This is a genomic window from Thioalkalivibrio sp. HL-Eb18, from assembly GCF_000364985.1.
Classification (GTDB): Bacteria; Pseudomonadota; Gammaproteobacteria; order Ectothiorhodospirales; family Ectothiorhodospiraceae; genus Thioalkalivibrio.
In genome coordinates this window covers 21,154-75,866 of the sequence record NZ_KB822973.1, presented here as the reverse complement: position 1 = coordinate 75,866, position 54,713 = coordinate 21,154, and the positions used below count along the sequence as shown (strand labels likewise).

Sequence of the window (54,713 nt, the reverse complement as noted above, 5' to 3'; positions counted from 1 at the left end):
ACTTCGTCGCCCTCGTCCAGGCCTGCCGCGACCTGCAGCACCAGGCCGACGCGGACGATCTCGATCCGTGGGAGGGCTGAGCCATGAGCAGCACAGCGGATCTCACCCTCCATGTCCTGCGCTACGCCATGTCCAGGCTGCAGGACGCCGACATGAACGCCCTCAGTGTATTGGGCCTCACACCGGACCAAGCCTCGACCCTCGCCGACATGACGTTCGACGAGCTGGTCGAGATTTCGCGGCTCGGGCATCTGTTCATTGATCTGCAGATCGACGCCGATCGGTTCGATCAGCTGATCGAACGAGCGCGGGGCGAGGTCCAGTCCCGCCAGGTCCAGGACGAGCTGCTGCGGCACCAGGCGGACGCCCGGATGATGGAGGCGCTATTCGGGATGACCACGACGGATGTGGCCCGACGTCGGCGAGTGCTCGGGCTGCCCTCGCAGCCCGGCCGGCCGCGCTCCCCCTCGCCCGAACAGGCTCAGGCGATGTGGGACGCATGGCGGGCCGCGCCGGAGGACCTGCCGGATCCGGATCGCTATCTCCACGTCGCGCGAAGCACGAAAACCTCGGCCGCTGCGGTTTACCGCCTCGTCGCGGAGTGTCAGCACACGCTGGCCCCAACGTATCCGCCGGCCAAGACGACGCAGCCCGTGGTGGACCTGGTGCATCACCAGTTCGGGACCCACCTCTATTCCGCCGGGGGCTCGTCATGACTGAGGAGATCACACCCCGCATCCGAGGGCTCAAGGCGTACCTGGAGGACGCCGCGCGCCAGCTACGGGATCGACCGCCGGACCCCGGCGGGGAGGAGGAAGGCGCAGTCCTGTATTTCGGGAACTGGCATGACTCCCACCCCCGGGCGCTGCTATTCGCGGACGAGCTGGGGCCGACGGACAAGCTCGCCTGGATGGTGATTCAGGCGGGCTCGGATCCCCGGGCCCCCGCCGGATTCCCGTCGTATGACGAGTTCGGCCGCGCCGGCCTCGGGTCCCGGCCCACCATCGCCGCCGCCATCGCCATGCTGCGCATCACTCGATGGATCTCGCTGTGCGATCGCGTCCGCGACGGTCAGGGCCGATACCGGGGGAGCGTCTACGCGATCCACGACGAGGCGGTATCCGTCACCGAGGCGATGTACCTCGATCCGGAGTACATCACCTATCTGGAGAGCCTGACCGATCACGGCCATCGACGGGTGCGCGAGACTGCGCAGCAGGTGCTGTCCACGATCCAGCATCGCCTCGATGCCGACCGCGACCTCACCGATCCCGTGGACACCGGCGGTCGCTTTGAGCGCCGCCTCGCCACCCTGAGCGCCGACCCGGCCGTGCGAGCCGCCGCGAGCCCCTCGGGACGGGCCTGCGGTGCCCAAGTTAAGGAGGCTAACTCGGGTGAGAGCCAAGTAAAGAATCTTAACTCGGTCGCCGATCACCGAGTAAAGAATCTTAACTCGGTGGACCCGCCCGAAGAAAATCCTTCAAAAACAGAAACTTCGTACCAAGTTAAGAATCTTAACTCGGCTCGCGCGCGCGGGGGTAGTAGTAGTTTATATAAACCTACTACTACAAAACCTACCTCTGAGGTATTGGAACCACCGGGCGCGCGCGACAGTGAGGAGGCAGTCGCTGAGCTGCACTACCCCGAGAGCTTCGGTGCCGATCACCGCAAGCTCGCGGACCGATGTCTGCAGGGGTTACCCGCCGACGAGGCCCAGCAGGTCCTGGACGAGGTCGCCGGTGCCATCCGGGATCGCGCTCAAACGGATCCGATCCGCAACCCCTTGCGCTACCTGAGTGCCGTCGCCAAGCGGGCGCGCAGCGGCGATTTCCTGCCGAGCTACGCCGTGGACGCGGCCGAACGACGCCGGCGCAAGGCCGAGCAGGCGGAGCGTGAACGCCGGATCGATCAGGCAAGCGTCCAGCAGGCCGAGGCGCAGGTGGTCACGGTCGAGACCGACACGAACAACGAACTGGTGCAGCGGCTGGAGAAGGCCCGCAGCCGCAGTACCCACCGATCCAAGGAGCCAGGGGCATGATCCTCGACGAACATGACATGCCGTTCAGCCACGGCCGGGCTCGGGTAGTCCGGGATGCGCTGAATCGCGAGACCGACCAGCGGTACGAGCTGGTCGAAGTGTATTGGGGCGACCATCACGCGGGGTATGGCGTGGAACAGGTCGATCCCGATTCACCACCCGAGCCCCCGCCTCGGCCAGCAGACGACGAGGAACCAAGCGAGTCACTGCGACAGGCCGCACGGGAACACCGCCCGGAGTCAGACGGGGAGCCACCCCGAGACCAGTCCGCCAACGCGGACGCCGAGGTGCCGACCTATACCTTGCGCCCGGCGTTGCGCAGCGTATGGCCCACGGTGCTCAAGTTTGTGCTGCTCCTCGCCGTACTGGCCTGGACGCCGGAGATCGTGGCTTGGCTGGGGCAGTTGCCCGATCCAGTAGGTGCGAGCATTGCCGAGTGGCGCATGACCATCCCGGGCATCGGCGAGTTGCCCATCGTGCAGGCAGCACTGTCGATGGTCCTCGGGATCTGGATGGTGCTCACCGCGTTCCGGATCGTGTTCGCGATCTACTACTACCGATTCACCCTCGACCCGGATCGCGTCACGGTGCAGACCGGGATCATTGCGCGCCACCGCCGCACGATGCGCTATGCCAATGCCCGGATCCCGACCCTGGAACAGGGGGTCATTGATCGCCTGATCGGAATCGGCGAGGTCCGGGTGTCCTCGGCGGGCGGCGGCGAAACCGGCGAGATCCGGCTGCACGGGATCCGACGACCCCTGGAGGTGAAGGAGGAGATCCAGCGGCGCGTGGACGCGGTTTGGGATCGCTGAGCCAGACCAGAGGGGGGGTGTGACCCCGTCACACCCTGAGCCAGACCAGAGGGAGGGTGTGACCCCGTCACACCCTGAGCCAGACCAGAGGGGGGTGTGACCCCGTCACACCCTGAGCCAGACCAGAGGGAGGGTGTGACCCCGTCACACCCTGAGCCAGACCAGAGGGAGGGTGTGACCCCGTCACACCCTGAGCCAGACCAGAGGGGGGTGTGACCCCGTCACACCCTGAGCCAGACCAGAGGGGAATGCCCGTGCCGAGGATTGCCACAGTAGACGCAGATCAGGCCCTGGATCGACTGCTGGACGTTGCGCTGAACCGCAGCGGGCAGGCGCGCTCCGTCCGTCGCGTGCTGCTGGCCTGCTACAACGCGCCGGAATGGCCGCTCGACCTGTCCGATCTACGAGGACTCGATCCGGATCTCCAGGCGTCCGCGCTCACGGCCATCGGACTCTTTATGGAAGGTTCCGATCTTTCCGAGCACCGACCCGAAGCTCCCTGGCAGGCAATTTGGGATTTCGCCTGCCGGGAAACGGAGGACGGTGATAGAACACGCTGACCGGGATCGCCCGGCACTCACGACATTAGGAGGCGACCATGGCCGACACGAAACCCATGCCCAACGAGGCCGACCCGATCGTGGACTGGCGTACCGCGAGTTCGTCCCCCGGAGGCCTGCGCGGGTCCGCCGCGATGGAGATCCAGACGCGCCAGGCGCAGCGGCTGGTGCACGGACGCGGAGCCACCGACAAGAAGGCACCCATCATCGGACTCGTGCGCTTCGCGACCACGATGCGGCGGATCTGGCGAGCCGCCGCCTTGGATGATCCGTGGGCCGACTGGAAACTGCTGCAGACCTATGAGTCCCTCACGGAGAACCGCGAGGGCATCAATGCCCTCCGGGAACAGACCGAGCGCCTCCTGGCCTCGATGCCCGGTATCGAGATCGATGTGGCTCAGAGCCAGAGTCCGTGCACCGTCCCACTGGAGTTCTCGAACCCCTACGGATTTATGGGCGCCTACCTGATCGCCGACTTCGATCGAACCGCACGCGCCATCCTGACCGCACGCCACGTCGGGCTCATGGGCCGGGACGAGAGCGAGCGGATGCTGTATCAGGGTGGCCGACTGGTCCGCAGTGCGTTCAATGCACCGCAGGGATTCCAGTATCAGGGCGTGACCCGAGACGACGTGGCGGCTGGCACAGCGAAAGCCCGACAGGCAATCGAGAACCTCGGTCTGCCGCCGAAGGAAGTCCTGGAGGGGACCTTGCGCGCGCCGGTGGCACCCGATATTCGGGACCCGAAAGCGCGTAGCGAGCCGCCCCCGGGGCTCTATGACGACGAGGACGACGATGAAGCCGACGCCCCTGCAGGCGAACGGGCCGAATCCTACGGCTCGGCCGTGGCTCAGGAAACCGGAACGTGATGGACCTTGTTCGGTCGCCTGGCTCAGATGCACGGAGAGTAGTTATAGCCGAAGGCCTGCCATGTAGTTACGCCCTAAAGGGCCCTTTAAGGGTAAGGGGGCGGCGGGGCCACTGGAGAGGGATACATGAAACTCGCTGACGCACGTAAGCGAATGCAGGTTCTCGAAACCGAGCTACGGCAGATCGATGACCAGATGGACCAGCTGGTGCAGGAGTTCAAGAACACGTACCAGCGGCCCTGGGTCGCGCATCCCGCGATCCATCGTTCCCGGCGGGAAGGTGGGTCCGTGTTCCGGTGGCGTCTACGTGGATTCGACGGCATCGGCCAGTCCTGGCTGATGTTTACGTCGGACATGCTGCAGGAGGCACTTTCCCGCGAGGGCGTACCCCTGCGAACGCGTCTGGCGTGGCTGAAGATCGAACGTCGAGGGCGGATCCTCACGTTCGAGCACCGCAGGAGGAACTACGAGCGGCTGCGCCTCAAGGACCTGGTCACCCAGCTCCAGGGCTTGAACGCGCTGGAAGACCAATGGAGCGGTGGAGGGAGCCATGCTGAATGACACCATGAGTCAGAAACTGCGAGAGGGTATCCGTAAGTCTGCCCGGGCGATGCGCCGGTCAATCGGCAGCATGACCATGGAAGAGGCGGCCAGGGCGGGTCATATCGTGCCGCTGGACGGCTGGAATGGTCTTGACCTAGTGGAACTCGACGAGCTTTTCGACGAGCTCGATCAGGCGCGCGCACTACGTGTCATTTGGCGGGCACGAACGGAGTTCGGCATCGACGTCACAGGACCCGACCACGCGTTGGAGCAGATTCGCCACCACCGCCTGGGTGATCGGCAACGGTTCCAGCTCGTGACGATCGCGAAAATCGAGACGGCGAGAGCCGCCGCGTAACCGCTATCCCGATAGTGGAACCCTGAGCCAGAGCAGAGGGGGGTGTAACCCCGTTACACCCTGAGCCAGTAGTAGGACGAGTCGGCATCTTTCGGCCAAAACCACCCCGCTTCACTTCAGGATTTCGCCTAGCTTCCGGATGGGGCGCCGCGCACGCTGACATCGAACCCATGTCCGGTGCGAATCAATGTCCAATGCCTTTTCCGGTCGCGGCAACCTTGGCGCGGCGCCCACGCTCCGCCATGCCGAGCGCGGCGGCGAATCAACCCCCGTCACCAACCTCCGCATCTTCTTTGATCGACCGAAGCCCGACGGCAACGGCGGCTTTGAAGACAAGGGCGGGTTCTGGCTGGACGTAGCCTTGTGGGGCCCCCGTGCCGAACAGGCCGCGCGCCTGCTGCCGAAGGGCGCTCGGGTCCACGTCGAGGGAGAGCTGTTCGAGTCCACATGGAGCGACCGCGAGACCGGCGAGGAACGATCCCGCCTCGAAGTCCGCGCGACCGCCGTCGATCTGGACCTTGCACGCGTCGAGGACGTGACGTTCCGGCGACGGGACGACAGCGCGGGAGCGACGGATGCCTGAGACCCCGTTCGCCCGTGCACGCTGCGATGCCTGCATCTATTGGCACCGCCTGAGCACCAATGAAGGCTCCTGCCGACGCCACCCCCCGGGACTGCTGCAACCCGTAGGCGAGAGCGACGGACCGTTCCCCCTGACGAAGGCGATCCACTGGTGCGGCGAGTGGACGCATCCCGACGAGGCCAGCTGAGGCATGCCCTTGTATCAGGCCCAACTGGTGGAACTCGGTCGCGTGGTCGCCACGACCCGCTTTGAGGCGCACAGCGACCAGGCGGCCGGGAAGGAGGCCGACGAAAGCGCCGACTGGCGCAGAGGGCAATGGGCCGCGGTCACCCGCGTACCCACGAAGCCAGAACCCACGATCGCATCGCGCGTAGCCGCCGATGACCCAACCAAGGAAGAAGGAGACACTCCATGACGAACGGAACGATCACCCGCACCCTCCTCGCCGGTGCCGCTATCGCGGCCCTGTCCGGCTGCATTGTGATTGAGGAGACGCGACCGACGACCTCCAGCAGCTCCACGGCCGGATCCAGCAGCCAGGCCTCCGGACAGCAGCAGTACGCGAACGAGATCCTCAACTTCGAGGTCACCACCGCCACCGACGTCGATACGGCCTTCAACCGCATCCGCCGCCAGTTCGGGTATCTGCCCCTGGAACAGCGCACCAATCCCGCCGGACAGCCGTGGCTGGAGGCCTCGGACGCCTACCATTTCCATGAAAACCCCGGATCCTTCTACTCCGTGCGGGACTACCGCGAAATCCTCGGTCACGCCGGCGTGGTGCAGATGGATATTTCCCGGGAGGGCAGCGGCAGTCACATCGCCGTGGAGTATTACGAGGGCACGGACAGCGTAGACGGCTTCCCGGCCACGGACGCGTTCATGGACCGCTTCCGCGCGAAAGTGCGCTCCACGGTCGAGTAGGTCCGGTCGTGCGACTGTTTCTTGCGGAAAAGCCCTCACAAGCCCGCGATATTGCGCGCGTACTCGGCGCTTCGCGCAAGGAAAATGCGTGTATTCGCGGGGATGGGGTGACAGTCACCTGGTGCTTCGGGCACCTGCTGGAAATGGCCCCGCCACAAGACTATGACCCGGCGCTCAAGCAGTGGCGCGTGGAGACGCTTCCCATCCTGCCGGACCAGTGGCGGATGAACGTGCGACCCAAGGTGAAGGGGCACTTTTCCAGCATCCGGTCCCTGCTGAAACAGGCCTCCGAAGTCGTCGTCGCGACGGACGCCGACCGGGAAGGCGAGACGATTGCGCGCGAGGTGCTGGATCTGTGTGCCTACCGGGGGCCGATCCAGCGCCTCTGGCTCGCCGCGCTGGACGAGGCCAGCGTGCGCAAGGCCCTCGCCAACCTGCTACCGGGGGATCAAACCTTCCCCTTGTACCGGGCCGGCGTGGCGCGCGCCCGTGCCGACTGGCTTGTGGGCATGAACCTCACGCGGGCCTACACCCTCGCGGCTCGGGCCCGAGGCTATGACGGCGTTCTGTCCGTGGGGCGCGTCCAGACGCCCACCCTCAAGCTCGTGGTTGATCGTGACCGCGCGATCGAACAGTTCAAGCCAGTCCCGTACTACGAGGTATCGGTCCGCTGCGGCCACACGAACGGCTCCTGGGAGGCTCGATGGGTGCCACCCGAGGGAGTGAGTGACTCCGAAGGCCGCTGTACCAGTCAACAGGCGGCCGCCTCTGTGGCGCAGCGTGTACAGGGGGTGCAAGGCACCGTGACCCTGGCGCAGACCGAGCGCAAGCGCGAGAACGCGCCGCTGCCCTACGATCTCTCGACGCTGCAACAGGAGGCATCGAAACGGCTGGGGATGGGGGCGCAGGAGGTCCTCGATACCGCACAGTCGTTGTACGAGAAGCACAAAGCCACCTCCTATCCCCGGACCGACTGCCGCTACCTGCCCGTCAGCCAGCACGGCGAGGCACGCGACGTCCTGCAGGGACTGATGCAGAGCGACTCGACCATCGAACACCTGGTCGAAGGCGCGGATGCCGCCGTACAGGGACGCTGCTGGAACGATGCGAAGATCACGGCGCACCACGCCATCATCCCGACCACCGCCGTCGCGGATGTCCACGCGATGTCGTCGCGGGAACAGGCGGTCTACGACCTGATCCGACGCCGTTTCATTGCACAGTTCTATCCCGCCTACGAGTACGACCAGACGCGGCTGGAAGTCGCGGCCGAAGGCGAAACGTTCCGCACGCAGGGGCGCGTCAATCGCCGAACCGGTTGGCGTGTACTGATCCAGACGGACGCTTCGGCCGAGGAGCGCGCCGAAAGCGACCAGGCCCTTCCCAACGTGCAGAAAGGCGACCCCGTCTCACTGGCCGGCGCGCAGATCCGCGACAAGGAAACCACCCCGCCGGAACGCTTTACCCAGGGCACGCTGCTCGCCGCCATGAAGAACATCGCCCGCGAGATCGCGGACGAGCGGCTGCGGCGCGTCCTGAAAGAGAACACGGGCATCGGCACGGAGGCGACGCGCGCCGGGATCATCCAGACCCTCATGGATCGCGGTTACCTGGATGAGCGCAAGAAGAAGCTCACGTCCACGGCCGCCGCCCGGTCGCTGATCGATGCGCTGCCGGATCCGGTGAAGGACCCGTCCACCACGGCCCTGTGGGAACAGGCACTGGACCAGATCGCCAACGGAGAAGGCGAGATCGACGGGTTCCTGCAACGGCAGTCCGAATGGGTCAAGCGACTGGTGCAGAACGTTCAACAGCAGGGCGCCGACGCGGTTCAGGTCGAGGCGCAGGCCCAGCACGCCTGCCCCGCATGCGGTTCGCCCATGCGGCGCCGCAAGGGCGGGTCCGGGGCGTTTTGGGGTTGTACCCGCTATCCGGACTGCACGACCACGCTGCCCGACCAGGGCGGAAAACCCGGCAAGGCCCCAAAACAGGGGCCGGTCGGGCAGTGCGGCTGCGCCCAGCAGGGCAACATCAAGGAATCACCCAAGGCCTGGCAGTGCGAAGCGTGCAACGCCATTGTCTGGAAGCAGGTCAGTGGCAAGAAGCTGACCGAGACCCAGGCGCTCACGCTGTTCGCGGGGGATCGGGTACAGCTCAAGGGTCTCAAGAGCAAGCGGACTGGCAAAACCTTTGATGCCGGTGCGAAACTATCGGAAGGCAAGGTGCAGCTGCAGTTCGACTGACTGCGCCAGACAACAGGAGATCCCATGGCGATCATCCGCTTCCCCATCGAGCGCCGCGATCACTGCGCTTCCGGCGCCACGGTGGAACACCCGGAACACGGGATCTGCGAAGTCCTGGATATTCCGGACGACGCCCCGATGCAGCGCCTGCTCTACCGGGAGCGGGACCACGCATGGGTGGAGGCCGATGTGCGGGAGCTGCGCCAGATCGAGCGCCCGCTCGACCCGCATGAATTGACAGACGATTATTGGGAAGGATAAAACTAGAAGCGTCACACGGCTTTACCGCCCGCCTGAGCGCATCAGGCCCCTGAAAGCACCGCCCGGACCGGGTAGCGGTGCGCTGGCCCAGCCAGTCGGTCCTGCTGTATTCCATCCACCCACGCCGGGGAGAGCCTCCCCCCGGTTGGGCGCGTCTCTTTCGGCTATTCTCGAAGGAGGCGCCTTTGAACAAGAAGCTCACTGTGAACATCACTAAGCTCAAGGACGACACCCGAAAGATCGGCATTGCGCTGACCGTCGGTGCAGTTCTGGCTTATTTTTTTGACGCCGCTTCCATCGCGGATTCGTTCCTCGTTCTAATGTGGGGACTTATTCTCGTGGTTGTAGGCAACATCCAAATCGCAGAAGGGGATTAACAATGTTCGACATTGGTCCAGTTGGCATCATGGCTACGGTCATTGGTGTCTTCTTCCTCGCCCTGAACGTCTGGATCTTGCGTCAGGAACTTCGCAGCAGTCGCAACAAGAAAAAGTAGCGCCTCGCGCTACCTTCACCCTCCCGGGGAAACCAATCCCCGGACGGGCATGGTTTCTCCGGATTCATCACTGATAGGAGAAACACCATGTCTGAGAACAAATACTTCGATCTTCACATCACCGGCCTTGGCTACCTGAATCGGGTGCGCGAGGTGAGCCCCAAGAAGGGGGCGTCCTTCTATGCGTGCGACATCGTCGCGCTGCATGGATCCGCTGACGCCCCGGACAAGACCCGGTTCGATTGCCGGGTCAGCGGGGCGGAAGCCGAGCGTCTGATCAAGGCGGCCAAGTCCTACGTCGATGAAGATCGCAAGGTCCTCATCGGATTCAAGCTGGGTGATCTGTACCCGGATCTGTTCGAGTATCAGAAAGGCGAGAAAGCCGGTCAGACCGGCGTTTCGCTGAAAGCTCGGCTGCTCCGGATCGCCTGGGTCAAGGTGGACGGCGAAACCGTCTACACCGCATCGGCGGACTCGACTCAGGAACCGGAAAGCTCCGCCGCCTGAATCCGGCAGACCGTTCGCCAGGGGGATCCTCTCACCCCCTGGCAACGGGGTGTCTCCGTTGTGGGACACCACCGATCCCTCTTGCCACGGCAGGAGGGATCGGGGTGTCCCACAACTGACGGAGAAGCCCCATGAAAGCTCGCACCATCACCAAGCTCTTTCGTTCGCTCGACTCGGTTTCCGAGGCCCTCAAGTGCGGTTTCCAGGTACTGGATACCCGCACCCTGGAGCCCATTACGGATGCCGATCTGGAACAGCTTTCCACGTCCGATCTTGACCATCTGGAAATGCGGATCGGTTGATCGTGCCGACGCCCCTTCGGGGGCGTCATTCCCGAGGGTCGCGCGCGATCCTGGGGAATGACGGCTTTACCGCCCGCCTGAGCGTATCAGGCCCCTTAAAACCCTTCCGGATCGGGAAGAAGGGTGCCGGCACTGCCGGTCGATCCATTTCCTTCACCCACCACGGGGACAACTGACCCCGTGGGGGCAGTCTGTCCCCATTACTCGGAGACAGACTCATGCGAGGACTTCACATCAGCCGGAAACACGAAGGCATGGCATTCAAGCGCGCGGGCGAGCGCGTGGACCTTCGGTTCACTCAGCCCGAATACACCAAGCGCCAACCGGCACGGGTGACTCCACCTCCGCGTCACTGGTGCCTTGAAGCACCCTGCTGACCGACCGATGCGCCGATCCCCAAGACTTTGTCCTGGGGATCGGCTCTTCTTTCGTGGCGTCATTCCCGAGGGTCGCGGGCGATCCTGGGGAATGACGGCTTTACCGCCCGCCTGAGCGTATCAGGCCCCTGAAGCACCCCCGGATCGGGCAGGGGTGCGCCGGCTCGCCGGTCGATCCATTCACTTCACCCTGAACGATAGGAGCAAACCAATGGCATTGAGTACATTGGAGATACACCAAGACGATGGAACAATCGTGATCGCGGAACTCTGCGTCTACGGGCACAACGATTTCGACTGTGACTACTGGCTTGTCGATCCTGAGTCGTGGGTCAAGGGCGAGGACGGGTCCTTGGTTTTCAACCGGGAGAACGCTCGGTTGTTGCCACATCAGCCCAACGAAGAAACGCGCGCCGCCGCAGCACGCGCGGCGCGCGATGTCTGGCGCAACCGCCGACGTGACGGTCTCTTCGCGGAATGACGGCTTTACCGCCCGCCTGAGCGTATCAGGCCCCTGAAAGCACCCCCGGATCGGGCAGGGGTGCGCCGGCTTCGCCGGTCGATCCATTCCTTCACCCACCACGGGGAGAGCACTCCCCTGTGGGGCGCTCTCCGTTCACAGACAGGAGAGCATCGATGGACAAGGAAACCATCAAGGCGTTTATCGCCTGGCTGGAAGCGGCGACCGAACAGGAGATCCTGGATCGGCGTCAGCAAGCGTTGAACGCTCAGGTGAGCACTCGGGAGGGACGTGCCGACATCAATCTTGCGCTTCGTCTAATCGACGAGGAGCTGCTGGCACGTCTCGATCTGAAGTCGCAATCGCACTGAGCTTTACCGCGCGCGGTTTGAGTTGATCGTTGATCTGCTCGAACCGCTCGGTTTCGCCCCTGAACAAGGCGCGTGTCAGCGCCTGTTCCAGGGTGGAACGTTGACCTTCAATGACCTTCATCACCGGCGCCTCGCTGCTCGGGTGCGAACGGTCAACATACCATTTCAACCCCCGTGGGGCAGTCGGATCCCACGGGGATCGGTCTGTCCCCATTTTCATGCGCAGGAGACAGACCATGTCCAAGAAAGAAGCCTCCAAGGACCTGTACCAGGAAGTGACCGATCAGATCGTTACGGCCCTGGAAAACGGTGTCGTGCCCTGGGTCAAACCCTGGGATGGCGACAAGGCGGCGCTGGCGAGTGGAATGCCCGTCAATGCCGCGACCAATCGCCCCTACCACGGGGTCAACGTCATGCTCCTGTGGATGCGGGAGGTGGCACACGGGTATTCCACCAGTCGGTGGATGACCTTCAAGCAGGCGAAGGATGCCGGCGGATCGGTGCGCAAGGGCGAGAAAAGCACGCTGGCCGTGTTTTTCAAGCCAATCCAGCGGCAGAAAACCGACCGCGATGGCAAGCCGGTGACGGACGAGAAGGGCGAGCCGGTAATGAAAACCGTGCCGATCCTTCGGGCCTTCAAGCTCTTCAACGTGGACCAGATCGATGATCTGGAGGACCGGTATCGCGTGGGTCCCACCGGGGACGCCCCGGAACCGAGCTTCACGCCCATCGAGGCCGCGGAATCGGTGCTGGAGTCCTCCGGGGCTCTGATCCGACACGGGGGCGACCGGGCGTTCTATTCGCCCGAGCTGGATTACATCCAGTTGCCCCCGAAAGCGTCGTTTCGGGAAGAGGCCGGTTATTACGCCACGGCACTCCACGAACTCACGCACTGGACGGGGCACGAGTCCCGCCTCGCGCGCGAGGGGATCGTGGAGTTTGATCACTTCGGGTCCGAACGCTATGCGTTCGAGGAGCTGGTCGCCGAGTTGGGCGCTGCCTTCCTGTGTGCCGAGATCGGTATCCAGGGGGATCTTCGCCACGAGGGCTATATCGGCTCCTGGGTCCGGAAGCTCAAGGAGGACAAGCGGGCCATTTTCCGGGCCGCAAGCCAAGCCCGGAAAGCCGCTGAACACCTGCGGCCGGAGGCCGAGGTGCAGTCCGAGGAGGCGGGATGAATCCCGCCACCCTGGAAGCCCTGAACCAGCTCGCCGACGCGGCGGAGTCACCGACGGGACAGGGACGGCACGTCCGTCTCTTTCTGCTCGGTCTCTTCAACGGCCAGGAATTTCCGTTCGACCTTACCCGACTCCGGGTAATCGATCCGGACCTTCAGGTCGCTGCGCTGCGCGTACTGGCGTTCGACATGCGTTCCGGAACGGAGATCGACCACTGGATCTCCGGCGGAGCCGAGCGTCTCGCCCGTTGGGTGAGGCTTGAAATCCACTCTCAACCCTGACGGCCTTCGGGCCGTCATTCCCGAGGGTCGCGCGCGGCCCTGGGGAATGACGGCTTTACCGCCCGCCTGAGCGTATCAGGCCCCTGAAAGCACCCCCGGATCGGGCAGGGGTGCGCCGGCTCGCCGGTCGATCCATTCACTTCACCCACCACGGGGACACCGTCCCTCGTGGGGGCGGTCTGTCCCCAACACTCGGAGACAGACCATGACTGCGCGTATCAAGATCACGTTCGAGCGATGGAAGCCCGTCGATCTGGAACTTGGCGAACCCTCACAGCGGGGATGGATCGATTCCGAGGGCGTCCGAATGGACCCCGAAGATCCCGAGGACCGGTCGGCGGTCGAAGCGGCCGTGGAGTTCCTCAATCGCAAGGGAGCTGTTCACCCCTCCAGTGATCCCCCAACCGGCATCGACCTGTGGTTCTCCACTGAACCCGAGATCGATTTCGAGACCGGGGATCAGGAGATCCGGAGTTACCACCTCAAGGGGTTTTCCGTGGAGGAAGAACTCCAGGTGTTCCACCGGATCCGGTACGGCTAACGCCCCGGGCGGCAGACGCGATCTGCGCGCTCACTTCCTTTTACCCACCACGGGGACACCGTCCCCCGTGGGGGCGGTCTGTCCCCTTCATCTAGGAGATAGACCATGACTTCTTGCACTGAAATCGATCTGTCGATTCACCGTAACCGCGTCCCGGACCTCGAACGGATCCAGATCCTGCCGAGATACCTCGGGGCACATGCCCTGACCTTTGAAAATTGCGTGTTCGATACGCTCGGCGCCCTCGTGGATTCCTACAGAGGCGGCTTTTGGGAGTTCTACGAACTTTCCAATGGAGGCTTTTACATGGCCCCCGAGCAGGACCGGAACCTGCACGTCGTCGTGCCCGGGAACGGCTATGAAGGCGAGGTGAGCCCGGATGCGGCGGGCATCATTGCCTGCCTGTTCGCCTTCAACGCGATGGCCTGGCGCTTTCGCGAAGATCGGCACGTCAACCTGTACCACTGGTTGAGGGATTACGCGCTGGACCACGACGAGTCCGGTGAGATCCTTCGCGCGATCGACTAGCCAACGGCATTCCATTCCCCAAAAGGGCGACGGCCCCTTTGGGGGCGGTCGCCCCTCTATACAGGAGACTGACCGTGGAATCTCAACATCACTCCATTCTTGGGGACCTGATCCCCATGGACCGAGGGCTGTACGCCCTTGGCTCGGACGCGACCCGGATCATGGTGTGCCATGGCCCGGGCGTATTCCTGCTCAACTCGCACGCACTGGAGCCGATGGACACGTCGCCCGGTGCCCTGCGTGCTCAGGCACTCGAACACCTGGCGTTTCTCGCCGAAATCGAGCCGATCGAATCGCTGGCTTTGGCGGTTGCGACCGGCAAGCAAGCCGCTTGACCACACGCCCCTTCGGGGGCGTCATTCCCGAGGGTCGCGCGCGGCCCTGGGGAATGACGGCTTTACCGCCCGCCTGAGCGTATCAGGCCCCTGAAAGCACCCCCCGGATCGGGCAGGGGTGCGTCGGCACCAAGCCGGTCGGTCCATATCTTTTACCCACCACGGGGACACCGTCCCCCGTGGGGGCGGTCTGTCCCCTCCATGCAGGAGATAGACCTATGCTGATCAAAACGATTGCTCATGCGCGCATTGCCGATCTGAAACCGATTTCCCGGGGACGATTCGAGCTGTGTCGCTCTGGCACTCGATACCGCATCGGTATTCAACCCAACGGATCCATTCGGCTCCTATCCGTCTCGTCCGCCCGCGCGGCCTGACGGCTCTCAACCCACCACGGGGACACCGCTCCCCGTGGGGGCGGTCTGTCCCCTCCATGCAGGAGACTGACCATGTCCATGCTGATTCACATCGTCCCCGACACGGACCCCTTCAACCCACGCGAAGACTGCGACAACCTCCTCGGTAACATGGTGTGCTGGCACAGCCGCTATGAACTGGGAGACGAACAGCCGGCAGACAGCCCCCGCGAGTGGGCGCTGCAGGTGGCATGCGAGTTCAACCCCTCCATTGAAGATCAGGTCGAGCGTTTCGCCGACCGACTGTGGGACCGTCTGGACTCCACCGAGCCTCGCCTGGAGAAGCGGCTGCACGAGCACAGCCAACAGGTGATCCAGTTCCAACAAGAGAAGGTGGATGCGATCCTCGATCGATACATGATCATGGTGCCGCTTTACCTCTATGACCACTCGGGGGTCACGATGTCCACCCGACCATTCAGCTGTCCATGGGATAGCGGTCAGGTCGGGTGGATCTACGTGACCCGCGAAGACGCCCGCCGCGCGTTCGGGTGGAAGCGTCTGAGCCCGAGACGGGAGGCGCGAATCCGCTCGATCCTGGAGGCCGAGGTCGCCACTTACGACCAATACCTGCAGGGCGAGGTGTACGGATACGTCGTCTATGAGAACGGGGTCGAGGTGGATTCCTGCTGGGGCTTTTTCTCCGATGCGTTCGGCGAGGACTACCGGCAAAACGGCATGGCCGATCACTGGCCGGACGGATGGGAGAACGCCCAAATCGTCGTGTCCATGGATCCGCATGACCAGCTCGAAGTGGCCTAGTGGTCACATTGCCATGAGCCGCGAGCATCGAATGTTGTTCGCAGCATCTACCCTGACGGCCTTCGGGCCGTCATTCCCCAGGGTCGCGCGCGGCCCTGGGGAATGACGGCTTTACCGCCCGCCTGAGCGTATCAGGCACCCTTAAAGCCCCTCCGGACCGGGAGGCGGGGCCCGGCACCGCCGGTCGGTCCATTTACTTCACCCACCACGGGGACACCGCTCCCCGTGGGGCGGTCTGTCCCGACACTCTGAGGAGACCGCTATAATGGAAAGCATGATTGCGTTCGACACCCATGCCTACGTCAAGAAGCTCCGCTCCGCCGGTGTATCGGAGGAGCAGGCGGAAGTGCAAGCGCAGGCGATGCTGGAGCTCATGGAATCGAGGGTGGCCACGAAGGAGGATTTCCGGCTCCTTCGCGAGCAGATGGCCACGAAGGAGGACCTCCGAGAACTGGAAGCCCGTATGGCCTCCAAGGGGGACCTCCGGGAGATCGGATCGAGGATCGATTCGATCGAGTCGCGTATGGCCTCCAAGGAGGACCTAAAGGCGTTCGTGACCCGTGCCGAAATGTACCGGGCCCTGCTCATTCAAACCGGCGCGATCCTGGCCTCCATGTTCGCCATGCTGCAGTTGATGTGACCACCGGACCGTCTCCGGGGAGTCCCATTCCTTAAAACGACGCCCCTTCGGGGGCGTCATTCCCCAGGGCCGCACGCGACCCTGGGGAATGACGGCTTTACCGCCCGCCTGAGCGTATCAGGCCCCTGAAAGCACCCCCGGATCGGGCAGGGGTGCGCCGGCTTCGCCGGTCGATCCACTCACTTCACCCACCACGGGGACAACCGATCCCCGTAGGGGCGGTCTGTCCCCTCCATGCAGGAGACAGACACATGCACACCTATGAACTCGCGGAGCTGTATCGCGACCCGCTGTACCAGAAGCGACTCCTGGAGGTCGGCACACGCGCGGAACTGCTTGCCTGGGCCGCCTGGAATGACCCCAATGGGGTGTTTCTCGACATGGACTGTGATGCCGAGGGCCTACCACGACTGAGCCGAGCGGAGGCCGCCAACGCGGTTTTAGGGATGATCGATTTCCCCCGGATCGCGGCGGCATCGCTTCCTTCGCCGGAATACCGCACCCTGCGGGTGTCCGACGAGGGCTCACCCCTGGTGGGCGACTACGTCGCCACGCTTCCTGCTCCGGACGCTCTCGGGAGACTGAGGACGCTACGGAAGGAAGCGAAGGCACTCGGCGGAACTACGTGGAGCAATGCGCGCGCGGACGTGGTCGAACTTCCGTGCGACGACGGGGAGCGACTGCAGCACGTCTTCCGCTGGATCTAATCTTGACGGCCTTCGGGCCGTCATTCCCGAGAGCCGACCGCGACCCTCGGGAATGACGGCGGAGATTCAGCATTTGCAGTCTGGAGGATTGCCCGGAATGGGCCCTTGCGGTTGAATGCGTATTACACCGCCCGCCTGAGCGTATCAGGCCCCTTGCCGACGCCCGTCGGCAAAAGCCCCTACGCGCCGAGAGTGGGGGCGCCGTATTTTCCCCTTTGCGGCGCGGCGCTGTCGGCTGATCCAATTTTGTCCCTGGCTCGGGTCAGTCGATCAATACCGAGCCTCGGTGGAGGTTCACAAGTCAACTCGTTGGGCCCTCCGGGCCCGGCACGAGTTCTTCTCGAATGGTTTAGGGAGGTCTCCCCACGGCGGGTGAAATGCGTCCGCCGTGGGGAGACCTTGGTCTCCGTGATCAAAATCACTGGCCGCCCACCGCCAGATGCAGCGTGGGTCCCTTTGTGCGGTACTGCCGCGCCATTCGAGATAGATCCATCCCCCCAAAACCATGGATCGCCGGAATACGACTCGCTACTTGCAGGAGGGTGAGATCGCTCCGCCCTGGGGAAACCTCCCACTCGACCGGGCCCTCGCACAATCGACGCGCCCGGTCCTGAAGCACCTCAATCGAAGTCAACTCGCGGATCAGCCACCCCCGACCCAACCGGGGTGGCTGGTTACGTTTTGCCCACGCCTGGCAAGTCCTTGTTCCCTCGCTTTCTTCCCTCTCTTTCCCATGCAGTTATCCCCAGTTTTTGTGGATAACGCAAAAACCCTTCGCGCTCGCTTCAGGATTTTTCGTAGTCGCCACACGCGGGACCCGGAGAATTGGCGACGTCCGCTGCCTTGGCGGCGGGCAGCCCATACCCCTTAGGGCTGGTGCCCGCGCCTCCTTTGGCGCGGGTCTTTATTCCAAGCAGGCGAGGCAAGACATGCGAACACGGTTACCCGCACTCCTTGTGGCGCTGGCGTTCACCTCCTGGGGAACCGCTGCGGCCAGTGACATTCAGGTGGGTCGATACCTCACCGCCACCGATGCGCCCGCACCCGAGCAGGTGCAGCCCCTGCAGGTCACGGTCCAGATGGATTTCCCGTCGGACGTCCGGCACGTCGGCTCCGCGCTCACCTACCTCCTGACACACAGCGGGTATCGACTGGAGGACCCGGCCAAGGCGGACCCGGCCATGCGGGTGCTCCTGACCCGACCGCTTCCCGAGGTGCATCGAGAGCTGGGGCCCCTGAGCCTTGAGAATGCGCTGACCACCCTCGCCGGCCCCACCTGGCGCCTGGTCGTCGATCCCGCCATGCGGGAAATCTCCTACGAGCCGCGTGCGCCTTATGCCGAGTCCGCACGGGCGCGAGGTCACGCGATCAAAGCCGACACCGTGCGCGACGTGCTCGCGCCACAGCCCCCAACAGCCCGCCTGTATGGTCCGGTTCAGCGCGGCGAGACCCTCGGTTCCATCGCCGAGGCGATTTCGCCGGAGCAGCCGACGCGCATGGCCGCCGCGCTGTTCGAGGCCAACCCGCACGCGTTCTTCCCGGCCAATGCGCCGAACCCGAATCAGCTCCGCACCGGCGCCGAACTGGAGATCCCCAGCGACGAGGTGGCCGCCCGGTATGCCCCGTCCCGCGCCCGGTCGATTCTGCGAGGTGATCAATGAGCACGAACGAGAAGTCGGACCATCGTCCAGCGCCTCAGCCCATCCCGCGCTGGCTCAAGATCGCGGGGCCGGTCGTCGGCCTCGCCGTCGTAACGGGGTTGCTCCTGATGTTCATCGGCGGCGGAGGGGCCGAAACCGAGGAACCCGAGCCCGTGCCGGCCGAACCGGTCGCGGAGGCAGATGGAGCGGACTTCAACGAACAGGAAATGCTGCTCGCCTCCCTGGAGGCGCGGGTCGCCAGTCAGGACGAGGAGCTGCGTGAGCTGCGCTCCGAGCAACGCGACTTCCGCGACAAGCTCGACGGGCTGGAGTCCGCGCTCGACAACCAGGGCCCCGATCAGGCCGTGACCGACCGACTGGAAGCTCTGCAGGGTGAACTGATGGATCTCCGTGCCGAGGTGGAGTCCTCGGAGACCCTGGAGCCCATCGAGGCGCTGAGGGGCGATCTGAGCGCCACGCAGCGCCGCGTCGCCCGCCTGGAGGAAACGCCTGAAACGCCGGAACCGAACGCCACCCTGACGGGTATCGAACACTGGGGGGCTCGCCACTTCGCCATCCTGGAAGGCGCGAGTGGCCGCGAGCGTATCCGCGTGGGCGGGCGCTACGGGCAATGGACGCTGGAAAGCCTCGATCCGGATGCAGGTGTCGCGGTCCTTCGGCACCCACGCGGGTTCATGCACGCCCTCGCCATCCACGACGAGTAGGAGCAGGAGATCATCATGGGTGGAGCTGTCGTTTTGCTGTTGATTGGGGTCGGCGTCATCGCGGCCACGCACGATCCGGAACCCGAGGTGGCACCCGAGCCGCCCCCCGTCGAGCCCGTCGCGATTCCCGAGCCGCCGCCGACCTGCCTTGACCAGGTCGCCGAGCGAACCCGGGTCGAAGCCGATCTTTCGTCCAAATGGGAACAGCGGGTCTATTTCATTGATGGGCGCCCCTGCATGCGGGGGCGCCCATGACCCGGCCTCGCTACTCCGTGATCGCGTTGCTGGTGACGGCCGGACTGTCCGGCACCGTTCAGGCCAGTTCGGTCGAGTCCGACGCGACCCGCGCCGAGGCCCGAGCGTCCGAAGGCGTCGAAACGGCACCGGCCCGAACACAGCATTGGGATCTCTCCGACGCCGAGTGGGAACGCTACGACGCCATCATGGAGGGTCCACGGGGGCTCTGGTCGCCGGATCTGGACCCGATATGGGTCCTGGGGATTCATGCAGAGACCGAGCGCGAACGTCGGTACTACGCCGAGCTGGCCGTGGAGCAGGAGCGGGATCGCGTCACCGGAGAACTGGCCTTCCAGCATGCCTACGATGCCGCGTGGGATCGCCTCTACCCGGACAGGGTGCTGATCGAGCCGCGTGACCGGTCCGGCTCCGCGACGGGTGCCACACCCCGCATGAGTGAGCCGAGGACCTCCACCCTGGACGACCTCGGTGCGGATGATCGCGTGGTCCTGGTCGCCGCCCGCGACTGCAACCGCTGCGGGGACATCCTGGAACGCGCCGTGGAGCGCTTGCAGGACGGGGCCCAATGGCGGCTGGACGTCTTTCTGACGGATACCGATGCGGATCAGGAGGTGCGCCGATGGGCGGCGGAGAACGCGGTCCCGATCGATCTGGTGCGAGCCGGTCGTATCACCCTCAATCACGACGACGGCACGCTGGCCGATCACGACACGCCCTCGCTGTTGCGGCAATCCGGGCAGCGCTGGCAGCCGGTCTTGCCCTAACGCTCGCGACCCAGGCGGCAGCGGGCGTTCCTGAAGGCTATCACCGTGTCGCTCAGGCCGAGGGTGTTCCGGCCGATGTCCTGTACGCCCTCGCCGCCGCCGAGTCCGGCGCACGGCTGTCCACGGGTGCGGCGCGGCCGTGGCCCTGGACCCTCAACGTAGGTGGGCGGCCGGAGCGATACCGAACGTACCAGGAGGCGCTGGACGCGCTGGAAAGCCACCTCGCGGCCGGGAAGCGGAACATCGATATAGGGCTCATGCAGGTCAACTGGCACTGGCACGAGGAGCGCCTTCAGGACCCGGCGCGGGCCCTCGACCCCTATCGCAACCTCCGCATCGGTGCCGCCATCCTGCGCGAGCAGTACGAACGCAGTGGCCACTGGCTGGAAGCCAGCGGCCTCTATCACGCGCCCTCGAACACCACCAACGCCGCCCGCCACCGAGCCCGCGTCCAACACCATCTGGAGGCTCTGCCGTGATTCCGAAACCCCTTATGGCCGCCCTGCTGCCCCTTCTCTTCGTCTCTGCCTCTGCGCAGGCCCTGGAGGTGATCCTCGATACCGGCGAAGGCCAACCGGCAGGCCCGTACCTGGAGCGGCTGGAGGGCGCCGAGGAGCCGACACCTCGCAATACGGCCGCGCTCCCCCCGTTGAACGACGCGGCCGAGCGCATGCTGCCCATCGAGCCGTCCCGCTTGCGCGTGGCACCGTTGCAGGGGCAGCCGCCGGCGCATGTGCGCGAGACACTCCGAAATATGCCGCGCCCGCTCTGCCTGGTGGGATCGGACTCGCAATCGCTCGCCTGGCTGGAACACCACCGGGTCGCGCTCATGCAGGCGGGGGCCGTGTGCATGCTCGTTCAGGCGGACACCCCCGAGGACCTCGAACGGGTGCGCGACACCGCGCACGGGATCCCGGTCCAACTCTCGCACGGCGATGATCTCGCCGAGCGGTTGCAGCTCGACGTCTACCCGGTCCTGATCTCGCGCGAGGGAATCGAACAGTGAGCCAGCTGCCCGTCGAGGCCCTGCTACGGCCGCCGGTCGAGTTCTACTCCGCCTTTGTGGCCGGCGCCGCCGCCGTCATCGCGGTCGCCGCGCCCTGGGCCCTGATGATGACCCCCTCGATCGCCTGGGTCGCGGCGGCAATGCTCGGGGCCCTGGCCGTACACCGAGCGCGGCAGGGGTGGCGAATCGTCCGGTATCACCGCCACCTCCGACAGCTGCCCGAGTTCTACATGAGCGCGAAACAGATCCCCGTCTCGCGCCGGAAGCTCTACCTCGGACGGGGGTTTCGCTGGACGCAGAAGCACACGCAGCGCCTGCGGGACACGATCCGGCCGGAGGTCCAGCATTACGTGGATCCCGGCCCCCTGTACCGCTGGGCCCGCCGCAAGGAGGTCCAGTGGGAGTCCACGCCCGGGCTGCGCGGCATTGCGCGCGCACTCGGGAAGCGATCCTGGTGGAACCCCCTGGCCCCTCTGCCTCCCGTGGGTGGGAAACCCGCGCTGCACGCCGTTGAGCCGGACGAGGAAGATGCCTGGACGGATCTCGGTGAGCGCGTGGGGCACACCCTCGTCCTGGGTGCGACCCGAGTGGGCAAGACGCGGCTGGCCGAAGTCCTGATCACTCAGGACATCCGACGCGGCGACGTCACCATCGTCATTGACCCCAAGGGGGATGCCGAGCTGCTCAAGCGCATGTATGCCGAGGCCCGCCGCGCGGGGCGCGAAGACCAGTTCTATATGTTTCACCTCGGTTACCCGGACCACTCCGCTCGCTACAACGCCGTCGGGTCGTTCAGTCGGATCACCGAGGTCGCCACCCGTGTCTCGAACCAGCTCCCGAGCGAAGGCAACAGCGCCGCCTTCAAGGAGTTCGCGTGGCGGTTCGTGAACATCGTTTCTCAGGCGATCGTGGCGCTGGGCCGACGTCCGGATTACCAACAGATCCTCCGGCACATCACCTACATCGAGCCGCTGCTGATCGAGTACTACGAGCACTGGCTCCCCGGCGTGGCCCCCGAAGGCTGGAAAGAGGAAGTGGAGCGGCGCGAGGCCAACACCAATGAACGCCACCTACCGCGCAACCTGCAGGGCCGGGACCGGCGAGCCGTTGCCCTGATGCTCTACGCCAAGGAGCAGGGACTGTTCGACCCGGTGGCCGATGGCCTGCGCAGCGCGTTCGAGTACGACAAGACCTACTTCGACAAGATCGTGGCCTCGCTGCTCCCCCTGATGGAAAAGCTGACCACCGGCAAGACGGCGGAGCTGATCGCCCCCGATTATCTCGACACCGACGATCCGCGCCCGATCTTCTCCTGGCGGGAGATCATCCGCACCGGCGGCATCGTCTACGTGGGCCTCGACGCGCTCTCGGATGCGGACGTGGCGGCGGCCGTGGGCAACTCGATGTTCGCGGATCTCTGCTCCGTCGCGGGCCAGCTGTACAAGCATGGGCAGGACGACGGGTTACCGGATGGTGGTCGGTCGGGGCTACCGACCGTCAACGTGCATGCCGACGAGTTCAACGAGCTGATCGGCGACGAGTTCATCCCCCTGCTGAACAAGGCCGGTGGAGCGGGATTCCAGGTCACGGCCTATACGCAGACCTGGTCCGACGTCGAGGCCCGGATCGGATCCAAGCCCAAGGCCGGCCAGGTGGCCGGTAACTTCAACACGCTGGTCATGCTGCGGGTGAAGGAGTACGAGACGGCCGAAATGCTCACGGAGCAACTTCCGCAGGTCGAGATCAACACGCTCATGCAGGTATCCGGCACCAACGATTCGGCCGATCCCGAATCCGACCAGCACTTCTCCAGCCGCAACGAAGACCGCATCACGGTAACCGAGGTCCCGCTGCTCACGCCGTCCGACATCGTCACCCTGCCCAAGGGTCAGGCGTTCGCCCTGATCGAGGGGGGACAGCTCTGGAAGATCCGCATGCCGCTCCCGGACAGTAAAGCGGATCCGGTGATGCCCGGATCGCTCGCCGACATCGCCGAGCGCATGCAGCGCGATTACACCACCGCCGAGCATTGGTGGCAGGACACCGCCATGCCGGTCGCTCCGCAGGAATCCGCCTGATGGCGAGCGCGAACCGACAGGCATCGAAACACCCCGCGCAGCAGCGCGAGCCGGGGCTGATCGGGCGCACGCTGAACCTCGCGGGGCAGGTCGTCCTGTGGCTGCTCGCGGCGTTGCTTTTTTCCCTGGTGGCGGAATGGGTCGGCATGACCTGGATCTGGCCGGACCAGGGCATCCAGCACAGCCAGCAGATGCTCGAACGCGAGATCGGCTACCTCAACGAGGATTTTCGCCAGTCCATGTTGACCGCGGATCCGGGGAGCTACGCGCGCAGCTTCGCGGAGGTGTCCTATCGCTTCCTATTTGAGTACACGGGGATCCACTCGCTCGTGGAGTGGCTGTCGATTCCCGCGCACCCCGAGGATGGCCGGATGGTGCACTCCCTGCGCAACGGCTATCAGTCCATCGAGCCCTATGTCCTGGCCGGTATGGCGATCACGCAGGTCTTCGCCCTCCGCCTGGGGGTGCTGACCCTCGCCATGCCGGTGTTCGTCCTCTTCGCCATGGTGGCCATGGTCGATGGACTCGTGCAGCGCGATCTGCGCCGCTGGGGAGGCGGCCGCGAATCGTCGTTCGTCTATCACCACGCGAAACGCCTGATGGCGCCCTCGATCGCCATGGCCTGGGTGGTCTACCTCGCGCTGCCGTTTTCGGTCCACCCGAATTGGGTCATTCTCCCGTTCGCCCTGCTCAATGCGATCACCATCGCCATTACCGCTTCGAGCTTCAAGAAGTACCTCTGAGAACCCCACCCGCCGCTGCGAGTGTCACGAGCGCACCGCGTTTCTCCACCCCCGGACGGCCGGACGCCAAACCCCTTACCACCGACGTTCGACGCCGCACTCCCGCTCGGGCTTGCGATGGGATCCGCTCGGCCCACCCGCGTTTCACCCTCGCCAAACCCGCCCTTTCCGAAGGCTCGAATCGCACGGCGCAGGGGCTCAACCCGGGCGCCGGAAAAACCCTCGCGAATGGTTTGAGGATTTTTCGTAGTCGCCACGGCCGGGAATCAGAAGACTGTGTCTCACGCTAACGCCTCGGAGTCACACGCCATGCACAGGACCCTAGTCGCGCTCGCTACGGGCGTGGTGATGATCACCCTCACACCGGCGGCCCTGGCCGACCGCGATGCGGAACGCGAGAGCCTGAGCCGACTCGCGCACGAGATCCAGGCCCTGCACGCGCTGGTCGATCAGGCCGAAGCCCATGCCGACCCCGACGCACGGATCCGCTTCCAGTACGACTGGCTGCGCCACGATCTGGAGCGGGTGCAGGCCGGCATCGAGGAGCACCTCCGGGCACCGCGCGCCCAACCGCGCCGGGTCGAGCCACTCAGCGGTGATTACCGCCGGTGAGTGGCGACGCCTCCAGTCAGTTCGAGCAGTGGGCCGGCGCGAGTGGCGCCGATCTCGGGCTCGCGATCGCGGCGATTGTCGCGGTCACCTACCTGATCTGGCTCATGTGGGTCGTGATGGGCCAGTTCCGCGCCTGGAGTGACCGCGAAATACCGATGTTCGACCTGTTGTGGGTCGCCATTCGAGCTGCCGTGGTGGTGATGCTCGTGGGTTATTTCATCCGTCCATAGGAGGACTTTCCGATGCTCAATACCTGCAAACGCCAATGGGCCCGCGCCCGCCACATCCTCATGACTGGAGTCGTGGTCGCCCTCCACTCCACGCCCGCCTGGGCGCAGAACCTGCCGACGGCACCTGAGCCCGACGGAGGGTTCGAGGATGGCAACTGGATCGACCTCATGCGCGGCTACATCTTCGAGGGGGCGATCGTCCTCGGCACGCTGATCGCCGTCGCCTCCTTCCTGTGGGTGTCCTGGACCGCGCTGACCAAGTTCAATGAGGCCCGCCAAGGCAAGGCCGAATGGGGCGAGGTGGGTCTGCTTGGCGTGGTGGGTGCCGTGGTGCTCCTCGTCCTGAGCTTCTTCGTCAATCAGGCCATTTCGATCATGGAGTAATGCCGCGTGGCGACACCCGGACTCGAAAACCGAATGGCCGAACGGCTCAACGAGGAGCCGCCCATCTTTCGCGGCTGCTCCTCCAGTGAGCTGCTCGCCATTCTCGTGCTCGCCGTGATCGGCTGGCTACCCGTCGGGATCCTGCTCGGTTTCGTGGTCGGCGCTCCGATGATGGGCGTCGGATTCGCGGCGGTCGCCGTGCTGGGGACCGTATTCATCACCGCCACGATCTTCCAGAAGATCAAGCGGGGCCGCCCCACCGGCTACTACCAACAACGCGCCATGCTCGCCCTTCACCGGAGCGGCCTGCGCAAGGTCCCGGTGACGCTGCGCAGCGGGACCTGGGACCTGGGGAGACGTTCGTGAGATACCGCAAGGAACTCGACAGCGCCCGATCGCACATCAACACCCTCCGGGGCGTCATTGCCGTCATGGCAGTCGTGGCCCTCGGCCTGTGGTTTGGATGGCAGCAGGCCCCCGACCGCCTGACCGTGCACATCCCCCCGGATCTTCGGACCGGCGGGGTTCTGGAAGCCGGAGAGGTGCATCCCGCGTCGGTGTACACCTTCGCGTTCTACATCTGGCAGCAGGTCCATCGCTGGCCCGAGGACGGGCGTGCGGACTACCCGGACAACCTGTGGTCGCTGCAGGCGTTCCTGACGCCACGGTTTCAGCAAACCCTCGAAGCGGACCGAGAACAGCGCGAACGGCGCGGTGAGCTGCGGGATCGCAGCCGGTTCATCCGGGAGATCGACGGCCTGCGCTACACCCCGGACCGCGTGCAGGCCACGGGGGACGGGACGTGGACCGTATGGCTGGACGTGGAGGTCGAGGAGCGCATCGACGGCGAGCGCGTCAAGCAGGTCTTCATCCGCTACCCCCTGCGGGTGGTCGCCTACGACATCGACCCTGAATCGAACCCCTGGGGACTCGCCCTCGCGGGCTTCGTCCAAGATCCCTATCGCATCGACCCGGAGGAGGAGCAGTAATGCGCCCGATCCTCGCCATTGCCCTTATCGCGGCCCTCGCGGGGCCGGTGTCGGCCACCGCCGGCGACAGCCCCGACCGCATTACGTGGGACGGAGCGCCCGTCCAGGTCACCCTGCCCGTGGGGCAGGAGCGGCTGATCCGCTTCCCTGCAGGGCACGTCCGCGTGGGGCTTCCACCCCACATCGATGACCAGGTCCGCGTGTTCTCGAACGACGGGATCGTCTATCTCAAGGCGCAATCCTCGTTCGGCCCCGCCCGCGCCGTCATTTCCGATGTCGAATCCGGGGCGACGTTCATGCTCGACCTTTCGGCCGAAGACGGCGCCCGCGCCAATGAGGTCGTCATTCATCGACCGGGGAGTCGGCGGGACCACGCGACGGACGTCCCCGACGCCGAACCCGACCACCAAAACCTGGACTACGTGGCGCTGACACGCTTCGCGGCCCAATCCCTGTACGGCCCCAGCCGGCTTGCTCCGCAGATGCCCGGCGTGCGCCAGGTTTCACTGAACCAGGAGCCGGTTCGGCTGGTCCGGGGTGCGGCCGTCACCGCCGAACCGCTCGCGGCCTGGCGCGGCGGGCGCTGGTACGTCACCGCCGTCAAGCTGCGCAACGCCACGGAGTCCCCGGTCATGCTCGACCCCCGAGACCTGCGGGGCGACTGGCTGACGGCCACCTTTCAGCATGCACGGCTGCACCCGGCCGGCCACGAAGCCGACACGACCGCTGTGTATGTGGTGTCCGACCGCCCCTTTGAAGAGAGCTTTTGGGGGGTGCGCTGATGGTTTCCACCAAGGGCAATCGACTTCTGCCGATCATCGGCCTGGCCGTTGGCGCATTGATGATCCTGGTGATGCTGCGCTCCTGCGGCACCGAGCCGACGGCCGAGGCGCCGGACTCGCTGGACCAGCGGCAGGCGGCGGCGCAACCGGACGCGGACACGGCCACCGACACCATCCGCACCCTGACGGCCGAGCAGCGCGAGACGCGCCGACAGCTGCGGGAACTGCGCGAGGACAACCAGCGGATGCGCGAACAGCTGGCCGAGGAAGCGCGGCAGGAGCCGGATCCGGAACGCCAAAGCCACCTGGAGGGGCTCCTCGGGCGCATGGATCAACTCAGCTCCCGCGTACAGGACATGGGCCAGCAGCTGGAGCAGCGCGAAGAAGAGGATCCCGACCTGGTGCCCGGGAGCGACATCCCGATCGGCCTGGGTATCCGGGAGGACGAGGCCCCGGTTATTCGGGACCGCACCCGCACCGCAGAACCCGAATCCGCCGAGACCCTGCGTTGGACGAATCCCGTGGGCTACGACCCCGAGGAAGAAGGGGGCGGCCTTCTCGATCGCGGCCGTTCCGCGGCCGGCACCATCCGCGAGCGCGGCGCCGCCGGGGTGGAACGCGCGCGCGACACGGCGGCCCGCGCCACCGGCACGGATACGCCGGAGGAAGATCCCCGGTACACGGTGCCGCGCAATTCGACCCTGATGGGGTCAACCGCGATGACGGCCTTGATCGGCCGCGTACCGCACGGCGGGACGGTCGAGGATCCGGTGCCGTTCAAGGTGATCGTGGGCGAGCGCAACCTGGCCGCCAACGACATCGAGATCCCCAATATCGAAGGGATGATCTTCTCCGGGACCGCGATGGGCGACTGGACGCTGTCCTGTGTCCGGGGCTCGGTGGAGTCGGTCACCTTCGTCTTTCAGGACGGCACCGTTCGCACCCTGCCGGATCCCGATGGGGATTCCGGGGACTCTCTCGGCTGGATCTCCAACGAACAGGGCGTTCCCTGCATTGCGGGCGATCGCATTTCCAATGCGCCGGCCTACCTGGCACAGGCTACCGGCATCGTGACGGCACAGGCCGCTGCGGACGCAGCCGCCGCTGCGCAGACCACGCAGATCGTCGGGCAGGAGGGCTTCACGCAGAACATCGTCACCGGCGACACCGGGGAGTTCATCGCCGGCCGCGCGGCTTCCGGTGCCGCCCGCGAAGTCGCGCAGTGGCTGCGGGAGCGCCAGGAAAGCCACTTCGACGCGGTCTTCGCCCCCGCCGGCGAGACGGTCGCCGTCCACCTCGACCGGGAACTGAGGATCGATTATGAACTTGAAGGCAGAAGGGTCTCCCATGAAGCGTTCGAGCGCCGCTCTACCCATCGCACTCTTGATTAGTGCGGTCCTGACCGCCGGCTGCGCCTCCACTTCGGCGGACAAGGTGATCCCGAAGGACGGCCCCACAATGGACGAGGTGTACGAAGGACACTTCGAGTCCATGGGGCGCACCGATGTCGATGCCGCGCGTCAGGCGCTGCAACAGCCGATCGGCCGAGACGTCCAGGACGGGACAGCGGATCTCGCGGGCTACACCCGATCCGCCCACGACGAAATCGAGACCCGTTTCAGTCGGGTCCCGAATCCGACGCTCGTGATGTTCGTCTACCCGCACCTGGCCGGTCGCGACGAGGTTCCCGTGCCCGGGTATTCGACGTCGTTCCCGATGTACGACCGCCACCACTATGCACTCCCCGGAGAGGCGGGAGCCCGATGATGCTGAAAATGCTCACCTCGCTCCTCCCCGGCCGTTCGGCAAGGGATGAAGACGAGAATCAGGGGCCCGACCCGAACCTGGGTGGGTCGCGTCCGGTGACGCAGGCCGAGGTCAAGGACCTTTACCGCCGGCCCAACTCGTTCACGGACCTGCTGCCATGGACGGACTACGATCCGGCGACTCAGGTGTTCCTCCTGGAAGACCGCAACAGCGTTGGTGCGCTGTTCGAGCTGATCCCGGCCAGCTCCGAGGCGCGCACGCCCGAGTACATGGAGGACCTGCGCCAGCAGATCCAGGGCGCGTTGACCGATTCGGTTCCCGAAGTGGACGGGTCACCGTGGGTGCTGCAGGTGTTCGTGCAGGACGATCCCGCGCTGGGCGGGGTCACCGACCATATCCGGTCCTACTCCCGCGAGCGGTCCGAAGACAATCCGTTTCGGGACGCCTACCTCGCGGAGGTGGACGACCATCTGCACCGGATCTCGCAGGAGGGCGGTCTCTTCGTCGATCAGCAGGTCACCGGCGGCGCGTGGCGCGGGCAGAAACGGCGCGTGCGCGCCTGCCTGTACCGCCGCTCGGTCTCGGGCGATCTGTCTCCCGAGGAGACCCTCAACCAGGTGGCGGCCCAATGGGCAACCTCCCTGGAGGCTGTTGGAGTCGGCGTGAAGCGCTGCAAGGCGCAGGACCTGTATGAGTGGCTCGTCCCGTGGTTCAACCCGCGTCCCGAGGTCGCCGATGGCGATCCGGAGAAGCTGCTGAACGTCGCCCCCTATCCGGGGGACGAGGATCTCCCGTTCGGTCGCGACCTGGCTGAGCTGTTCACCTACTCGATGCCGGTGTCGGATGCCGAGGCCGGCGTCTGGCGCTTCGACGGGATGCCGCATGCGGTCCTGAACGTCCAGAGTCTGCGGCAAGCCCCCAAGACCGGGCATTTCACGGCGGAACGTCAGGCCGGCGAGAACATCTATGCGCTGTTCGACCGTGCCCCCGAAGGCACGATCCTCTCGGTCACGATCACCATCCAGCCACAGGACCAGGTCTCCAACCATATCGGGCAGATCCACGCCGCTTCCCGTGGGGACAACATCGAATCCCGGCTGGCACTGGAGGAGGTGGAGACCGCGCAGGAAGAACTCGCGCGCGGCAACAAGCTCTACCCCACCCAAATCGCGTTCTACATCCGCGCGGAGGACGACACGCAGCTGGTGCGCCGGCGCAACGAGCTGGCCTCGCGTCTGGTGGCGAACGGTCTGCAGATCATCACCCGAGAGGCCGAGCTGCTCCCGCTGGATACCTATCTGCGAGCGTTGCCGATGGCCTATGACCCGGCCCTGGAGCGCGTCACACGCCGGAGTCGCTACGTGTACGCGGACCACCTCGCCGCCCTGCTCCCCCTCTACGGCCGCACGAAGGGAACGGACCATGCCGGTTTTCTGTTCTACAACCGGGGGGCCGAGCCCCTGATGTTCGATCCGCTGCATCCCTCGGACCGGAAGAAGAACGCCCACGCGCTGATTCTCGGTCCCACCGGGGCCGGCAAATCCGCCCTGCTCACCTATCTGATCCTCCAGATGGTGGCGGTCTACCGGCCCCGGATCTTCATCATCGAGGCCGGCAACTCGTTCGGTCTGCTGGGACAGTACCTGGACCACCGGGGCGTCTCGGTCAATCAGGTCTCCCTGAACCCCAAGGAGCGGGTCAGCCTGCCGCCGTTCGCGGCGGCGACCCAGCTCCTGGACGACCCCAAGGTGGACAGGAAGATCGAGGAAGACGACCCCGACGAGGAAGACGAGGAGGACGACATCGAGGAGGGACGCGACCTGCTCGGCGAAATGCAGATCGCGGCGAAGATTATGATCACCGGGGGTGATCCTCGCGAGGAGGCGCACATGCGCCGCCCGGACAACACGGCCATCGCCAACGGCATCCTCCGTGCCGCCAAGAACGTCCGCGCGGCGGGGCGCGAACAGGTCCTGACCGAGGACGTGGTCGCCGGGTTGCACGAGGTCGCGAAGGAGGAAGATTCCCCCGAACGCCGCAAGCGCGTCAGCGAAATGGCGCAGTCGATGGAGGTGTTCTGTCACGGGTTCGCCGGCAAGGTCTTCAACCGGGCCGGCGAGCGCTGGCCGGAGGCCGACGTGACGATCGTTGATATGGGGATCATGGCGCGCGAGGGCTACGAGGATCAGCTCACGGTGGCCTACGTCGGCCTGATGAACCATATCAACGACCTGGTCGAGCAACACCAGCACTCCGAACGCCCGACCCTCGTGCTCACCGACGAGGGGCACATGATCACGACCAATCCGTTGCTTGCGCCCTACGTCGTCAAGATCACGAAGATGTGGCGAAAGCTCGGGGCCTGGTTCTGGATCGCTACGCAGAACCTGGAGGACTTCCCGGATGCGTCCCGGAAGATGCTCAACATGATGGAGTGGTGGATGTGCCTGGTGATGCCGAAGGAGGAGATCGAACAGATCGCCCGCTTCAAGGACCTCACCAGCGAACAGAAGAGCCTGCTGCTCGGAGCCCGCAAGGAACCCGGCAAGTACGTCGAGGGCGTGGTCCTGGCCGACCAGGTGGAAACGCTGTTCCGCAACGTCCCACCCCCGATCGCCCTGGCCCTGGCGATGACCGAAAAGCACGAGAAATCGGAGCGCCGAAAGATCATGGACGAGCTGGGGTGCTCGGAAGTCGAAGCCGCCGAAGAAGTCGCGCGCCGGATCGGAGGAGACGCGCCGTGATCAATCAACACACCCTTTGGGCCTCCGACTTCGCCTGGACCGAATGGCTGTTGGTCGCCGGGGGTCGCAAGGGCCTGTTCCTGATGCCCGGCCACGACGGCATCCCGGAGCACCTGGAGATCCACACCCTCCCGCTGCAGGGCGAGGGCCAGCTGATCCACAAGGGCGGTTGGCTCACCGATGCCCAACGCGACGGCGTACTGATGGAGCTGACACTGCACGGGCATTCGCCCGTGACACTGGCCCGCGAGTTCGAGCAGGCCGAGACGCTCAAGGGTCCGCTTCGGGATCTGGCGATCCGTCTGGCTGAGGCAGAAGGCCGGGTGTGCGAGCGCATGCTGAACGAACCCCAACGGCGCTTCCGGGCACAGCTGCAACTTCCCTCGAAATCCAGCGCAGGAGGCCGCTCATGCGACGAATGATGGCCGTTCTACTCCTGGTGGGGATCGGCCCCGCCAGTGCCGACCCGGGGCAGATCGAGGTCTTCGTGACCACCGGTACGACCGTATCCACCACGCCGGCCGACCGCCGGGGGATCCCCGTCGAGATCCATCATGTGGACGCCGTGGACCGGGCAACGGAGGCCCTGAGTCAGGGGCTTCCAGCCGATCCCGAGGCCGCGGCCGCGATCGCCCAGGAGCGCCTGGACGCCCGGGCGCATCGGGATCTCGAAGCCGCCTACGAGCCGCTGCTGCGCGCCTATCGCCTGAACATTGAACAAGTACCGGCCATCGTCTTCGACGGCCAGGCCGTGGTGTATGGCACGACGGACCTCGCGCGCGGCCTGCGCGAGTATGAACGGTGGCGGCCATGATCCGGGGGTCCATGCGCAGCACCGGCGCCGGGATGGTGGCCGCGCTCTGCCTGCTGGTGGGAAGCCCCGCGAAGGCCGAGGACCCGGACACCATCAGCACCTCCGAGATCACCTCACAGACGAGCAGCGCCCTCTCGTCCTGCCTGAATTGGGAGATCATCGGGGTCTGTCTGTGGCTGCGCTGCACCATTACCGGCTGCAGCGTGGTCACCACCGAGCGGATCCGGCACTACGTCCCGGACGCCGTCATTTCGGCCTACCAGAACACCGGCGAAAACCCGTGGGCGGAGATCCGGGGCGCGCTGGGGTCCGCGCAGGAATCCGCCGCCGAATCGATCCTGTCGTTCGATGCCTTCGTGGGAGGCGGGAACACGCTGGAGGGGCGCCATTCCCGCGATGCCCGTCAGCTTCGATTCAAGGAAGCGGATGTAGTCGGGCACCCCTTCATGGAGATCCTGGAGTACATCGACGTCCCGTACATTTGTCCGGGCGCGGCCACGGCCGAAGCCTTCCACCCCTACTACCAGTCCGCGACCAGCGTACTGGCCTGGCGCTACGCGGTGCCCGAAATGTTCTACCTCGAATCCCTCCAGGAGGGTGAACGGGAGATCGGAGATTGGGACGACTACACCTGGGGCGCGGTGTACCCCCGCTCGGGTTACGTCTCCCAGCCGGAGGATGCCAAGGCCGCCGCGATCGTCGCGCAGCGGGCGGGTGACATCACCACGCGCGAAAGCCAGTCGGGGCATGTCTACGAGCAGCTCCCGGGCGACGACGTGGTGCATGAGGACGGTTACCGCGTGTGGCTCCCCCCCGAACTGATGGAGCGGGACGAAGAGACCGGCACCTTCCAGATGCACATGCCCACAAGCACCAACACCTGCGAAGTGTTTGGGGAAGACGACACCGAAGACAAAGATGGCTGGTCCAGCGACAAGACCAACCTCAAGGGCAATTACGTCTGGACGCTCTGGCGCCCGTACAACTGCTGCGAAATCGGGGGCCAGGTCTACCTCGGCTCTGTCACGTTCTAGGAGACGGATCATGCGGATGCGGAAAACACTGATCGCTGCTACAGCCTGCGCGGCGCTTTGGGGACCTACCGCCGGCCATGCCCTCGTGCCGTCCGAAGACGGGTTCTGGTACTACGAAGTGGGCGGTGCCGAGCCCATTTCCAATGCTCCGAATCCCAATGTCACCACGACCCGGCTGGCCTTCGGCGCGGAGGCCAGTGCGGGGTATAGCTGTGGCAGCTTCGATCCCCTGCTGAGCATCGAGAACACCCTGAACGAAGTGGCCCAGGGTGTGGAAGACATGGTCGATCAGATGGTCCAGGCCGCCACGAATGCAATCGCCTCCCTGCCGGCCATGGTGCTCCAGCGGTCCAATCCGGGACTGTACGACCTGTTCCAGAACAACCTGCTGCGCGCCGAGGAAGAGCTTTCGCTCGCGACGCAGAGCTGCGAGGAAATGGAGGCCGCGATCGCCGACGGCCGCAACCCCTACCAGGAGTGGGTCACGCTCTCGAAGGGCGATGACTGGCGTGCAGCCATGGGCTCCGGGGGCGACATCGTGCAGGTCCAGGAGGAGATTGATCAGGACGCCGGGAATAGCGGGGCCGAATGGATCGGGGGCCGCCGGGGCGGCCAGGGCCAGGAGCCGATTGACGTGATCAGCGACACCGTCAAGGCGGGCTACAACATCACCCTGGACCGGCCCCCGAACGCCGGAACACCCTATGCAGGGGGCGGAGACACGCCCCTCCTCGCGCGGACCTGGAGCAGCCCGCAGGAAGCGCAGGAGTGGGCAACCCGAGTACTCGGAGACAAACACATCCGCACCTGCCAGGGGTGCGAAAGCGAGACCACCCCCGGCGTAGGCCTCCTGCCCATCCTCGAAGAAACCAACCAGCAGGTCCGCGAGGATCTGATGCAGCTCGTCTCGGGCGCGACGAATCCGACACGGAGCAATCTGCGCGACGTCTCGGCACCCGGGGTAGCGGTGTCGCGCGACCTGATCGAGGCGCTGCGCGAACTCCCGGAATCCGACCGCATGGTGGCGGCCGGGCGGCTCGCACAGGAGGTCGCAACGGCGCGCACGATGGAGCAGGCCCTCCTGACCCGCCGCATGCTACTGAGCGGCCGGAAGGCGCCAGAGATCGACGCGGCCGGGGTCGCTCGGGAAGACATCCGGGACGGCATCGAGGAGATCACCTCCGAGATCGACACGCTGATGATGGAGATCGAGGCGCGTCAGGCCGTGGTGTCGAATACGGCCGGGTCGATCCTGCGTGAAGCGCAGCGCCGCTCCCGCGCCTCCGAGGGAACGCCATCGCCTCACCCGCTTGAAACCGCTCCGATGCGTGGCGGCGTGGTACCACGGCCATGAGGGCCCGTATCCCACTCCACCTCCTGATCGGGGTCACCGCCGCCTTTGCGATCGTCATTGTGGCGGGACTCGCGTGGAACATGATCGAAGGCGCGGAGGTCGTGCGGGCGCGTCTCGACCGGGTTGAATGGCTGCTGGCCGGTTGGCGCTGGCTGCTGATCGCCGCCGTGGTGCTGGGTTGGCGGTACTGGGTCAGCTGGCTCGGCGGGCACCTGCCGCCGGAGTCGCAACAGCGTCTGGTGGACGCGCGATGGAGAGTGGCGGGCTGGCTCGTGATCCTGGAGATCCTGCTGGGGCAGAACCTGCTGGGGCGTGCAGTGGAGCTAATGGTATGAATGTCGGTCATCCCCTTGAGGCCTTCACGACCATCTTCGGATGGATGCAGTTCCAGAACCTGTGGGACATCCTTGTGTTCTCGGGGATCGCGTTCATCCCCTTCCTGATCATCGTGATCCGGGCGTTCGTGGACAACTACACCGGGCAGGAGGCGAAGGCCGGTAGCCGGAAATCCGTCCACATGATGGAGGTCGAGATCGTCAAGGCGCTCTCGGTCGTCGTGCTGGCTGCGCAGCCGATCTGGCCCCTCGCGCTCAGTGAGCTGGAGTTTGAGAACGCCTGCAATCAGACACCGGGCGTTGCCGACATCGAGGACACCACCTACCAGGACTCCTTCGATGTATCGAATGCCACCGTGCCGGTCTGGTGGTACGCAACCATGGCGATCTCGAAGGGGATCACGGGTGCGGCGATCGCGGGGATCGGGTGCCCCGAGGATATGGTCCGGACACGGATCGAGCTGGATCTCCAGCGGATTTCGGACCCGGAAGTGGCACAGAACGTCCAGCGCTTTACGAACGAATGCTTTGTCCGAGCCCGTTCCCGCTTCCAGAATGATCGCCCGGACGTCGCGGCCCTTCTGGATCAGCACGGCATCGATGACCCGGAGTTCGTCGGTTCCCGCGTGTATCTGCAGACCGAAGGATTTTACGACCGCTATCGAGCGGCAAGCCCCGTGCCGGGGTTTGATTACATCGCCGACCGCGACGACCCCGACTACAACGAGGGGGCCGAACCGGACTACGGGCGTCCGATGTGCGATGACTGGTGGAACGGGAATACCGGTCCGAGCCTGCGGCAGCAGATCCTGGACGAGATGGACGGGACGTTTTGGGAGAACGCCCGGGATAGCATGTCTGGCTGGTTCGGAGCGTCGGACGAGGAACTTGAGGACCGCATGATCCGGAGGCTGGTCGAGGAGTCCGCAGTCCGAGCCCCGCATGTGACAAGTGGCCTGGTCAATTCCGACACCAACGCCGGCCTATTCTCCCGCCTGACGGCTTCGTTCGGAATCGCTCAGCAGGAAATGTTCTCGCACGGTCCCATGATGCTTACGATCCGCGAAGCGGCCCCGATCGTGCAGAGCTTCCTCCTGATGGGGATCTACATGCTGCTCCCGATCCTGCTCGTGGTGTCGCTGTACTCCTGGGGTCCGGTATTCATAGCGACCATGGCGATCCTGACGATCACGTTCTGGAGCTATCTGTGGGCCGTCAGTCGTTGGCTGGAGGACAACATGACGGCCGCGATGTATCCGGACGGCGCAGGTGGCTTCATAGGCCCGGCGTTCGGCTCTCTACTGTCACCAGACCTGGGCATGAAGGACAGCATGATCACCATGGCGACCGGGCTCCTGCACATCGGCCTTCCCTTGGTGTTCAGCATGATCGTGGGATGGGCCGGCTATAAGCTAAGCGATGCCACCAACTCGGCGCGAAACGTAAGTGGGAGCATGGAGAGCGCGGGTGGTAGAGCAGGGGCTAGTGCAGGTAGCAAACTCACAGAGGGTAGCCGCCGTCGATAGCGACGACACCCACTGGAGGGACAGCGCAAAACCTGCGGCTAAGTCTAGCGGTCTTCGTCGGTTTCGAGGAGTTCGTATTGGCTCATGGCGAACTGAGTCTCCAGCGGTTCTAGCCCGCGAACGTACCCATGATAGGGGTGCGAAGGATCCAGCTCTCGTGACGAGTTTTGAAGGGCATAGACCTCCAATTCAGAGCCAGCCCGGCCGTCAATTCCCGTCGGGCCTTCTACGAACTCAGAGTCCGGGTCGGACTCCCCGGCGTCCTGGCTGTTTCGAGGGGCATCACCGGCGAAACCAACAGCCTGCGCCGCGCCCGCACCCAAGCCGGCCAAGCCTGCGCCATAGCGGCGTACACCTTGAGCCCAGCCATGTTGGCGCACGGCGGTCCCTACACCTGCGACCAGGAACAGAAGGATCAGAGTTAGAAGGAGGCCCATACGCGACTCATGGTTTCTTTGTAGCTATTACTACACGTTTAGCGCAGTCGCTGGTTCAACGCAAGCACGGGGCGGTCGCCTGAAATGGTTGACGGACTCAGAGGAGAAAATCGCTAAAGTCTGAGAAGGTCCGAAAAGAAGCTGCCCCACTGCCTGGGGATCTGACAGTGGGGCAGACTAGAGCACATAGGGGGATATGCGCGGTGGCCACTCTATCAAACTGGCGTCGCGGTGAGCACTTCGTCAGCCAAAAAAACCGCCGGATTGCACATCCGGCGGCAATGCTAACGGAGGTTGGAGAGACCAAAGGCTGAAAGCCCGCCTTTCGTCTTGGCGACGCACAGCTGTCCGGGCTGTGTATCTAAATGCGAATCATACGCAAGTACATTTGCATGTCAAGCCTTGGCCTGTGACTTCTTCTCGGTTGCGGGGTGCTGGTCACGCATGGCGCGCGCGGCCTCAACCATTGCCTCCAGCGCTGGACGGACCTCGTCCCAGCTGCGGGTCTTGAGTCCGCAATCGGGATTGACCCACAGCCGCTCGACCGGGATCCCGCGTGCCGCCTTTTCCAGAAGGGTCACCATCTCCTGTACCGTGGGGAGGCGCGGAGAGTGGATGTCATAGACACCCGGCCCGATCTCGTTGGGGTAGGTGGATCGCTCGAAGGCATCCAGCAGTTCCATGTCCGAGCGGGCAGTCTCGATGGTGATGACATCGGCATCCAGGGATGCGATGGCCTCGATGATGTCGTTGAACTCCGAGTAGCACATGTGGGTGTGGATCTGAGTCACGTCGGCCACACCGGAGGTGGCGACGCGAAAGGCGCGCGCAGCCCATTCCAGGTAGTGATTCCATTCCCCTCGTCGAAGCGGAAGCCCTTCCCGAAACGCCGGCTCGTCGACCTGGATCACGCCAATGCCAGCGGCCTCGAGGTCGGTTATCTCGTCGCGCAGCGCCAGGGCGATCTGCAGGGCAGTGGCCTCGCGTGACTGGTCATCGCGCTCGAAGGCCCATTGCAGCATGGTCACCGGCCCGGTGAGCATGGCCTTGACCGGCTTGCTTGTGAGGGACTGGGCGTAACGTGTCCAGTCGACGGTCATCGGACTGGGCCGCTGCACATCGCCGTAGATGATGGGGGGTTTCACGCAGCGCGATCCGTAGCTCTGAACCCAGCCGTGCCGGGTAAAGGTATACCCGTCGAGTTGCTCGCCGAAATACTCCACCATGTCGTTGCGTTCGGGCTCGCCGTGCACCAGCACGTCCATGCCGATGTCTTCCTGGAAGCGGATTACGCGAGCGATCTCCTGGCGCATGGTGCGCAGGTAATCATCCCGGGTTAGCCCACCTCGGCGGTAGTCATGGCGCACCCGGCGAATGGTCTGCGTTTGTGGGAACGAACCGATGCTGGTGGTCGGGAATAGTGGGAGGTCGAGTGAGCGTTGTTGCAACGGTGCACGCTGTTCATAGGCCAGGGCACGGCGGGCGTCATCCGGGGACAGTCCCGCCACCCGTTCCCGAACCTGCGGAATGCAAGTACGAACGGCGTTCTGGCGGCTGCTGTGCACGCGCCGACTGTGTTCCAGCTCTTTGGCAACTGCCGCGCGTCCCTCGGTCAAGCCGCGCTGGAGGATCGCCAGCTCCACCAGTTTCTGGCGCGCAAAGGCCAGCCAGCCGCGTACCTCCGTGTCCATGCTGGTTTCCTGTTCCACGTCAACGGGCACGTGCAGCAACGAGCAGGAGGGGGCGAGCCACAGGCGAGAACTGCCGAGGCTGCTGACGGCGGGCTCCAGAGTGTCCAGGTCGGCCTCCATATTGGTGGCCCATATGTTGCGTCCGTCGATGATTCCCAACGACAGAATCTTGTCCTGCGGCAGCCGGGCCACCAGGGTCGAAACCTCCATCGCCCCGCGCACGGCATCCACGTGGAGCCCCGCTACCGGTAGCTCCAGTGCCAGGTCGCGCTGGCTGCCAAGGCCACCGAAATAGGTCGTGAGCAAGAGGCGTGGCCCGCCGCGGTGGAGACGGTCGTAAGCCGCCCTTAGCGCTGACTGCCACTCGACGGGCAGATCCAGTGTGAGGATGGGCTCGTCGATCTGAACCCAAGAAACCCCCTCTGCGCTGATCCACTCCAGGAGTTCCTGATAGGCCGGGACGAGCCGGTCAAGCAGTTCCAGTGGCTCCCCGTCATCCTTCATCTTCGCCAGGTACAGAAAGCTGACCGGCCCCAGCAGGACGGGCTTGGGCTGCAGACCCATCTCGCGCGCCTCCCGGATCTCCGTTCGTAGTCTGTCCGGAATGGCCGCAAAGGATTGTTCGAGGGTCAGCTCCGGGACCAGGTAGTGGTAGTTGGTGTCGAACCACTTGGTCATCTCCAGCGCCGGCACATCGGGCAACGCATCGTTGTGGGAACGACCGCGAGCCATGTAGAAAGCTAGGTCCAGCGGGTGCTCGGCCGCTGCGGCATGAAAGCGCTCCGGCAGAACGCCCAGCGTCAGCATCATGTCCAGCACGTGGTCGTAGAAACTGAAGTCGCCGACCGGCACCTGTTGGATGCCAGCTTCGCGTTGCCAGGCCCAATGACGCTGCCGTAACTCGCGGCCCGAGGTTTCCAGTTGATCGCGGCTGATGTTGCCGCTCCAGTAACGCTCAACGTACGTCTTCAGCTCGCGACGGGCGCCAATGCGGGGAAAGCCAAGATTATGGGTGGTGATCATGGATCTATAGACTCCGGGTTGAACACGGCGTCCAGTCTCGTCATGCTTGCTACATGAGTAAAACGATATTTCTTCACGGACACCATGAGTGCCACTCATGATCTGTCGGGAGTACTCGAGCTCCGGCATCTGCGGGCGGTTTGCGAGATCGTGCGGTTGGGGAGTGTGACTGCCGCAGCTGATAGCCTTTGCGTAACTCAGTCGGCACTGTCGCATCAGTTGCGCCAGCTTGAAGAACGACTAGGTGTGACCCTCTTCGAACGCCGAACGCGTCCGGTGCGGTTATCGGCTGCCGGAGAACGGCTACTGCAGGCGGCTGACCGGGTGTTGCCCGAGGTCACCGCCGCGCAGCGTGATGTCGTGCAGATCCGCGACGGCGGACGTGGCCGACTGTTTCTGGTGCTGGAGTGCCACAGCTGCTTTCAGTGGCTGATGCCGGCGGTAGGTGCCTTTCGACGGCACTGGCCGGAGGTGGAGCTGGATCTTACCCTTAGCCATGGATTCACGGCACTGGACGCCCTGCGCAACGGCGATGTGGACGCCGCCGTTGCGGTCGACCCCGTGGATGATCCCGAACTCGAGTCGGTACACCTGATGGATTATGAAAATCTGCTCGTGGTTCCGACCGGCCACCGGTTGGCCGAGCGGCCCTGCGTCGACCCCGAGGATCTGCGTGGAGAGACGTTGATAACCTATCCGGTCAGTGAGGAGCGCTTGGACATTTATCGGCGTTTTCTGCACCCGGCGGGGGTTTCGGTTCCGCGGCGGACCACCGAGGTCAGTGCCATGCTGCTGCAGCTGGTAGCCAGCCGCCGAGGTGTCGCGGTACTGCCGGACTGGGCCCTGCCGGAGCTGGAAGCGGGGCTTGACGGAAACTCGCGCGAGCCGGCTGCGACCCGTCGCGTCAGGCTCGGCTCGAATGGCCTATGGAGCACCCTGGCGATCACTATGCGCCGGACCGACCGGGAACACGCCTACATGCTCGATTTCGTGGGTACGGCCCGTGACATCCTCCGCACCAATACCCGCAAAGAACTGCATTCAGCGACCTAAGTTGGACGAGCGGCGTCTACGTCCTCGACGCGTAAAGCAAACCCCAGTGCCACATCCTACATGGGGGGCGTCGCTGAAAGTGCTATTGAGAAATCACAACTAGGGATACCATCGTCCAGCGAACCTCGCCGGAGTGAAGCCAAAGCCGCTACAAAAGGTAGCGCGGAGGTGAACCCCCCTCCGAAGCGTTGGTTCGGGAAGTGTTGGTGCTCAAAGCCCGTGCCCAGAAGAGGGCACCGCCACCACGCCCCTGTCTTGGACGGCCGGTGCGGAATTGCGCGGCCGGAAAGTCGACATCACGGGGACCCGCAGATACGCTTCCTGCAAATACCCTGCGGATGTAATGGATGAGCCCGAATCGCCACGGAGGCCATTGGACCGAGACAAAGCTTGATGCTCTCGAGAAATACCTGAACGCGTACCTGAGCATCCTGAAGGGGAACAGCAGGGCACAATTCCTGCGAACCCACTACGTCGACGCCTTTGCAGGAAGCACGCGCAGAGCGAACAAGACATCCGGGGATCGCAACCTCCCCTTCGATGAGGCTGACCGGGAGGAGAAGGAAGCTTACGCAGCCGGAAGTGTCCGCCGGGCCCTGGGACTGGCGATGGCGTTCGACCGGTATCATTTCGCAGAGATCAATCCTCGGTACTGCGAGGAGCTGCAGCAGACCATCCAGGCGGAGTTCCCGGAGCGGGCCGAGCAATGCCACGTGTATCCGCTGGACGCGAACGAAATGTTGGAGCAATGGGTAAACGGTCTGGGGCGTCTTGATCGGGGGGTCGTGTTCCTCGATCCGTACGGTATGCAGGTGCGCTGGGAGACCATTGAACGCCTCGGCCGCAGTCAGAAAGTCGACCTGTGGATGCTTTTCCCGTATTCGGCGGTGAACCGCCTACTGCGGAACGATCGCCAGATCGATCAGGCGTGGCGCGAAGCTTTGGACCGATTTTTTGGAGATGGGTCTTGGGAGGGCGAGTTCTTTCGAGAATCCGCCACTCGGGACTTGTTTGACCAGCAGCCGACCTTGGAGCGCCGGGTTGATACGGAAGGCGTTGCACGATACCTCGTGCGCAAGCTCAAGGGAGTTTTCACGGCGGTGCATGAACCCCCTTTGGTCTTGAAGAATACGCGGGGGAGTCCTCTGTTCCTGTTGGTGTTCGCGGTTGGCAACCCGAAGGCGGTGGGCGCGGCAATGAAGATCGCGGGCGACATTCTCAAAACTGCCTGACATCCAGACGGGTGTTTGACGTCATCGCCATTTCTGGCGATACTGTCCGGACATACAGTATTCCGGAGGCACACCATGGCGTCTTCCTCGGAAATTGAATGGACGGAGCAGACGTGGAACCCGGTCACCGGCTGTACCAAGGTGTCCCCGGGGTGTAAGCACTGCTATGCCGAGACCATGGCGCACCGCTTGAAGGCGATGGGTGCGCGTGGCTACGAGCGGGGCTTCCAACTCACGCTACACCCCGAACGCCTGGATCAACCGCTGCGCCGCCGCAAGCCGACCACCTACTTCGTCAACAGCATGTCCGATCTCTTCCACGAGGACGTCCCCGAGGTCTTCATTGACCGGGTAATGGAGGTGATCCGCACCACGCCCCAGCACACCTATCAGATCCTGACCAAACGCGCGGACCGGCTGCCGGAATACTTCCTGGGTCGACCGTGCCCTCCCAATATCTGGCTGGGCGTTTCCGTTGAGGATCGGCGCTACGGCCTCCCACGCATCGAGCAGCTGCGCAGAACCGATGCGCCTCTACGGTTTCTGTCCGTGGAACCTCTCCTTGAGGACCTTGGCCCGCTCGACCTCTCCGGCATTCACTGGGTGATCGTGGGTGGCGAATCGGGTCCGGGTGCTCGGCCCATGGATCCCGCTTGGGTGGAAGGCGTAAAGGACCAAGCGGAATCGTTCGGAGCCGCGTTCTTCTTCAAGCAGTGGGGTAGCTGGGGTGCCGACGGCAAGCGCCGGGCCAAGCGCAGCAATGGTCGGCTGTTCCAGGGGCGGACCTGGGATGGAACGCCTCAACCCATTCACTTCGCACCCTGATGCCTTATCCCGGTGGCAAGTCGGTTCATGGGGTTTACCACCGACTGATCAACCAGATTCCTCCGCACCGCACCTACCTTGAGACCCACCTTGGGGGTGGCGCCGTCATGAGGCTCAAGCGGCCCGCCGAAATCAATGTCGGCGTCGACATCGATCCGGCGGTCGTTCGGGCCTGGTCAGGGACTCCGTCGATTCAAGTCGTGGAAGGCGATGCGATCGCATTCCTCCGATCCTACGCCTTTGAAGGAGACGAGTTCGTGTACGCGGACCCGCCGTATCTTGAGGAGGCGCGCCGCAGCGTGCGATCTCCCTATCGATATGCCGCATCCACGGCACATCACGACGCCCTGCTCGACGTACTTACCTCACTACCCTGTGCGGTGATGGTCTCGGGATACTGGACTTCGATGTATGCGAGTCGGCTCGAATCGTGGCGCACGCTGCGGTTCCCCGTGCGTACCCGCGGAGGGGTGACCCAGGAAGAATGGGTGTGGATGAACTACCCGGAACCCTCCGAACTGCACGATTATCGCTACCTTGGTGGCGACTACCGCGAGCGCGAACGCATCCGACGACGACTTGAACGCTGGCGCAGAAAGTTGGAGGAGCTACCGGCCCTGGAACGGCAGGCACTCCTGTGTGCGCTGCACTCCACAGGCGGTCAAGCGCGGACTCCACGCCAATAAGCCCGCCTCCTTCTGCTGCGTTTGCGGTGACGATTACTCGTGGCACCCAGGCACCGACTTATCAGCATCGGTGCCCCAGGTGTTCAACCAGGCGCGCGCTTCCTGTCCGGTCAGGTGCTGACCAGTTGCCCGGTAGGCCGACCAGGACGCCAAGGCTTCCTGCCTGAAACTCGCGCGGGCACCCTCGCGGTCAATGCACTGGCGGATGGCTTCGAACATGATCCGGGTCCCTCGGTTGAGCCTCAAAACGAAAAAGCCGAGCCCCTTGCGGGAACCCGGCTTATCCTCGAGGACGTACCCCGAGGGGGGAACTAAGTTGCAGCGTAATGCTACCAAACGCACCCCGTCAACCTGTTTCCACGCCGATAGCCCACTGTGCGGCTACGGGCCTGTGTTCCAAAAACGATCGTTTTCGAGAGGGTCGCGCCGAATCCAGCGACGCCACCCAATTGCTTGCGCCTAAGTGTCTCAAAACTGTATCTTGAAACTCCGTGTCGCAAAACCGAGCGTAGCGATGAGTTTCGAGAGGCCAAGCCTATGAAAGTCGGGTATGCACGCGTTTCTACCCGGGACCAGGACCCATCGCTCCAGACCGATGCCCTGCGGGAGTCCGGGTGCGACCGGATCTACGAGGACCGCGCATCCGGAGCCCAGCGTGATCGCCCACAGCTTCGGGAGGCCCTGGATTACATGCGGCAGGGCGACGTCCTGGTGGTCTGGAGACTGGACAGGCTTGCCCGATCCATGCGGCAGCTGATCACCACTGTCGGGGACCTGGAGGAGCGCGGGATCGAGTTCCAGTCCCTGACGGAATCCATCGACACCACGACGCCAGGCGGGAAGCTGGTTTTTCACGTATTTGGCGCAGTGGCCGAGTTCGAGCGCTCCATCATGCAGGAGCGGACTCGTGCGGGCCTGGACGCCGCGCGCCAGCGTGGCCGCACCGGCGGACGCCCCCCAGCGCTTACAGACGAACAGCTGGCCTTTGCGTGGACAGTCCTTTCCCACTCCGATGCTCCCGTGCGGGAACTGGCCAAGCAGCTGAGTGTTTCGCCCGCCACGCTCTATCGCCACTTTCCCGGCGGTCGAGCCGCGCTCCGTGACAATAGCGATGAATGAGGTCCGCCTGCGCAAGGTCGTCCCTGACCGCAACCAATTCCGGTTCTACCGGATGTTCATTCAGCGAGGTCTTTTCGGTGGGTATGCCATCTGTCGCGAATCAGGCCGCATCGGACGCCCCGGAAACACTCGCGCAGAGTGGTGCGGCACCACGGACGACACCGCCGAAACCTACGCCCAATGGAGTAAGTTCTTCACCTATCTTGGTTCAGACGGGATAATGGCTTCGGTCCCAGTGAAATCCTCGTATGGCTGCAGCGCGGTCTTGGAGCATTTCAAGATTAGCGCCGAGTAGACCATCTGTCGCGCCTTTGACCAGCCCCTTGGCCAGCCGTAAAGAATCGAGGCCGAGCCGCCTCGGGTTTTTTCACACTTCATTTCGGGAGAGATTCATATGCACTCTTCGAACCATCGGGACTACTTGGGACGCAAGTTTTTCTGGGTATCCGGATTATCTGGTTGATACATTGAAGGGAGAGACCATGAACGACATTACATTCAGCAACGCACTCCGCGAACAATTCCGTGACCCCGAAGCCTACCTGGAGCAGGTGGGCAATGCGCTTTTCGGTCTGTTCCGAGTGCTAGGCTGGTGGGTGGCCATGACCGCTACCTACACTTCTGCCGCCGCGATCTTCGCATTCATCACCCAGGATCTTAGTGCTTACTCCCAAGGTGATCTGCAAGAAGGCATGCGGGTCATCGTCACGTTCGCCGGTGGTGCTGCCGCCTTGGCGTGTCTCCTTGGTAACACCGGAAGGTTCCGAGATGTATTCAGCGCCAGGGCGTGGGATAAAGTGGAACGTTTCCGGGCCATCAAGGAAAAGATCGAATCGCAGATTGACACAACGGAAGGCTTGCTGGTGAAGCATGGCCTTATTACCGAGGACAATGTAGAGCGTCGTCGAGCAGACGTGGAACGTCGAGCCGCTACGGTAAGTGGCACCTCATCAACCAGATAATCCGGATACCCGTTTTTCTTAAGAGATTACGTATACCGCAACAATACACTTAGTGAAGAACAAAGTGCTCTAATGCGGAAGTACGGCACTTGGTGTGAAGCCCTAGACAAAGGGTACATAGCACCAGAAACGCCTGGCCAAGCATTTTTTTTACACTTAATTGACTCTACCCGATCCAGGCCAAGACGAAGACATCGCGCGGATCAGCTTGATTACAAGACCTTGACGGAGGCGCAGCGGGCAAGCATTGCGGCGGCACCGGGCCGGAAAGAGTTTATTCAAAAACTCGCAGCCGCTTGGAAGGCATATATCCATGTGTCCTGGCAGGAGGCGGAAGAAGTAGGCCGATTCGAGGCTGAAATGGAAGCCCTCGAAGAAGACCCGAACGCCAGTCTGTTGCCCTCGCCAGGTCCGGAATGCGGGCAACTGCAAGACGATTGGAGTGCATCGCTAGACGATTCTGATTCGCTATACTGGGAGGACTATCTAGGGGGTCCAGATGTTGAATAGCCTTCTCGGCAGGTCTGCCGTATGCAGCGAATGGCACCGCATCGGGCGGCAGGGAGTCGTCCACAACGACCGGTGCAACACCATAGACGAGGCAAAGGCGATCCGGGGCAAAGGCCGAAGCCAAAGTCAGGCGCGGCTACACCGGGTTGACGGGCAACGCAGCAGCCGCAAAGGGAAAGGCCCGGGAAGGGAATGGCATGAAGAATGGCAAGGGGCTTATCCGGAAAGGGCAACGAACGGGCTCCACACATGAGAACAGTGAAGGTGCGTCGCCGACCGTTAAGAAGTCCGCACACGGGAATCGCTGCCTAAGCTCGGGTACCATATGTGTACATACAGCTTCTTCCCATCAAAGTCGCAAAGGGCGAGCGGGGCAACCGTCATGCGCAAGAAAGCACTCAGCACGGCACGGGAGATCATGGAAGCCGTGGACCGTGGCGAGCGTGTCTATTGGCACAGCCTGCAGTATCCGGTCCACAAGGATCGCCTGGGGCAATATTACATCGGCAAAGGCCAGGGAATGATCGGCCTTACGTGGGCGGATGGAGAAACGCTAAACGCCGAGGCGGAGGAGTTTTTTGTTGTTGATTCCCCTATGTCGATTAGGACCTCTTTCGATTCTATCCATTAACATGCGTATTTGTGGGCGGCCCTCCCGGTCTCTACCGTACCACAGTGAGAGCGCGTGCAGGCGGGGTGTTCGGCGAATCGGGGGCGCGCGTCTCACTAGACCCTGGCCCTTTCACTAGAGGCTTCACAGAAAGGCGGGGCGGCACAGGCAAGTCTACGAGCGCCGAATGGCCGTGGGATTTGACTCGCGCTGAACTATTCCGCCACGAACGACCCGGGTCACTCGAACGGTGTCTGTGCCATCATATGACACAGAGAAATCCACATAGAGTTACTGTCAAAAGTGGTGTACGGGGGGATTGAGGAAGGCGGCGTATCCGGCTGGAATGGAAGTGCGACCAACCAGCCAGCCAGAGGAGATACGCCAACATGGCTCACGATACGACAGAGAACCCGAACGGACCAGAGGACCCGTTGACCGATCTGCTGCGCCGCGGGGCGCGGGATCTGATCCAGCAAGCGGTGGAGGCAGAGTTGCGGACGTTCATGGAGACCTACGCGGAGGATCGCATGCCGGACGGTCGCCGGGCGGTCGTACGCAATGGCTATCAGCCCCAGCGCCGGGTTCAGACCGGCATCGGCGATGTACCGGTGCAGGTGCCGAAGACCCGGGATCGGTCCGGCGGTGGCCGGCACTTCACGTCGAGCCTGCTGCCCCCGTATCTGCGCCGGGCGCGCTCGGTCGAGGAGCTGCTGCCCTGGCTCTATCTCAAGGGGGTGTCCTCGGGCGACTTCCAGGAGGCGCTGAGCGCGCTGCTGGGCGAGCAGGCCCAGGGGCTGTCGGCCTCGACACTGGGCCGCCTCAAGCAGCAGTGGCTGACCGAGCACGCCGAATGGCGCGAGCGTGATCTCCGCGCCTACCGCTACAGCTACTGGTGGGCGGACGGTATCCACTTCAACCTGCGCGGGGAGGACGACGAACGCGCCTGTGTGCTGGTCATCATCGGGGTCCTGCCCGACGGGACCAAGGAGTTTGTTGCCCTCGACGACGGGATGCGCGAGTCCGAGCAGAGCTGGTACGAACTGCTGGTGCGCCTGCGGGATCATCAGGGCCTCGCGAACGGCCCGAAGCTCGCCATCGGCGATGGCGCGCTGGGCTTCTGGAAGGCCCTGGCCCGGGTCTACCCGGACACCCGCCGCCAGCGCTGCTGGGTCCACAAGACCGCCAATGTGCTGAACCGGCTGCCCAAGCGCAGTCAGCCCAAGGCCAAGTCCGCCTTGCAGGCGATCTGGATGGCCGAGACCCGCGCCGACGCCGAACAGGCCTTCGACGCCTTCCTGACCGCCTACGGCGACAAGTACCCGAAAGCCGCCGAGACGCTGGCCAAGGACCGGGAAGACCTGCTCGCGTTCTACGACTTCCCAGCCGCGCACTGGCAGTCGATCCGGACCACCAATCCGATCGAATCGACCTTCGCCACCGTGCGGCTGCGCACCGCCAAGACCCGGGGCTGCGTGACCCGCAATACCGTCCTGAGCTTGACGTTCAAGCTCGGCCAGAGCGCGCAGAAGCGCTGGCGCCGGCTCCGGGGTTACGAATGGCTCGACAAGCTCGAGCGCGGGGTCAAGTTCATCGACGGCATCGAGCAGACCGAACCGACCAACGACGAGGCATCCTCCATCACCGACCGGAGCGCCGCCTGAACCCGCCATCGCTCATACACCAGACTTGACCATAACTCATCCACATAATTAACCTCACTCGCCTCGCCTTCAAAGCAGTCGTTGAACGCCTTTAGGATTTCGACCTTATCTAGTTCTTGTGCTGAAGGGTTCGCGTTGTTCCTGGGGCTTGGTACGGTGGCCGGCATCACATAAAGGCAGGGAGGGACAAGCGAGAAGGGTCCCACTTCCTTTAAGCGCTCTTGGTTGTTGGCAACTTTTGGGCATGGTCGAGCAACAGTTCCGCACACCATGTCCCATACAATGAGCCCGTCTACTTGCTGATTCTTCGAGATGATTTCCGCGCTCAGTCGTGTGTGTAGGCCGGACCAAGCGTTGTGTCGCGGGTCGGCGGCGTTATTGGAGCAAACGCTCCATAAAATAAATTCCTGTGCATTGGTCGGGCGATCAAAGATGAGTGTGTTATTACCGTCCAGGCAACCTTTCAGCTCAATAACAGCGGTCTTTCCTGACGGCATCTGTACAACATAATCATGTCTATTTTCATGACCGGCTGAATCCCACCCAGCGATGAATCCTTGGTCTTCCATAAAGTTCAGGACGTGTTGTACGAATTCGCGTTTTTCTCTCATGGAAGCCGAGAATTGTCCGCGCACGCGTTCGATTGCTCCACGAAAGAGCCCACTATTGTAGAAATCCTTTTCATCGAGACCGTGTGTGCCTAGTTTATGTGCCTCGGATTTTAGGGTCTCCGCATACTCTCGAATCAAACGGCGTAATTCAGTGTTCTGTTCGCAAGGAATGATGCTCATGCGGCGACCCTACCTTCGCGTGGATTTAGGTGCAGGATTGGGCTAAAGATGTTGGACGCAATGTGGCGGACCGCAGGCACGGCAACCCCGTCTCCCGAAAGATGGTAGGCTTCATTGTAGTTCTCTGGCAGCTGGTAGTCGTCCGAAAGGCCCATTAGACGAGCAGTTTCGCGGCTGGAAATAAGTCTCGAACGAACACGGCCGTCATCAACCACAATTATAAGCTGGCGACTGGAGCCGCCAGAGGGTGTGCGCAAACAACCCGCTACGTCATCAAAACGGACCTCTGCGCGCTGTACTTTGCTCCCGTTAGAGTGTCTCCGCGTTCGCTTGTAGACAGCCCCCACTACTCGCTCCCCCGCGCGGGATCGGTTCCGGGCACCCTCCAATTTTTCCAGGTTTGTCTCGGTCATCATGGCTATCAGTTGTTGGGTTTGTTCTCGGGAGTGCCATGTGACGCTCTGAGGGTCATCTTCGATCAGATCAGCAAAGGATGCCGTACGCGGAGGGGGCGTTGGCATATTCCACCAAACCCAATCTTGCCGAAGATCTGACGGCAGCCGGCCGATAGCATTCTGGAGAGTCTTTGAGTGCCAGAGAGTAGAGGGTCCTTGTTGCACAACGGCGTCCGGGATACGGACGTCTTGGCGGATACCGATAATGAATAGACGGGGCCTGGAATGGGGGAGAAACAAGGCAGCATCGATCACCATGGCCCCGAATTGGTAGCCATGCCGTTGGAAGGCGGAGCAGATGGCTTCAAAATCACGCCCGCCATGGGAATGCAGCGTACCAACGACATTCTCCAAGGCGATTATCTCGGGAGCTCGATCACCGGCAATGAGGCCGCTGATAACATCCCAGAATGGCCAAAAAGTCCCTGAGCGGTCCCCTTTTAGGCCAGCACCGGCCCCAGCCAATGAAAGGTCTTGGCAGGGAAAGGAGCCCCATATGAGGTTCGCTTTTCCCGGAAGCGTCTCAGGGGTAACTTGGCGCACGTCGCAAGCAACTATTTCTCCGTCGCCCCAGTTGCGGCGATATGTAGCGCATTTCTTGTGGTCGAAGTCATTGGCAAATAGGCACGTCCAATCTGGGCCAAGGCCGGCCCGTGCCATTCCGGCACCGGCAAAGAATTCGTAAAATCCAGCCATATCTCCCTCAGTCGTCCAGTTGTTGGTGGTGCAGTCGTTGATAGAATGAACCTTTAGGCGATGGCTTTATGATCCATTGATTGTGTGTTAGTGATATCAGGTTTTGGAGTTTAATGGTGATGTCATGTAACTCCGCGCTGTAGGAGGCGGGTAAAGAGTTTTCCGCATGCTTCGGCGGAAAGCGGGCACTATACTCCCAAGTTTCATGGTGCCACTGTTTCCAGGCGGATGGAAGACCGGCAGCCGGTTCTGCGCACAGAACATCAGCATGCGGGATCAGACCCAACCCCTAACGGTGAGGCACCTACGGCCACATCCGACGGTGTACACCCAACCGCAGCACACATGGCACGGAACAACGGCGGAAACCCTTGGAATTCGGCTGACGGTTTCCCGGGGACGGCGGTATCAGGGAGGATCCATCATGAGTCGCTCGTCACCAACGTTCCGGGCACCCCCTCAATGCTGCAGTTCCTCCGTCGCAAGTCTCCTGCTACTAAACAAGCCGAGCGGAGGAAGATACCGCCTCAGGACGGGCTACTCCCCGTCCTGAGGGCCGACGATCTGCTGCAGCCACCCCACCGCCAAGCGCTCCTGCGCCAGATCACCAGCCTTCTGGCTTTGCCAACGGACTGCTCCAGCCAGTACGTGGTGTCTGCGATAGAGCGGTACGCCGCGTTCGTCCAGGAAGTGCCAGCGTCGGAGGTTCACCACCATTCGGGTCGCGGCGGCATGTTGGACCACGGCCTTGAGGTTGTCCTCAAGGCGCTGCAGATCCGCCGGGGATACGTCCTGCCACCCGGGGCGGAGCCCGAGAGGCTGTCACACGAGGCGGATGCGTGGTCCTACGGCGTCTTCTCGGCAGCTCTGCTGCACGACGTAGGCAAGCCCGTGGTTGACCAAGAGATCGTCCTGTACGACGCCGTTGGCAACCGCCTGGGGCGCTGGGAACCCTGGCACGGGCCGATGACCGAGCGACCGGGTGCGCGCTGGTACTCCGTGCGGTACAGGCGCGGTCGCGCTCACAAACTCCACGAACCGGTATCCAGTCTCGTCGCGCATTGGGTCCTGCCGCCGGAAGGCATGTCCTGGATCGCTGAACACCAGGAACTGCTGCAGGCGTGGATCCATGCAATCCACGGGCGGATGGAGGATGCGGGGGCGCTGGGACAGATCATCCTGCAGGCCGACCGGGAGTCGGTGGCGCGGAACCTGGGCGGCGAATCACCGGACCGACTTCCGACGCCCACGAAGCCGCTCCACGAGAAGCTGATGACATCGCTTCGGCACCTGTTGAGCAGCGAAGGTCTGCCGCTGAACCGCAATGGGGCGGCAGGCTGGCGCACGGAGTCGGATCTGTGGCTCGTGTCGAAGCGCGCAGCCGACGCGCTGCGGGCACAGCTCCGCGAGGAGGGGCATTCCGGTATTCCTTCAAACAACGACCGGATCTTCGACACACTGCAGGAGCACGGAGTGCTGACCGCCAATGGGGACCGCGCCATCTGGAGGGCCCGGGTTGCCGGTGACGGCTGGTCGCACGAGCTGACACTCATCCGCCTGCCGGTGGCCCGCATTTGGTCCGATCCTGATGCGATGCCGATGGTGTTCGAGGGTTCCGTGACTCCGCTTGGCGAGGCAGCGGCCGAGGGAACAACGGAGTCTGGCGACGGAGCGGTCAGCCGCCCTGCACCGGAAGAAGTGGCCACCCCCGCAGCAGGCCCACCCACGGCGAGGAGCGTCGCGATCCAGCCGGGTCAGTCTGGCGAAGTGGTGGAAGAACACTCGCCCTCCGGCCCGCCCCAATCCGCCGACGTTGACGATCTGCCACTACCGCCGGGTCTCGACGGCGTCCTGGATGAAGCCACTGACGGGCCGACGGCCGAGCCACCGCCACAGTCGATGGCGTCCTGCGATCCGGGTGCGGACGCCCCCTTGCCTGAAGACCCGGGGGATGCCTGTCTCGAATGGATCCGGCGAGGTGTCGCGGACGGGTCGCTCCTGGTGAACACGCGAGAGGCCCGGATCCACGTCGTCGCCGAGGGCGTGCTACTCGTCAGTCCCGGGATCTTCCGCGACTTTGCGAGTGCGACGGGCCACGCGTGGAACGCGGCCCAGAAGCGTTTTCAGCGGTTGCAGCTACACGAGAAGTCCCCCGAGGGCACCAACATCCACCGCTATGTGGTGAGGGGCGAACGCCAGACGAGCCGGATCAACGGTCTCCTGATCCGCGACGTCTCCGTGGTCTTCGGTCCGGACTGGACCCCCTCACCCAACGACCACCTGACACCCGCCACCGAAGCGTAAGCCAGCCGTCTTGCCCGGATAGTTACAGGGGTGTGACACGGGAGCAAGAACGAAATATTCTCTACGGCTTCTTCCGAAATCATAAAAATCGAATATTCGGAAGAAATGCAGAGGGAGCTGGCAAACAGGCAAGGAAGCAAGGAGGAGGAATAAGGAATGCTGGTTTTGACCCTGAAGGACGGGGAAGCACTGTACGTGGGGAATAGCGCCCTCGTGGTTGCGGTGCAGACCCAGGAAGCACCCCTTCGACTGTCGGCGTGCGCGCCCGGTCTCAATGTCGAGTGGGACACCGCAGGCAGCCGGATGACCCTTCATCGCCCGGACGGTCCTGTCCGTATGGAGTACGTCGATCATCGCAAGGCACGCCTCGGCATCGAGGCCCCCGAGAGCGTGGATATCGTGCGCGAGGCATTGCGGGAACGACGTCAATCCTCCCAGGAAATTTCGGCTCCATCGCAAACGGAGTAGGCGGTTTCACTGCTGAATCCGTAAGGTCGCGCGCCTGGCAGGGAGACCGTGTGCTAACTTCAGTGATGCCAGGGGCGTGACTTGAACCCGTTACAGGGGAGGGCATGCCCGCGATGGAAACCCACCGCACCCTCGACGACCTGGTGCAGATCTATCTGCGCGAGCGGATTTTGCGGCCCGATACCGCCATCCGATACCAACAGGTTGTTCGACAGTTTCAAAACGACATGGGCGTCAGGACGCTGGACGAGATTCAGCGCGACACGCTGCTGGAATGGCGCAGCCAGGTCCTGCAGCGCGCCCGCGCGACGACCTGGAACTACTACCGTCGCCATTTCCGCGCGATGTGGCGCTTCGCCATGGAAGCGGAATGGATCAGCCATGACCCCCTGGAACGGGTCGATGCGGCTCCTGAAGATCGGCGGATCAAGACCGTTTCGCGCGACCTTCTGGATCAGGCGATCGCGGCGCTCGATGACTCCGAGAATCGATGCCTTGAGCCCCGCTGGTTCTGGCTCGCAGTACTCCTCACCTTCTACTACACCGGCATGCGAAGGCGGCAACTGGTAGCACTGACGTGGGGCGACGTGTGCTGGAACCAGAACGTACTGCGGCTATCGGTGGCGGGATCGAAGACCCACCGCGAATGGGATATTCCGGTTCCAGCGCCCTTGCTTGAGCCATTGCGGGAACTGTATGACCGGACCATCGCGCTCCGCGGGCCTCGGGGCCTTGAGCACTCGCAAGTGTTCGACCTGGGCCTGCATCGGGGCGAAGCGCGCTACCAGGGCGACGGCATCCGAGTAGGACAGGTCAGCGGCTTTTTCCGGAAGTTAGGCGAGGTACTGGGACAGCCCATTTCGCCGCACCGTCTCCGGCATACGCTGGGGACCGAGGTGGGGCGTCAGGAGAACCCTCCGCTTCGCGCGCTGCAGCACCTGCTGGGACACACCAACCTATCGACTACGATGCAATACGTCGAACCCGATATGGGGCAGCTGCGCCAGTTGGTTGACCACCTCCCCCAACCGGGCCGATCCTAGCCAGCGTGCCGGATCACCGCAGACACGCAAACCCTTGCTTGACTGTGGATTCCGATATGGGATAGTAAAGGGTCGGGTGGCTGTACATGCCGCCCGTAGCCAGTCAGTACGTGCCACCTGGCAGTACGCCTCGACATTCGAGCGGGGGACGCAAAAAAGAAGGGCGGTGCGACCAACACCGCCCTTCCGATGGTCCGAATAGGGCGGACCGGTCCCTGGCTCTGGTCTGTCATCGTCCCCTTGATCCGGCGATGACAGCAAGTT

The 54,713-nt window shown here is 63.8% G+C and carries 65 protein-coding genes and 1 pseudogene (1 of these 66 running past the window's edge); 62 read left to right on the top strand and 4 right to left on the bottom strand.

Features of this window, described 5'->3' with window-relative positions; translation table 11 throughout:
- From F813_RS0111020 to F813_RS0110770, 50 genes are all read left to right on the top strand, one after another.
- Positions 1-80: the final stretch of a ParB family protein gene (locus F813_RS0111020; RefSeq protein ID WP_026148255.1), read on the top strand. It extends 1,495 nt beyond the left edge of the window; only the last 80 of its 1,575 coding nucleotides appear in the window; the start codon falls outside the window, past its left edge; it ends in the stop codon at positions 78-80.
- A gap of 3 nt (positions 81-83) precedes the next feature.
- Complete coding sequence (locus tag F813_RS0111015) at positions 84-716, top strand: DUF2857 domain-containing protein (RefSeq protein WP_017926611.1); 633 nt, start codon at positions 84-86, stop codon at positions 714-716.
- Complete coding sequence (locus F813_RS0111010) at positions 713-2,038, top strand: STY4528 family pathogenicity island replication protein (protein ID WP_017926610.1); 1,326 nt, start codon at positions 713-715, stop codon at positions 2,036-2,038. Before F813_RS0111015 ends, F813_RS0111010 begins: the two co-directional genes overlap by 4 nt.
- A complete protein-coding gene (locus F813_RS0111005) occupies positions 2,035-2,853 on the top strand; it encodes a PH domain-containing protein (RefSeq protein WP_017926609.1) in 819 nt (272 codons plus the stop codon). Before F813_RS0111010 ends, F813_RS0111005 begins: the two co-directional genes overlap by 4 nt.
- 248 nt (positions 2,854-3,101) lie before the next feature.
- Positions 3,102-3,413 carry a hypothetical protein gene (locus F813_RS0111000; RefSeq protein ID WP_017926608.1) on the top strand — a complete coding sequence of 104 codons (312 nt, stop codon included), beginning with the start codon at positions 3,102-3,104 and terminating at the stop codon, positions 3,411-3,413.
- A 38-nt stretch (positions 3,414-3,451) separates the two neighbouring features.
- Positions 3,452-4,282 (top strand): PFL_4669 family integrating conjugative element protein, encoded by an 831-nt coding sequence (locus tag F813_RS0110995; RefSeq protein WP_017926607.1) that lies wholly within the window; start codon positions 3,452-3,454, stop codon positions 4,280-4,282.
- A gap of 153 nt (positions 4,283-4,435) precedes the next feature.
- Complete coding sequence (locus F813_RS0110990) at positions 4,436-4,843, top strand: hypothetical protein (RefSeq protein WP_026148254.1); 408 nt, start codon at positions 4,436-4,438, stop codon at positions 4,841-4,843.
- The gene (locus F813_RS0110985) at positions 4,833-5,183 is read left to right on the top strand and encodes a hypothetical protein (RefSeq protein WP_017926605.1); all 351 of its coding nucleotides are present in this window, start codon (positions 4,833-4,835) and stop codon (positions 5,181-5,183) included. The genes F813_RS0110990 and F813_RS0110985 overlap by 11 nt, the downstream gene beginning before the upstream one ends.
- 187 nt (positions 5,184-5,370) lie before the next feature.
- Entirely contained in the window at positions 5,371-5,766 is a 396-nt protein-coding gene (gene ssb / locus F813_RS0110980; RefSeq protein WP_017926604.1) for a single-stranded DNA-binding protein, read from the top strand.
- A complete protein-coding gene (locus F813_RS0110975; protein ID WP_017926603.1) occupies positions 5,759-5,953 on the top strand; it encodes a hypothetical protein in 195 nt (64 codons plus the stop codon). Before ssb ends, F813_RS0110975 begins: the two co-directional genes overlap by 8 nt.
- A 3-nt stretch (positions 5,954-5,956) precedes the next feature.
- Positions 5,957-6,181 carry a hypothetical protein gene (locus tag F813_RS0110970; RefSeq protein WP_017926602.1) on the top strand — a complete coding sequence of 75 codons (225 nt, stop codon included), beginning with the start codon at positions 5,957-5,959 and terminating at the stop codon, positions 6,179-6,181.
- Entirely contained in the window at positions 6,178-6,690 is a 513-nt protein-coding gene (locus F813_RS0110965) for a hypothetical protein (RefSeq protein ID WP_017926601.1), read from the top strand. Before F813_RS0110970 ends, F813_RS0110965 begins: the two co-directional genes overlap by 4 nt.
- Before the next feature lie 8 nt (positions 6,691-6,698).
- Complete coding sequence (locus F813_RS0110960) at positions 6,699-8,933, top strand: DNA topoisomerase III (protein ID WP_081601312.1); 2,235 nt, start codon at positions 6,699-6,701, stop codon at positions 8,931-8,933.
- Between the two features lie 24 nt (positions 8,934-8,957).
- Positions 8,958-9,194, top strand: coding sequence for a hypothetical protein (locus F813_RS0110955; protein ID WP_017926599.1), 237 nt, complete (start codon positions 8,958-8,960; stop codon positions 9,192-9,194).
- A 185-nt stretch (positions 9,195-9,379) separates the two neighbouring features.
- On the top strand, positions 9,380-9,571 hold the full coding sequence (locus F813_RS0110950) for a hypothetical protein (RefSeq protein ID WP_017926598.1): 192 nt from the start codon (positions 9,380-9,382) through the stop codon (positions 9,569-9,571).
- Between the two features lie 206 nt (positions 9,572-9,777).
- Positions 9,778-10,197 carry an STY4534 family ICE replication protein gene (locus F813_RS0110940; protein ID WP_017926596.1) on the top strand — a complete coding sequence of 140 codons (420 nt, stop codon included), beginning with the start codon at positions 9,778-9,780 and terminating at the stop codon, positions 10,195-10,197.
- 131 nt (positions 10,198-10,328) lie between these two features.
- Entirely contained in the window at positions 10,329-10,499 is a 171-nt protein-coding gene (locus tag F813_RS14455; RefSeq protein WP_017926595.1) for a hypothetical protein, read from the top strand.
- Between the two features lie 588 nt (positions 10,500-11,087).
- The gene (locus F813_RS0110930) at positions 11,088-11,357 is read left to right on the top strand and encodes a hypothetical protein (RefSeq protein WP_155995130.1); all 270 of its coding nucleotides are present in this window, start codon (positions 11,088-11,090) and stop codon (positions 11,355-11,357) included.
- 155 nt (positions 11,358-11,512) lie between these two features.
- Positions 11,513-11,707: a hypothetical protein gene (locus F813_RS0110925; protein WP_017926593.1), complete on the top strand. Its 195-nt coding sequence runs from the start codon at positions 11,513-11,515 to the stop codon at positions 11,705-11,707.
- Between the two features lie 236 nt (positions 11,708-11,943).
- Positions 11,944-12,885, top strand: coding sequence for an ArdC family protein (locus F813_RS0110920; protein ID WP_017926592.1), 942 nt, complete (start codon positions 11,944-11,946; stop codon positions 12,883-12,885).
- Positions 12,882-13,166 (top strand): hypothetical protein, encoded by a 285-nt coding sequence (locus F813_RS0110915; protein ID WP_017926591.1) that lies wholly within the window; start codon positions 12,882-12,884, stop codon positions 13,164-13,166. Before F813_RS0110920 ends, F813_RS0110915 begins: the two co-directional genes overlap by 4 nt.
- A 205-nt stretch (positions 13,167-13,371) precedes the next feature.
- Positions 13,372-13,707 (top strand): hypothetical protein, encoded by a 336-nt coding sequence (locus F813_RS0110910; RefSeq protein WP_017926590.1) that lies wholly within the window; start codon positions 13,372-13,374, stop codon positions 13,705-13,707.
- Positions 13,708-13,812: 105 nt separating this feature from the next.
- Positions 13,813-14,235 (top strand): antirestriction protein, encoded by a 423-nt coding sequence (locus F813_RS0110905; RefSeq protein WP_017926589.1) that lies wholly within the window; start codon positions 13,813-13,815, stop codon positions 14,233-14,235.
- Between the two features lie 74 nt (positions 14,236-14,309).
- The gene (locus F813_RS0110900) at positions 14,310-14,570 is read left to right on the top strand and encodes a hypothetical protein (RefSeq protein WP_017926588.1); all 261 of its coding nucleotides are present in this window, start codon (positions 14,310-14,312) and stop codon (positions 14,568-14,570) included.
- A 449-nt stretch (positions 14,571-15,019) separates the two neighbouring features.
- Positions 15,020-15,748: a hypothetical protein gene (locus tag F813_RS0110895; RefSeq protein ID WP_017926587.1), complete on the top strand. Its 729-nt coding sequence runs from the start codon at positions 15,020-15,022 to the stop codon at positions 15,746-15,748.
- Positions 15,749-16,013: 265 nt separating this feature from the next.
- Entirely contained in the window at positions 16,014-16,388 is a 375-nt protein-coding gene (locus F813_RS0110890) for a DUF1640 domain-containing protein (RefSeq protein WP_017926586.1), read from the top strand.
- 251 nt (positions 16,389-16,639) lie between these two features.
- Entirely contained in the window at positions 16,640-17,095 is a 456-nt protein-coding gene (locus tag F813_RS0110885; protein WP_017926585.1) for a hypothetical protein, read from the top strand.
- A gap of 956 nt (positions 17,096-18,051) precedes the next feature.
- Positions 18,052-18,756 carry a hypothetical protein gene (locus F813_RS0110880; RefSeq protein ID WP_017926584.1) on the top strand — a complete coding sequence of 235 codons (705 nt, stop codon included), beginning with the start codon at positions 18,052-18,054 and terminating at the stop codon, positions 18,754-18,756.
- Entirely contained in the window at positions 18,753-19,460 is a 708-nt protein-coding gene (locus F813_RS0110875) for a hypothetical protein (RefSeq protein WP_017926583.1), read from the top strand. Before F813_RS0110880 ends, F813_RS0110875 begins: the two co-directional genes overlap by 4 nt.
- 15 nt (positions 19,461-19,475) lie before the next feature.
- The gene (locus F813_RS0110870; protein ID WP_017926582.1) at positions 19,476-19,715 is read left to right on the top strand and encodes a hypothetical protein; all 240 of its coding nucleotides are present in this window, start codon (positions 19,476-19,478) and stop codon (positions 19,713-19,715) included.
- The gene (locus tag F813_RS0110865) at positions 19,712-20,482 is read left to right on the top strand and encodes a TIGR03759 family integrating conjugative element protein (RefSeq protein WP_017926581.1); all 771 of its coding nucleotides are present in this window, start codon (positions 19,712-19,714) and stop codon (positions 20,480-20,482) included. The genes F813_RS0110870 and F813_RS0110865 overlap by 4 nt, the downstream gene beginning before the upstream one ends.
- Complete coding sequence (locus tag F813_RS14165) at positions 20,449-20,961, top strand: transglycosylase SLT domain-containing protein (protein ID WP_081601313.1); 513 nt, start codon at positions 20,449-20,451, stop codon at positions 20,959-20,961. The genes F813_RS0110865 and F813_RS14165 overlap by 34 nt, the downstream gene beginning before the upstream one ends.
- Before the next feature lie 14 nt (positions 20,962-20,975).
- Complete coding sequence (locus tag F813_RS0110855; protein ID WP_017926579.1) at positions 20,976-21,488, top strand: PFL_4695 family integrating conjugative element protein; 513 nt, start codon at positions 20,976-20,978, stop codon at positions 21,486-21,488.
- Positions 21,485-23,566, top strand: coding sequence for a type IV conjugative transfer system coupling protein TraD (gene traD, locus F813_RS0110850; RefSeq protein ID WP_017926578.1), 2,082 nt, complete (start codon positions 21,485-21,487; stop codon positions 23,564-23,566). Before F813_RS0110855 ends, traD begins: the two co-directional genes overlap by 4 nt.
- Positions 23,566-24,309: a TIGR03747 family integrating conjugative element membrane protein gene (locus tag F813_RS0110845; RefSeq protein ID WP_017926577.1), complete on the top strand. Its 744-nt coding sequence runs from the start codon at positions 23,566-23,568 to the stop codon at positions 24,307-24,309. Before traD ends, F813_RS0110845 begins: the two co-directional genes overlap by 1 nt.
- Positions 24,310-24,618: 309 nt before the next feature.
- A complete protein-coding gene (locus F813_RS0110840; protein WP_038032979.1) occupies positions 24,619-24,921 on the top strand; it encodes an RAQPRD family integrative conjugative element protein in 303 nt (100 codons plus the stop codon).
- Positions 24,918-25,151: a TIGR03758 family integrating conjugative element protein gene (locus F813_RS0110835; RefSeq protein ID WP_017926575.1), complete on the top strand. Its 234-nt coding sequence runs from the start codon at positions 24,918-24,920 to the stop codon at positions 25,149-25,151. The genes F813_RS0110840 and F813_RS0110835 overlap by 4 nt, the downstream gene beginning before the upstream one ends.
- A gap of 12 nt (positions 25,152-25,163) precedes the next feature.
- Positions 25,164-25,535: a TIGR03745 family integrating conjugative element membrane protein gene (locus F813_RS0110830; protein ID WP_017926574.1), complete on the top strand. Its 372-nt coding sequence runs from the start codon at positions 25,164-25,166 to the stop codon at positions 25,533-25,535.
- A gap of 33 nt (positions 25,536-25,568) precedes the next feature.
- Complete coding sequence (locus F813_RS0110825) at positions 25,569-25,901, top strand: TIGR03750 family conjugal transfer protein (RefSeq protein WP_017926573.1); 333 nt, start codon at positions 25,569-25,571, stop codon at positions 25,899-25,901.
- The gene (locus F813_RS0110820) at positions 25,898-26,524 is read left to right on the top strand and encodes a PFL_4703 family integrating conjugative element protein (RefSeq protein ID WP_017926572.1); all 627 of its coding nucleotides are present in this window, start codon (positions 25,898-25,900) and stop codon (positions 26,522-26,524) included. The genes F813_RS0110825 and F813_RS0110820 overlap by 4 nt, the downstream gene beginning before the upstream one ends.
- Complete coding sequence (locus tag F813_RS0110815) at positions 26,524-27,306, top strand: TIGR03749 family integrating conjugative element protein (protein ID WP_017926571.1); 783 nt, start codon at positions 26,524-26,526, stop codon at positions 27,304-27,306. The genes F813_RS0110820 and F813_RS0110815 overlap by 1 nt, the downstream gene beginning before the upstream one ends.
- On the top strand, positions 27,291-28,697 hold the full coding sequence (locus tag F813_RS0110810) for a TIGR03752 family integrating conjugative element protein (protein ID WP_017926570.1): 1,407 nt from the start codon (positions 27,291-27,293) through the stop codon (positions 28,695-28,697). The genes F813_RS0110815 and F813_RS0110810 overlap by 16 nt, the downstream gene beginning before the upstream one ends.
- Complete coding sequence (locus tag F813_RS0110805) at positions 28,654-29,073, top strand: TIGR03751 family conjugal transfer lipoprotein (protein WP_155987714.1); 420 nt, start codon at positions 28,654-28,656, stop codon at positions 29,071-29,073. Before F813_RS0110810 ends, F813_RS0110805 begins: the two co-directional genes overlap by 44 nt.
- Positions 29,073-31,817: a conjugative transfer ATPase gene (locus F813_RS0110800; RefSeq protein WP_017926568.1), complete on the top strand. Its 2,745-nt coding sequence runs from the start codon at positions 29,073-29,075 to the stop codon at positions 31,815-31,817. The genes F813_RS0110805 and F813_RS0110800 overlap by 1 nt, the downstream gene beginning before the upstream one ends.
- A complete protein-coding gene (locus F813_RS0110795) occupies positions 31,814-32,239 on the top strand; it encodes a hypothetical protein (RefSeq protein WP_017926567.1) in 426 nt (141 codons plus the stop codon). Before F813_RS0110800 ends, F813_RS0110795 begins: the two co-directional genes overlap by 4 nt.
- The gene (locus tag F813_RS0110790) at positions 32,236-32,631 is read left to right on the top strand and encodes a TIGR03757 family integrating conjugative element protein (RefSeq protein WP_017926566.1); all 396 of its coding nucleotides are present in this window, start codon (positions 32,236-32,238) and stop codon (positions 32,629-32,631) included. The genes F813_RS0110795 and F813_RS0110790 overlap by 4 nt, the downstream gene beginning before the upstream one ends.
- Positions 32,632-32,642: 11 nt before the next feature.
- Entirely contained in the window at positions 32,643-33,665 is a 1,023-nt protein-coding gene (locus F813_RS0110785) for a TIGR03756 family integrating conjugative element protein (RefSeq protein ID WP_017926565.1), read from the top strand.
- Positions 33,666-33,750: 85 nt separating this feature from the next.
- Positions 33,751-35,019, top strand: a complete 1,269-nt coding sequence (locus F813_RS0110780; protein WP_017926564.1) for an integrating conjugative element protein — start codon at positions 33,751-33,753, stop codon at positions 35,017-35,019.
- Positions 35,016-35,354, top strand: coding sequence for a hypothetical protein (locus F813_RS0110775; RefSeq protein WP_017926563.1), 339 nt, complete (start codon positions 35,016-35,018; stop codon positions 35,352-35,354). The genes F813_RS0110780 and F813_RS0110775 overlap by 4 nt, the downstream gene beginning before the upstream one ends.
- Positions 35,351-36,880 (top strand): conjugal transfer protein TraG N-terminal domain-containing protein, encoded by a 1,530-nt coding sequence (locus F813_RS0110770; protein WP_017926562.1) that lies wholly within the window; start codon positions 35,351-35,353, stop codon positions 36,878-36,880. Before F813_RS0110775 ends, F813_RS0110770 begins: the two co-directional genes overlap by 4 nt.
- A gap of 832 nt (positions 36,881-37,712) precedes the next feature.
- On the opposite strand, the gene metE is transcribed toward F813_RS0110770, so the two are convergent.
- On the bottom strand, positions 37,713-40,031 hold the full coding sequence (gene metE / locus F813_RS0110760) for a 5-methyltetrahydropteroyltriglutamate--homocysteine S-methyltransferase (protein WP_017926560.1): 2,319 nt from the start codon (positions 40,029-40,031) through the stop codon (positions 37,713-37,715).
- Positions 40,032-40,115: 84 nt separating this feature from the next.
- Here metE and F813_RS0110755 point away from each other — a divergent pair, with 84 nt between their 5' ends.
- The 4 genes from F813_RS0110755 (at position 40,116) to F813_RS0110740 (ending at position 43,827) form a co-directional block, all read left to right on the top strand.
- Positions 40,116-41,084, top strand: coding sequence for a LysR family transcriptional regulator (locus tag F813_RS0110755; RefSeq protein ID WP_081601311.1), 969 nt, complete (start codon positions 40,116-40,118; stop codon positions 41,082-41,084).
- Between the two features lie 347 nt (positions 41,085-41,431).
- Positions 41,432-42,316 (top strand): three-Cys-motif partner protein TcmP, encoded by an 885-nt coding sequence (gene tcmP, locus F813_RS0110750; protein WP_017926558.1) that lies wholly within the window; start codon positions 41,432-41,434, stop codon positions 42,314-42,316.
- Positions 42,317-42,391: 75 nt separating this feature from the next.
- A complete protein-coding gene (locus F813_RS0110745) occupies positions 42,392-43,141 on the top strand; it encodes a DUF5131 family protein (RefSeq protein ID WP_017926557.1) in 750 nt (249 codons plus the stop codon).
- A gap of 107 nt (positions 43,142-43,248) precedes the next feature.
- Complete coding sequence (locus tag F813_RS0110740) at positions 43,249-43,827, top strand: DNA adenine methylase (protein ID WP_231289552.1); 579 nt, start codon at positions 43,249-43,251, stop codon at positions 43,825-43,827.
- A 33-nt stretch (positions 43,828-43,860) separates the two neighbouring features.
- Here the strand turns inward: F813_RS0110740 and F813_RS13685 are convergent.
- Positions 43,861-44,049: pseudogene (locus F813_RS13685) on the bottom strand (CopG family transcriptional regulator); the annotation flags it as partial.
- A 315-nt stretch (positions 44,050-44,364) separates the two neighbouring features.
- Here F813_RS13685 and F813_RS0110730 point away from each other — a divergent pair.
- The 5 genes from F813_RS0110730 (at position 44,365) to F813_RS0110710 (ending at position 48,692) form a co-directional block, all read left to right on the top strand.
- On the top strand, positions 44,365-44,946 hold the full coding sequence (locus F813_RS0110730; RefSeq protein ID WP_017926554.1) for a recombinase family protein: 582 nt from the start codon (positions 44,365-44,367) through the stop codon (positions 44,944-44,946).
- Positions 44,939-45,241 (top strand): WGR domain-containing protein, encoded by a 303-nt coding sequence (locus F813_RS13680; RefSeq protein WP_017926553.1) that lies wholly within the window; start codon positions 44,939-44,941, stop codon positions 45,239-45,241. Before F813_RS0110730 ends, F813_RS13680 begins: the two co-directional genes overlap by 8 nt.
- Positions 45,242-45,428: 187 nt before the next feature.
- Positions 45,429-45,908 carry a hypothetical protein gene (locus tag F813_RS0110720; RefSeq protein ID WP_017926552.1) on the top strand — a complete coding sequence of 160 codons (480 nt, stop codon included), beginning with the start codon at positions 45,429-45,431 and terminating at the stop codon, positions 45,906-45,908.
- 892 nt (positions 45,909-46,800) lie between these two features.
- Complete coding sequence (locus F813_RS13675) at positions 46,801-47,049, top strand: hypothetical protein (RefSeq protein WP_051048360.1); 249 nt, start codon at positions 46,801-46,803, stop codon at positions 47,047-47,049.
- Between the two features lie 368 nt (positions 47,050-47,417).
- Entirely contained in the window at positions 47,418-48,692 is a 1,275-nt protein-coding gene (locus F813_RS0110710) for an IS256 family transposase (protein WP_017926550.1), read from the top strand.
- On the opposite strand, the gene F813_RS14160 is transcribed toward F813_RS0110710, so the two are convergent.
- A complete protein-coding gene (locus tag F813_RS14160) occupies positions 48,581-49,483 on the bottom strand; it encodes a hypothetical protein (protein ID WP_017926549.1) in 903 nt (300 codons plus the stop codon). The genes F813_RS0110710 and F813_RS14160 overlap by 112 nt on opposite strands.
- Entirely contained in the window at positions 49,480-50,598 is a 1,119-nt protein-coding gene (locus F813_RS14605; protein WP_255324806.1) for a DNA cytosine methyltransferase, read from the bottom strand. Before F813_RS14605 ends, F813_RS14160 begins: the two co-directional genes overlap by 4 nt.
- Before the next feature lie 498 nt (positions 50,599-51,096).
- Between F813_RS14605 and mobH the strand changes: the two genes are divergently transcribed.
- The 3 genes from mobH to F813_RS0110690 all read left to right on the top strand — a co-directional run bounded on the left by mobH (position 51,097) and on the right by F813_RS0110690 (position 54,449).
- Complete coding sequence (gene mobH / locus F813_RS0110700) at positions 51,097-52,938, top strand: MobH family relaxase (RefSeq protein WP_017926547.1); 1,842 nt, start codon at positions 51,097-51,099, stop codon at positions 52,936-52,938.
- A 156-nt stretch (positions 52,939-53,094) separates the two neighbouring features.
- Positions 53,095-53,406, top strand: coding sequence for a carbon storage regulator (locus F813_RS0110695; protein ID WP_017926546.1), 312 nt, complete (start codon positions 53,095-53,097; stop codon positions 53,404-53,406).
- 104 nt (positions 53,407-53,510) lie between these two features.
- Positions 53,511-54,449 carry a site-specific integrase gene (locus F813_RS0110690; RefSeq protein WP_017926545.1) on the top strand — a complete coding sequence of 313 codons (939 nt, stop codon included), beginning with the start codon at positions 53,511-53,513 and terminating at the stop codon, positions 54,447-54,449.
- Positions 54,450-54,713 lie beyond the last annotated feature (264 nt).

What these genes read in the sequence shown, in the direction of transcription:
- F813_RS0110710 (WP_017926550.1), top strand. Translation starts at nt 47,418, where the DNA reads ATGGCTCACGATACGACAGAGAACCCGAACGGACCAGAGGACCCGTTG.
- F813_RS0110975 (WP_017926603.1), top strand. Translation starts at nt 5,759, where the DNA reads ATGCCTGAGACCCCGTTCGCCCGTGCACGCTGCGATGCCTGCATCTAT.
- F813_RS0110910 (WP_017926590.1), top strand. Translation starts at nt 13,372, where the DNA reads ATGACTGCGCGTATCAAGATCACGTTCGAGCGATGGAAGCCCGTCGAT.
- F813_RS0110845 (WP_017926577.1), top strand. Translation starts at nt 23,566, where the DNA reads ATGGCGAGCGCGAACCGACAGGCATCGAAACACCCCGCGCAGCAGCGC.
- F813_RS0110730 (WP_017926554.1), top strand. Translation starts at nt 44,365, where the DNA reads ATGAAAGTCGGGTATGCACGCGTTTCTACCCGGGACCAGGACCCATCG.
- F813_RS0110775 (WP_017926563.1), top strand. Translation starts at nt 35,016, where the DNA reads ATGAGGGCCCGTATCCCACTCCACCTCCTGATCGGGGTCACCGCCGCC.
- F813_RS0110875 (WP_017926583.1), top strand. Translation starts at nt 18,753, where the DNA reads ATGAGCACGAACGAGAAGTCGGACCATCGTCCAGCGCCTCAGCCCATC.
- F813_RS0110985 (WP_017926605.1), top strand. Translation starts at nt 4,833, where the DNA reads ATGCTGAATGACACCATGAGTCAGAAACTGCGAGAGGGTATCCGTAAG.
- F813_RS0110870 (WP_017926582.1), top strand. Translation starts at nt 19,476, where the DNA reads ATGGGTGGAGCTGTCGTTTTGCTGTTGATTGGGGTCGGCGTCATCGCG.
- F813_RS0110840 (WP_038032979.1), top strand. Translation starts at nt 24,619, where the DNA reads ATGCACAGGACCCTAGTCGCGCTCGCTACGGGCGTGGTGATGATCACC.
- F813_RS0110855 (WP_017926579.1), top strand. Translation starts at nt 20,976, where the DNA reads ATGGCCGCCCTGCTGCCCCTTCTCTTCGTCTCTGCCTCTGCGCAGGCC.
- F813_RS0110970 (WP_017926602.1), top strand. Translation starts at nt 5,957, where the DNA reads ATGCCCTTGTATCAGGCCCAACTGGTGGAACTCGGTCGCGTGGTCGCC.
- tcmP (WP_017926558.1), top strand. Translation starts at nt 41,432, where the DNA reads ATGAGCCCGAATCGCCACGGAGGCCATTGGACCGAGACAAAGCTTGAT.
- F813_RS13680 (WP_017926553.1), top strand. Translation starts at nt 44,939, where the DNA reads ATGAATGAGGTCCGCCTGCGCAAGGTCGTCCCTGACCGCAACCAATTC.
- F813_RS0110790 (WP_017926566.1), top strand. Translation starts at nt 32,236, where the DNA reads ATGATGGCCGTTCTACTCCTGGTGGGGATCGGCCCCGCCAGTGCCGAC.
- F813_RS0110785 (WP_017926565.1), top strand. Translation starts at nt 32,643, where the DNA reads ATGCGCAGCACCGGCGCCGGGATGGTGGCCGCGCTCTGCCTGCTGGTG.
- metE (WP_017926560.1), bottom strand. Translation starts at nt 40,031, where the DNA reads ATGATCACCACCCATAATCTTGGCTTTCCCCGCATTGGCGCCCGTCGC.
- F813_RS0110895 (WP_017926587.1), top strand. Translation starts at nt 15,020, where the DNA reads ATGTCCATGCTGATTCACATCGTCCCCGACACGGACCCCTTCAACCCA.
- F813_RS0110915 (WP_017926591.1), top strand. Translation starts at nt 12,882, where the DNA reads ATGAATCCCGCCACCCTGGAAGCCCTGAACCAGCTCGCCGACGCGGCG.
- F813_RS0110930 (WP_155995130.1), top strand. Translation starts at nt 11,088, where the DNA reads ATGGCATTGAGTACATTGGAGATACACCAAGACGATGGAACAATCGTG.
- F813_RS0110990 (WP_026148254.1), top strand. Translation starts at nt 4,436, where the DNA reads ATGCAGGTTCTCGAAACCGAGCTACGGCAGATCGATGACCAGATGGAC.
- F813_RS0110885 (WP_017926585.1), top strand. Translation starts at nt 16,640, where the DNA reads ATGCACACCTATGAACTCGCGGAGCTGTATCGCGACCCGCTGTACCAG.
- F813_RS0110830 (WP_017926574.1), top strand. Translation starts at nt 25,164, where the DNA reads ATGCTCAATACCTGCAAACGCCAATGGGCCCGCGCCCGCCACATCCTC.
- F813_RS0110815 (WP_017926571.1), top strand. Translation starts at nt 26,524, where the DNA reads ATGCGCCCGATCCTCGCCATTGCCCTTATCGCGGCCCTCGCGGGGCCG.
- F813_RS0111005 (WP_017926609.1), top strand. Translation starts at nt 2,035, where the DNA reads ATGATCCTCGACGAACATGACATGCCGTTCAGCCACGGCCGGGCTCGG.
- F813_RS0110890 (WP_017926586.1), top strand. Translation starts at nt 16,014, where the DNA reads ATGGAAAGCATGATTGCGTTCGACACCCATGCCTACGTCAAGAAGCTC.
- ssb (WP_017926604.1), top strand. Translation starts at nt 5,371, where the DNA reads ATGTCCAATGCCTTTTCCGGTCGCGGCAACCTTGGCGCGGCGCCCACG.
- F813_RS14455 (WP_017926595.1), top strand. Translation starts at nt 10,329, where the DNA reads ATGAAAGCTCGCACCATCACCAAGCTCTTTCGTTCGCTCGACTCGGTT.
- F813_RS0111010 (WP_017926610.1), top strand. Translation starts at nt 713, where the DNA reads ATGACTGAGGAGATCACACCCCGCATCCGAGGGCTCAAGGCGTACCTG.
- F813_RS0111000 (WP_017926608.1), top strand. Translation starts at nt 3,102, where the DNA reads ATGCCCGTGCCGAGGATTGCCACAGTAGACGCAGATCAGGCCCTGGAT.
- F813_RS0110755 (WP_081601311.1), top strand. Translation starts at nt 40,116, where the DNA reads ATGAGTGCCACTCATGATCTGTCGGGAGTACTCGAGCTCCGGCATCTG.
- F813_RS0110920 (WP_017926592.1), top strand. Translation starts at nt 11,944, where the DNA reads ATGTCCAAGAAAGAAGCCTCCAAGGACCTGTACCAGGAAGTGACCGAT.
- F813_RS14160 (WP_017926549.1), bottom strand. Translation starts at nt 49,483, where the DNA reads ATGAGCATCATTCCTTGCGAACAGAACACTGAATTACGCCGTTTGATT.
- F813_RS0110695 (WP_017926546.1), top strand. Translation starts at nt 53,095, where the DNA reads ATGCTGGTTTTGACCCTGAAGGACGGGGAAGCACTGTACGTGGGGAAT.
- F813_RS0110940 (WP_017926596.1), top strand. Translation starts at nt 9,778, where the DNA reads ATGTCTGAGAACAAATACTTCGATCTTCACATCACCGGCCTTGGCTAC.
- F813_RS0110955 (WP_017926599.1), top strand. Translation starts at nt 8,958, where the DNA reads ATGGCGATCATCCGCTTCCCCATCGAGCGCCGCGATCACTGCGCTTCC.
- mobH (WP_017926547.1), top strand. Translation starts at nt 51,097, where the DNA reads ATGCTGCAGTTCCTCCGTCGCAAGTCTCCTGCTACTAAACAAGCCGAG.
- F813_RS0110995 (WP_017926607.1), top strand. Translation starts at nt 3,452, where the DNA reads ATGGCCGACACGAAACCCATGCCCAACGAGGCCGACCCGATCGTGGAC.
- F813_RS0111015 (WP_017926611.1), top strand. Translation starts at nt 84, where the DNA reads ATGAGCAGCACAGCGGATCTCACCCTCCATGTCCTGCGCTACGCCATG.
- F813_RS0110690 (WP_017926545.1), top strand. Translation starts at nt 53,511, where the DNA reads ATGCCCGCGATGGAAACCCACCGCACCCTCGACGACCTGGTGCAGATC.
- F813_RS0110905 (WP_017926589.1), top strand. Translation starts at nt 13,813, where the DNA reads ATGACTTCTTGCACTGAAATCGATCTGTCGATTCACCGTAACCGCGTC.
- F813_RS0110865 (WP_017926581.1), top strand. Translation starts at nt 19,712, where the DNA reads ATGACCCGGCCTCGCTACTCCGTGATCGCGTTGCTGGTGACGGCCGGA.
- F813_RS0110825 (WP_017926573.1), top strand. Translation starts at nt 25,569, where the DNA reads ATGGCCGAACGGCTCAACGAGGAGCCGCCCATCTTTCGCGGCTGCTCC.
- F813_RS0110740 (WP_231289552.1), top strand. Translation starts at nt 43,249, where the DNA reads ATGAGGCTCAAGCGGCCCGCCGAAATCAATGTCGGCGTCGACATCGAT.
- F813_RS0110770 (WP_017926562.1), top strand. Translation starts at nt 35,351, where the DNA reads ATGAATGTCGGTCATCCCCTTGAGGCCTTCACGACCATCTTCGGATGG.
- F813_RS0110745 (WP_017926557.1), top strand. Translation starts at nt 42,392, where the DNA reads ATGGCGTCTTCCTCGGAAATTGAATGGACGGAGCAGACGTGGAACCCG.
- F813_RS0110925 (WP_017926593.1), top strand. Translation starts at nt 11,513, where the DNA reads ATGGACAAGGAAACCATCAAGGCGTTTATCGCCTGGCTGGAAGCGGCG.
- F813_RS0110965 (WP_017926601.1), top strand. Translation starts at nt 6,178, where the DNA reads ATGACGAACGGAACGATCACCCGCACCCTCCTCGCCGGTGCCGCTATC.
- F813_RS0110805 (WP_155987714.1), top strand. Translation starts at nt 28,654, where the DNA reads ATGAAGCGTTCGAGCGCCGCTCTACCCATCGCACTCTTGATTAGTGCG.
- F813_RS0110800 (WP_017926568.1), top strand. Translation starts at nt 29,073, where the DNA reads ATGCTGAAAATGCTCACCTCGCTCCTCCCCGGCCGTTCGGCAAGGGAT.
- F813_RS14605 (WP_255324806.1), bottom strand. Translation starts at nt 50,598, where the DNA reads ATGGCACGGGCCGGCCTTGGCCCAGATTGGACGTGCCTATTTGCCAAT.
- F813_RS13675 (WP_051048360.1), top strand. Translation starts at nt 46,801, where the DNA reads ATGCGCAAGAAAGCACTCAGCACGGCACGGGAGATCATGGAAGCCGTG.
- F813_RS0110720 (WP_017926552.1), top strand. Translation starts at nt 45,429, where the DNA reads ATGAACGACATTACATTCAGCAACGCACTCCGCGAACAATTCCGTGAC.